At 40.1% G+C, this 50719-nt stretch carries 38 protein-coding genes and 3 tRNA genes (1 of these 41 only partly in view); 17 read left to right on the top strand and 24 right to left on the bottom strand.

What is annotated here, in order from left to right; translation table 11 throughout:
• Positions 1 to 9: 9 nt before the first annotated feature.
• Entirely contained in the window at positions 10 to 1338 is a 1329-nt protein-coding gene (locus PAARA_RS16220; protein ID WP_062567086.1) for an IS4 family transposase, read from the bottom strand.
• 373 nt (positions 1339 to 1711) lie between these two features.
• Here PAARA_RS16220 and PAARA_RS16215 point away from each other — a divergent pair, with 373 nt between their 5' ends.
• Positions 1712 to 2149 carry a SulA-like leucine-rich domain-containing protein gene (locus PAARA_RS16215; protein ID WP_062570020.1) on the top strand — a complete coding sequence of 146 codons (438 nt, stop codon included), beginning with the start codon at positions 1712 to 1714 and terminating at the stop codon, positions 2147 to 2149.
• Between the two features lie 40 nt (positions 2150 to 2189).
• Positions 2190 to 2669: a YchJ family protein gene (locus PAARA_RS16210; protein WP_062570019.1), complete on the top strand. Its 480-nt coding sequence runs from the start codon at positions 2190 to 2192 to the stop codon at positions 2667 to 2669.
• 11 nt (positions 2670 to 2680) lie between these two features.
• On the opposite strand, the gene PAARA_RS16205 is transcribed toward PAARA_RS16210, so the two are convergent.
• The 4 genes from PAARA_RS16205 to PAARA_RS16190 form a co-directional block, all read right to left on the bottom strand.
• Positions 2681 to 3496: an alpha/beta hydrolase gene (locus tag PAARA_RS16205; RefSeq protein WP_062570018.1), complete on the bottom strand. Its 816-nt coding sequence runs from the start codon at positions 3494 to 3496 to the stop codon at positions 2681 to 2683.
• Between the two features lie 2 nt (positions 3497 to 3498).
• Positions 3499 to 4140 carry an esterase gene (locus tag PAARA_RS16200; protein WP_062570017.1) on the bottom strand — a complete coding sequence of 214 codons (642 nt, stop codon included), beginning with the start codon at positions 4138 to 4140 and terminating at the stop codon, positions 3499 to 3501.
• A 66-nt stretch (positions 4141 to 4206) separates the two neighbouring features.
• Entirely contained in the window at positions 4207 to 4506 is a 300-nt protein-coding gene (locus PAARA_RS16195) for a DUF6172 family protein (protein ID WP_062570016.1), read from the bottom strand.
• 161 nt (positions 4507 to 4667) lie between these two features.
• The gene (locus PAARA_RS16190) at positions 4668 to 5183 is read right to left on the bottom strand and encodes a VC2046/SO_2500 family protein (RefSeq protein WP_062570015.1); all 516 of its coding nucleotides are present in this window, start codon (positions 5181 to 5183) and stop codon (positions 4668 to 4670) included.
• 112 nt (positions 5184 to 5295) lie between these two features.
• On the opposite strand from PAARA_RS16190, the gene PAARA_RS16185 reads away from it, so the two are divergent.
• Together PAARA_RS16185 and PAARA_RS16180 are read left to right on the top strand one after the other, a co-directional pair.
• Positions 5296 to 5380 (top strand) — tRNA-Tyr (locus PAARA_RS16185).
• A gap of 48 nt (positions 5381 to 5428) precedes the next feature.
• A tRNA-Tyr gene (locus PAARA_RS16180) sits at positions 5429 to 5513 on the top strand.
• 41 nt (positions 5514 to 5554) lie between these two features.
• On the opposite strand, the gene PAARA_RS16175 is transcribed toward PAARA_RS16180, so the two are convergent.
• Positions 5555 to 6241, bottom strand: a complete 687-nt coding sequence (locus PAARA_RS16175) for a M48 family metallopeptidase (protein WP_062570014.1) — start codon at positions 6239 to 6241, stop codon at positions 5555 to 5557.
• A 103-nt stretch (positions 6242 to 6344) separates the two neighbouring features.
• On the opposite strand from PAARA_RS16175, the gene PAARA_RS16170 reads away from it, so the two are divergent.
• A complete protein-coding gene (locus tag PAARA_RS16170) occupies positions 6345 to 7325 on the top strand; it encodes an ion channel (protein WP_062570013.1) in 981 nt (326 codons plus the stop codon).
• Here the strand turns inward: PAARA_RS16170 and PAARA_RS16165 are convergent.
• Positions 7322 to 8392 carry a GGDEF domain-containing protein gene (locus PAARA_RS16165; protein WP_062570012.1) on the bottom strand — a complete coding sequence of 357 codons (1071 nt, stop codon included), beginning with the start codon at positions 8390 to 8392 and terminating at the stop codon, positions 7322 to 7324. The genes PAARA_RS16170 and PAARA_RS16165 overlap by 4 nt on opposite strands.
• A gap of 137 nt (positions 8393 to 8529) precedes the next feature.
• Between PAARA_RS16165 and PAARA_RS16160 the strand changes: the two genes are divergently transcribed.
• On the top strand, positions 8530 to 11859 hold the full coding sequence (locus PAARA_RS16160) for a PAS domain S-box protein (RefSeq protein WP_062570011.1): 3330 nt from the start codon (positions 8530 to 8532) through the stop codon (positions 11857 to 11859).
• Positions 11856 to 12845, top strand: coding sequence for a response regulator (locus tag PAARA_RS16155; RefSeq protein WP_062570010.1), 990 nt, complete (start codon positions 11856 to 11858; stop codon positions 12843 to 12845). The genes PAARA_RS16160 and PAARA_RS16155 overlap by 4 nt, the downstream gene beginning before the upstream one ends.
• 17 nt (positions 12846 to 12862) lie before the next feature.
• Here PAARA_RS16155 and PAARA_RS16150 read toward each other — a convergent pair whose 3' ends face one another.
• Both PAARA_RS16150 and PAARA_RS16145 read right to left on the bottom strand, forming a co-directional pair.
• On the bottom strand, positions 12863 to 13255 hold the full coding sequence (locus PAARA_RS16150) for a VOC family protein (RefSeq protein ID WP_062570009.1): 393 nt from the start codon (positions 13253 to 13255) through the stop codon (positions 12863 to 12865).
• A gap of 2 nt (positions 13256 to 13257) precedes the next feature.
• Positions 13258 to 13905 (bottom strand): HD domain-containing protein, encoded by a 648-nt coding sequence (locus PAARA_RS16145; RefSeq protein ID WP_062570008.1) that lies wholly within the window; start codon positions 13903 to 13905, stop codon positions 13258 to 13260.
• A gap of 135 nt (positions 13906 to 14040) precedes the next feature.
• On the opposite strand from PAARA_RS16145, the gene PAARA_RS16140 reads away from it, so the two are divergent.
• Complete coding sequence (locus tag PAARA_RS16140; protein WP_062570007.1) at positions 14041 to 15231, top strand: class I SAM-dependent methyltransferase; 1191 nt, start codon at positions 14041 to 14043, stop codon at positions 15229 to 15231.
• A gap of 3 nt (positions 15232 to 15234) precedes the next feature.
• Here PAARA_RS16140 and PAARA_RS16135 read toward each other — a convergent pair whose 3' ends face one another.
• The 6 genes from PAARA_RS16135 to PAARA_RS16110 all read right to left on the bottom strand — a co-directional run bounded on the left by PAARA_RS16135 (position 15235) and on the right by PAARA_RS16110 (position 26388).
• Positions 15235 to 15525, bottom strand: coding sequence for a PilZ domain-containing protein (locus tag PAARA_RS16135; protein ID WP_062570006.1), 291 nt, complete (start codon positions 15523 to 15525; stop codon positions 15235 to 15237).
• A 12-nt stretch (positions 15526 to 15537) separates the two neighbouring features.
• Positions 15538 to 15945: a response regulator gene (locus tag PAARA_RS16130; protein ID WP_267145289.1), complete on the bottom strand. Its 408-nt coding sequence runs from the start codon at positions 15943 to 15945 to the stop codon at positions 15538 to 15540.
• Positions 15946 to 16028: 83 nt separating this feature from the next.
• Positions 16029 to 19919, bottom strand: coding sequence for an ATP-dependent RNA helicase HrpA (gene hrpA, locus PAARA_RS16125; protein WP_062570005.1), 3891 nt, complete (start codon positions 19917 to 19919; stop codon positions 16029 to 16031).
• Between the two features lie 113 nt (positions 19920 to 20032).
• A complete protein-coding gene (locus tag PAARA_RS16120) occupies positions 20033 to 20905 on the bottom strand; it encodes a peptidylprolyl isomerase (protein WP_062570004.1) in 873 nt (290 codons plus the stop codon).
• Positions 20906 to 20993: 88 nt separating this feature from the next.
• Positions 20994 to 24695, bottom strand: coding sequence for an autotransporter assembly complex protein TamB (tamB, locus tag PAARA_RS16115; protein ID WP_062570003.1), 3702 nt, complete (start codon positions 24693 to 24695; stop codon positions 20994 to 20996).
• A gap of 1 nt (position 24696) precedes the next feature.
• The gene (locus tag PAARA_RS16110; RefSeq protein ID WP_157066222.1) at positions 24697 to 26388 is read right to left on the bottom strand and encodes an autotransporter assembly complex protein TamA; all 1692 of its coding nucleotides are present in this window, start codon (positions 26386 to 26388) and stop codon (positions 24697 to 24699) included.
• A gap of 206 nt (positions 26389 to 26594) precedes the next feature.
• On the opposite strand from PAARA_RS16110, the gene PAARA_RS16105 reads away from it, so the two are divergent.
• Complete coding sequence (locus PAARA_RS16105; RefSeq protein ID WP_062570001.1) at positions 26595 to 26924, top strand: ribonuclease E inhibitor RraB; 330 nt, start codon at positions 26595 to 26597, stop codon at positions 26922 to 26924.
• A gap of 40 nt (positions 26925 to 26964) precedes the next feature.
• On the opposite strand, the gene radD is transcribed toward PAARA_RS16105, so the two are convergent.
• The 5 genes from radD to PAARA_RS16080 all read right to left on the bottom strand — a co-directional run bounded on the left by radD (position 26965) and on the right by PAARA_RS16080 (position 39120).
• The gene (gene radD, locus PAARA_RS16100) at positions 26965 to 28710 is read right to left on the bottom strand and encodes a DNA repair helicase RadD (protein WP_062570048.1); all 1746 of its coding nucleotides are present in this window, start codon (positions 28708 to 28710) and stop codon (positions 26965 to 26967) included.
• A gap of 63 nt (positions 28711 to 28773) precedes the next feature.
• The gene (locus PAARA_RS16095; protein ID WP_062570000.1) at positions 28774 to 29079 is read right to left on the bottom strand and encodes an H-NS histone family protein; all 306 of its coding nucleotides are present in this window, start codon (positions 29077 to 29079) and stop codon (positions 28774 to 28776) included.
• Positions 29080 to 29181: 102 nt separating this feature from the next.
• Positions 29182 to 33387: an ATP-binding protein gene (locus PAARA_RS16090; RefSeq protein WP_167346349.1), complete on the bottom strand. Its 4206-nt coding sequence runs from the start codon at positions 33385 to 33387 to the stop codon at positions 29182 to 29184.
• Positions 33388 to 33680: 293 nt separating this feature from the next.
• Positions 33681 to 36527, bottom strand: coding sequence for a TonB-dependent receptor (locus PAARA_RS16085; protein ID WP_062569998.1), 2847 nt, complete (start codon positions 36525 to 36527; stop codon positions 33681 to 33683).
• A gap of 244 nt (positions 36528 to 36771) precedes the next feature.
• A complete protein-coding gene (locus PAARA_RS16080) occupies positions 36772 to 39120 on the bottom strand; it encodes a DNA polymerase II (RefSeq protein WP_062569997.1) in 2349 nt (782 codons plus the stop codon).
• A gap of 133 nt (positions 39121 to 39253) precedes the next feature.
• Here PAARA_RS16080 and dinG point away from each other — a divergent pair, with 133 nt between their 5' ends.
• The 7 genes from dinG (at position 39254) to PAARA_RS16050 (ending at position 44493) form a co-directional block, all read left to right on the top strand.
• Positions 39254 to 41329, top strand: a complete 2076-nt coding sequence (dinG, locus tag PAARA_RS16075) for an ATP-dependent DNA helicase DinG (RefSeq protein ID WP_062569996.1) — start codon at positions 39254 to 39256, stop codon at positions 41327 to 41329.
• Positions 41329 to 42105, top strand: coding sequence for a TSUP family transporter (locus PAARA_RS16070; RefSeq protein ID WP_062569995.1), 777 nt, complete (start codon positions 41329 to 41331; stop codon positions 42103 to 42105). Before dinG ends, PAARA_RS16070 begins: the two co-directional genes overlap by 1 nt.
• Entirely contained in the window at positions 42106 to 42714 is a 609-nt protein-coding gene (locus PAARA_RS16065) for a primosomal replication protein (RefSeq protein ID WP_062569994.1), read from the top strand.
• The gene (locus PAARA_RS16060; RefSeq protein ID WP_209438191.1) at positions 42711 to 43604 is read left to right on the top strand and encodes a histone deacetylase family protein; all 894 of its coding nucleotides are present in this window, start codon (positions 42711 to 42713) and stop codon (positions 43602 to 43604) included. Before PAARA_RS16065 ends, PAARA_RS16060 begins: the two co-directional genes overlap by 4 nt.
• 45 nt (positions 43605 to 43649) lie before the next feature.
• The gene (locus tag PAARA_RS16055; protein ID WP_062569992.1) at positions 43650 to 43928 is read left to right on the top strand and encodes a late competence development ComFB family protein; all 279 of its coding nucleotides are present in this window, start codon (positions 43650 to 43652) and stop codon (positions 43926 to 43928) included.
• The gene (locus PAARA_RS20445; RefSeq protein WP_083515333.1) at positions 43918 to 44076 is read left to right on the top strand and encodes a YbaM family protein; all 159 of its coding nucleotides are present in this window, start codon (positions 43918 to 43920) and stop codon (positions 44074 to 44076) included. Before PAARA_RS16055 ends, PAARA_RS20445 begins: the two co-directional genes overlap by 11 nt.
• Positions 44077 to 44250: 174 nt before the next feature.
• Positions 44251 to 44493: a hypothetical protein gene (locus tag PAARA_RS16050; RefSeq protein ID WP_062569991.1), complete on the top strand. Its 243-nt coding sequence runs from the start codon at positions 44251 to 44253 to the stop codon at positions 44491 to 44493.
• On the opposite strand, the gene PAARA_RS16045 is transcribed toward PAARA_RS16050, so the two are convergent.
• The 4 genes from PAARA_RS16045 to PAARA_RS16030 are packed head-to-tail and all read right to left on the bottom strand — an operon-like array spanning position 44494 to position 49455.
• Entirely contained in the window at positions 44494 to 45150 is a 657-nt protein-coding gene (locus PAARA_RS16045) for a tRNA (adenine(22)-N(1))-methyltransferase (RefSeq protein WP_062569990.1), read from the bottom strand.
• A gap of 2 nt (positions 45151 to 45152) precedes the next feature.
• The gene (locus tag PAARA_RS16040) at positions 45153 to 46079 is read right to left on the bottom strand and encodes a class I SAM-dependent methyltransferase (protein ID WP_062569989.1); all 927 of its coding nucleotides are present in this window, start codon (positions 46077 to 46079) and stop codon (positions 45153 to 45155) included.
• Between the two features lie 5 nt (positions 46080 to 46084).
• Positions 46085 to 48079 (bottom strand): excinuclease ABC subunit UvrB, encoded by a 1995-nt coding sequence (gene uvrB / locus PAARA_RS16035; protein ID WP_062569988.1) that lies wholly within the window; start codon positions 48077 to 48079, stop codon positions 46085 to 46087.
• Complete coding sequence (locus PAARA_RS16030; protein WP_062569987.1) at positions 48076 to 49455, bottom strand: MATE family efflux transporter; 1380 nt, start codon at positions 49453 to 49455, stop codon at positions 48076 to 48078. The genes uvrB and PAARA_RS16030 overlap by 4 nt, the downstream gene beginning before the upstream one ends.
• A 1208-nt stretch (positions 49456 to 50663) precedes the next feature.
• Between PAARA_RS16030 and PAARA_RS20680 the strand changes: the two genes are divergently transcribed.
• Positions 50664 to 50719: transfer RNA gene (locus PAARA_RS20680), tRNA-Asn, on the top strand; it runs 305 nt beyond the window's last position.

Genomic DNA, 50719 nt, shown 5'->3' with positions numbered 1-50719 from the left:
TAATGCCAGTCAGTTAAGCTGACTGGCTTTTTTCTTTGTGGGGTATTTAGTCGGTCTTTTCCTCACAACTCTTGGGTAATACCTATCAGGCCGTTTGTCAGGTAATTTCATCATCCTTAACGATTCCATCAGGTATTCATAGTGAACGGGCAACTTGGTTACTGTTTCCGGTAAAGTGGTTAGGAAGAACACGATGATGTGTCTCATGCAGAGGCCGAAGCTAAGCCGCGATGGGGATAGCTCAGGCATATCTTTAACGGCATCCAGCATAATCATCCGAATCAGGTTGTAGGCCAGTAGTAGTCCCCAGAGCTCCTGTCGTACCATCTCAGGTTTCTTGCTACGAAGTGTTAGCTTGGCCTGATTTAGCGTCTGTTTCATTTCCCTGAACCCTAGCTCTATTTCCCAGCGTTGAACGTACACATCAACAACTTCTTCGTAGGGAAACTGCAATACATCGACCATTGAACTGAGCACATGGTAGCTTTTCCCGTCTACTTTGTAACTGGTTAGCCTCGCGTCGATGGTTTCTGGTAGACCATCAAATTTTTTCCGAGCCTGAGGCGAAGTCTTGAGAGTGATAACAGCATCATGTTCGCTTAGTCGGTGTTTTACTGTGTACTGTAGATCTTTACGGGCAGGGAGCATCCAGTGCGTATTAACGCCTTTAGTCATCCATAAGTACAATAACCCCAGCGAATAATATCCTCTGTCGAAAAGAGTCAGAGAGTTATTGGGAACCGAAGGAATAAGCCGCTGCGCAAGAGACATCTCCCCCACATCCCGACTGTCAAACTCACTGGCCAGTAGAAGGTGGCTGGAGGTTTCCATCAGACTACACATGCGTACCTGTGGATACGGATTATCGCCTTTAGCATTACGGTCACAACCGAATGCAGTAAGGTTCTCACCGGTATCCTGAGCACGAAACATCACGCCATCAACTGCTAACACATTTAAACCACACCACTGTTCAAAGGCAAAATCACCAAAGGCCCGTTGTGCCATCAGCTTAAAGACGTGACCGACAGCTTCATCACCTAGTCGTTGCCGAGCTTGAACTACCGCACTGGGGGCAACAAATCGATTTTTACCTGGTAATGAGATATCAAGTTTATTTGCGATGTCCCAGACAGGGTCATTACGAAAAAGACTCATACCCACGATAGTAAATACGACCGAATCCAGAGGTAACCGGCGACGTCTGATAGTTGCTACGCCCGATAGTGTATAGGCTTGCTGAAGAAGTTCAGGGTCGACAAAAGACATAAGCTTATCGACAGCCTTCAAGTCTTCCGCATGACTAAATGTTTCATCGAGGTTTGTGAGTAAAGACATAAAAAAATCCGATATCAGTTTCTGATATCGGATTTTGAAGCCTTTAAAAGATCGGTCAACCGATCATGAAAATATTCTTAACTGATCGGCATTAGGTTTTATACCGGCTTTTTTATGCAAAATACCTGTATATAAGCAAAATTTAGTAGTTCATACAGTACTGTGCAAAACACTGTATAGCTTTAGTGGTAAATTTCTCACCTTTTTCAACCTTCAAAACAAAACCATAACCAATTGTTTAATAACAACTAAATATTTTTAATTAAAATAAAACTGAACTATTGGTTAAAAAATAGCAAAAAAGTACTTGCGCAAAAACACTGTATAAACTACTGTATACACATACTGTATAAACAACCAGTGAGTGAAAGTTATGTTACAGCCAATTACATTAAGAACAGTTAAAAGCTACCAACAAGATAACGACAAAGCGTCTGTTAATTTAATTCAAATTGAAGACGAAATATCAGCAACCTTTGAGCTATTAAAAGTATTGCATCATTACAATAGCCAAAATGCATGGACACTATTAATTGCCCCTGATCATGTTCCTAGCAAAGCATTATTAGATTCGTGTTCGATTGATACCAGCAAACTACTTGTGATCAGACAAAAGCATTTAGTTAACCTTGAGTACGTACTTAGCTCAGCATTACATAACGGTAACTTTGCTGCTGTGATCACATGGACAGATATTGTAAACAACCACCAACTAGATGCTATGAATTTAAACCTTGAGCAGGCATCTGCTAAGTTTTATTGTTTTACAAAAAGCGCCCAATTAAACAATTTAGTACCCCAGCCACAATAGGCTTGTTAAAATAACAATTTATAGTTTTAGGTAAGTTGTTATGACATCACTCACACACTCCCTTTGTCCTTGTGGCAGCGAATTGACTTACGAGCTTTGCTGCCAGCCATTTCATACAGGCGCAAGCCAAGCTGATACTCCACAGCAACTTATGCGTTCTCGTTTTAGTGCTTACGCGCTAAAAGATGCAAAATATGTATTTAGTACCTATGCACAAAGCCAACAAGCCGCTAACTCGGTTCGCGAAATCAAAGATTTTGCTAATAGCTGTCGTTTTACCAAACTAAGCGTTTTAGATACTGAATATAACGAGCAAGAAGGTTTTGTAGAATTTAAAGCAAATTACTTTTACCAAAACTTGTATTGTGAGTTACACGAGAAATCGCGTTTTATTAAAGAAAATGGCCTGTGGCGTTACCTAGATGGTGATATAACGCCCGTTGCAGATATTAAAATTGGCCGTAATGATGAATGCCCTTGTGGTAGCGGCAAAAAATATAAAAAGTGTCACGCAATTTAAATCACGGCTATTCACTTTTTATATAGCCAATCTAAACCTTGACTGGCCGTTGTAGGGAAAGCCGTTGCGTGGTGGGCATGTGGAATAACAAATAAATTTGTCATCACGTGTTCGCCACTTTGCTTATTAATTTTATCTACTAATTGCTTAGTACCAGAAACCATTTTTTCACCTTCACTCTCTTCAAGCTCACCCACTGCGATGTAAACTTTTGTTGTGTTGGTAGCTGGTTGTACAGTCATAGCTAATATTGAGTTTTCTTTAAACCACACTGATGGACTGCCAATTATATAGCTTGAAAAAAGCGTCGGCTCGGTAAATAAGGTATAAGCAGCAAACAGGCCCCCTAACGAGTTACCGACAAGCGTCTTTTGCGTGCCAGTGCGATAATGCGTGTTAATATAAGGGATAACAGTCTGTTTTAAGTAATTTAAATGTTGCTTAGCGCCCCCTGTAGCACGTTTCCATGTCTTATCAACAAACGGTGTGTAATCATGAATTCGGCTATTTAGCCCAGATATGCCCTTTTGATAACCAACGGCAACAAGAATTACTTCCTCAATGGAGCCTGAATTCATCATAAAACGGCTAGCACCTGAGGCTATGGGTAAACTGTAATTGGCATCTAACAGATAAACCACTGGGTAACGTTTCTGGTTTTGCTTTTGATAGCTACGTGGCAGTTTGATAGTAATGGGGTATTCGTTTTCTGTATGTTTATCTTTTAGCAAAACTGTATTAGTGCGCGGCAAAGTATAGGGTTCAGCCCAAGTGGTAAAGCTTGTCCCAAAAATACAGAACATCAAAATAAAAAGTATATTAGGCATCGTTAATCCTTTAGCCATTTCTTAACGGGTAACACCCACTCATCTTTTGGCTTATAAAATGCGCCATGAGAGAGTCCTGTATTAATGCTTATTTCTTTGAACTTAGTGGCTTCACTCCTATCAATTAAAAATTGGCAAGAGCCAACCTGATCTGAACGCTCAAAGATTGAGTAAACCTTACCGTATGCCCTAACTGATGGATGCTTTTTAATTAAACTGGCACAACCTGCTAATATAATTAAGTTGATATTTGTGCGTTTAAGTTCATTGGCTGCCAGTATCGATAATGCCCCACCCCGTGAAAAACCAACTAGACTAATATGCGACTCAGGAACACCTGCCTTTAATAAGATGTCGACATCAGCAGCTAACTTTTTAGCAAATAAAAATGGGGCCGTGCCTTTTTTTCGGTGGTATGCAATTAAGTTATAGGCTGGATCTGCTAGTGCTTTTTTAATTGCAGGAAAATCATAAGTGCCATATTTTGGATGGCGTGGACGAATGTGCTCACCTTCGACGATGTAACCATGAGAATAAAAAACATAATGCTCATTGCTATTGAAGCTACTAGGAAGCTCATCATAAATCGTATTTGCTTGGACTTGGCATCCGCAAATAACGAGCAGTAATAAAAAACAGCGCATACTAATCCATAGCTAGGCAATAAAAATGGGCCATAAGGCCCACTCTTAGATTCGCTCGTTTGACGTTTACTCTTCGTCAAACTCTTGTAATTGTCGCTGTGCAGGACGCGCTAAGATTTCAACATAAAACGTCATAAGTCCTTTGGCTTCAATATCGCTAATGCATTTGTTGATCTCTGCCACATGCACAACCTGAGCATCTTCTGCAGATTCGCCAAACTTACAGTCAAACGCCCAATAATCAGCCCCTTCAGGAAGTGTTTTGTTGCGTTCACGTTTTAAGTATTTTTTTACTTCATGTTTGGCTGCATCAACCATACGAGGATATTTGATTTTCTCATGGTTAAGCGTGAATGTTTTTTTCATTATGGTCCTAATAACTTGATTCAATAGTCATGGCATGAAGCCACTAGGTCGTATTATAACAAGCACATTTAAAATTAGCTGTAGTTTTTAATAATACGTTGGAATTTACCTATATTACCTATTGTAGCGTACAAGAAAGTTATGACAATTGAATTAATTGTTTAAGCTGTCGCTAAATACAAAGGCTGATGAATTGATTCGTCTTTTAAGCCATCATAAAAAGCCGCTGCGTCCATTTGTGGTCGCTCTGTAACACTATTATTAGTGTAATAACGCTTTCTAACAGCAGGTTCGCAATTATCAATGACATTTAACGGCACATGGCATTTATCATCACGAATTGTCAGTGGTTCTGGGTTTAAACATTGACGTAAACGTATATCTGTAAGCCCACCACTTAGAAGACGGAAAGCATTTTGCTCGCCAATTAGCATGTCAAATTGCTCTGGTGCTAATGCTTGCTTTGGTCCCGCCCCTAATTCATTACGTAGCGCTTGCTCAGATATTTGGGTGTTAGCTAACTCTGATTTTGGGAGGTGAAACTGACTAAAGTCGAGCACATCATGAGAGAGCATTGCCAATAGTAAAGCAAATTCTCCACTGCGTTGCTCATGAACACTTTTATTAAGACGATTATCAAGTTGACTCTCATTGAGTAACAAACCATCAATTTGCATAGACTTTAGCCGAATAGTTTCAAGATTAACCAGTTATCGGCATTAATCCATTTTTCTTTAGTTTTTTTCTTTACTTAAATAATCAGTTTGCTATTATCAGCGCCGTTGCATTGGAGGGGTTCCCGAGCGGCCAAAGGGATCAGACTGTAAATCTGACGGCTCAGCCTTCGCTGGTTCGAATCCAGCTCCCTCCACCACTTTTCTACGCTCAGTTAAGTGGGGCCAAATGCAATAACAATTAGTGTGGAGGGGTTCCCGAGCGGCCAAAGGGATCAGACTGTAAATCTGACGGCTCAGCCTTCGCTGGTTCGAATCCAGCTCCCTCCACCACTTTTCTAAACGACTTCTCTTTATATCTATTTTTTATTATCTCATTGCCATCGTAACTGACTACCGTTTACTTTTAACCACTGACTTGCTTTTTTATAATCAGGGTAAAAGCGACTCACACGCTGCCAAAATACAGAACTGTGATTCATATATTTTAAATGCGCAAGTTCATGAACAATTACATAGTCGATTACCCACGTTGGCGCACAGGCTAAGTGTAGGTTGAAAGTTAACTCTCGACGTTGATTACAGCTCCCCCAGCGACGTTTATAATGTTGCACTTTTAACTGTTCTGGTAAGGCCTCCTGCATTTTCAAGCAGTAGTCGTGAATACGCATTTCAAGGTAGCTCTCTAGCTTATGATGTAAAAAGTCTTCCAGTAATGACAAATACTTACTCTCTGTATTCTTTACACGTGATGACACTGATAAGCTCAGCTCACTTGAGCGTTCATTTTGTTGCCAGTGACTACTTTTGCCTTTATTAAGCTTAATTGCTAACGGTTGGTTAAATAAGTTTATTACGCCCGTTTCCAATGGCAACTGCTGCATTTGTGCTTGTGACGTTTGCTTAGCAATTTGTGCTTGTACCCAGTCTTTTTTAGACACGAGCCAGGACTCTATATCACCTAGTGGTACAAAGTGCGGCGCGTAGACTGTTAGCTGCTGCTGAGCTACTTTAATCGCTACTGTTTTCCTACGTTTACTGCGTTTTAATGTGTAATCCAACAAAAAATAAACCAATTCAATGCATAAAATCTTGGTATTACATTTTACCCTGTAAAATACCTGCTAATCTATAAATATGACTAACAAATAAGTTTTCATTCTTATGCCTGATAAACCCTGTTGTAGTTATACCTCTCCCACAGGAAAAAAGTGCCAAGAAACTGATATGGGATCTGGCTTTTGTTTTTGGCACGACAATAAATTTGATAAGTCTGGGCTTGAACTAACGCAGAAATTGGAGCGTTACGCTAAAAAAGGTGGGTTATTACAAGGCTTACAATTACAAAGAGCTAACTTATCTGGGCTTAACTTAATTAAGCAAGATGATGAAGAAGGTTATGATCTCTCCTACTGCAATTTTTACCGAGCAAACCTATCTGGTGCACATTTATTCAATAATAGAATTGCCAATGCCTCACTCATGAAAGCAAATTTACATAATGCGAGCCTGCATTACTGTGATTTGAAGGACACAAACTTGCTTGGCGTTAAACTCAACGATAGCCGCATCGATAATATTGATTTGGGAGAAAAGTTATTACAAGAATCGCAAGCAATTAAAGCGCGAAAAAATAAACAACATAGTCAAGCACATGATCTATTTGAACAATCCGAAGAGATTTATCGAAATCTTCGTAAAGCATCGGAACATCAGGGCCTTTTTGAACTCGCAGGTAACTTTACTTATAAAGAACTTCGCATGAGACATGCACAGTACCCCAAAGGTTCTACAAAGCAAATTACCTCCAGCTTTATTGATATGTTATGTGGGTATGGGGAAAAACCTGAAAATGTGATTCGCTTTAGCTTATCACTGATAATCTGTTGTGCTATTTGTTATTTTTTATTTGGCGTGAGCTATGACAATACTGTTTTGCAACTAAACTTTGATAACTCCTTTTCACAAAATTTATCAGCACTTTTAAATAGTATTTATTTTAGTGTCGTTACCTTTACCACCTTAGGCTATGGAGACATCACGCCTATTGGCCTTTCAAGACTTATAGCGGCTATTGAAGCATTTTGTGGTAGCTTTTCTCTTGCATTGTTTGTGGTGGTATTTGTAAAACGTATGACGCGCTAGTGAACGATAAACGAGCCTTGATGTTTTTTTGCTTCATACATTTTTTTGTCTGCACGATTAATTAGCTCCTCGGCATCAACCGTGCTATCGAGAGGGGCAGCAACCAAACCAAAACTTAAATGAAGTTCTGGATAACGGGCTTCGAATGATGCTATTAGCTTATCGCAAATGATAATTGCATTTTGTATTTCACAGTCAGGTAAAATCATACAAAACTCATCTCCGCCATAGCGGCATGGAATATCGATTTCCCTAATATTTTCATGAAGATATTGTCCTATATATTTCAGCACTTCGTCCCCTTTTAGATGGCCTTGAGTATCATTTACTGCTTTAAAGTTATCTAAATCAAAATACACAATGGTTAAAGGTAGTTTATGTCGTCTGGCTCTTGCGAGGTCTCGCTGTAACAGCTCTTGCATTACTCTACGATTATATAAATTGGTTAAAGGATCTAATTTCGCTAATTTTTCAAGCTCTTGTGTGCGCTGTGCCACCTTTTCTTCTAGCCCTTTAGCATAAACCTCGGTACGACGTTTTGCATTTTCTATTTCACCGACAAGGCTATCAATGTAAGTATCGAAAACCAGCGTGGTATCAAAGTAAATCAATTTATCAACTGTTTGCAATGTTAGACTAAGCTCAGCTTGATCAATTATTGTTGTTCGCAAAACCTCAAAAATTATTTCTTTGAGCGTACACACTGCCGAAAGGTATAGCTTAGGTTCAACACCAATCCGTTTATGCACCATACCAATACGCAGTCGGTTATTTACATACTCGTGTTCATAGCGTCCACAAAATAAATCAATAATGTATTGTCGCTGTGCATCTCTTAGCCTAGTCAGTGTATCCGCATCACCAATCAGTAAAGATATTTCGTCGACTTCGGTTTGTTTTTGGTAAAACTCATTAACCATATTCTCAATTGATGACTCAATCACCGCTTTATAATTACTCAAAGACTTTAGGCTCTGCGGGGTGAGGCCAAGAAGGCTCATTCGATGCTGAATTTCAACATCGTTTATGTGCATTTGTTCTACTAATGTCTGCTCAGTTCTACGCATAAAGGACCTATAACTACACAACTGTTAATTAAATATAGCTAATGAAATCAAACCTACGTACTCACATAGTAGGTTTTTCTCTAAATTCATGTAGATTTGTATTAGACTATAATGATATGCAGCGATATTGAGTTATTATGCTAGCGAAATTTTTTATTACTGACCAAAATCCAAACTTAATTATTAGTGGTGTGTATGACCCGAGTTTAGTCATCCTCTCAATCGCAACGGCTATATTTGCCGCTTATTTTTCACTTCACTTAATTGATCTAGCAGACAGAACCCGCTTTGACTCCTATAAAAAGCTAAGTAATGCAACCAGCGCATTAATACTCTCGGGTGGTATCTGGAGTATGCATTTCATTGGTATGCTGGCTTTTTCGCTGTGTACTAAAATAAGCTACTCCCCTGGGCTCACCTTCTTCTCATTTGTACCTGCCTTTTTAACCTGTTACACGGGTATGTCTTTTTTACGTAACAAAGCTGCCAGTCATATTCCTCATACCGTAAAGCTACTGATAAGTTCTGTACTGTTAGGTGCTGGCATCGGCACGATGCATTACACTGGTATGGCAGCAATGGAATTAAGCCCTTTACTTCGTTACGATCCACTATGGTTTGCTGCCTCTATCGTTGTTGCTGTGCTACTCTCTTTTATTGGTTTGTATGCTCGTTTTCATTTAAGAGATCATGTTAAGCGTCTCAGTCAATTACAAAACCGTGTCATCTGCGCCATCATTTTAGGCTTAGCCGTTGCGGGAATGCATTATATGGGAATGGCTGCCACACGGTTTGTCGCAACCTCGCCCTTCCTTTCTGAAAACCAAGATAACTCGCATCTGATTTTCATTGCCGTGAGTGTTTCATTTGCAACCGTGTTACTCACCGCTATCGTCGGAATTATTAACGGTATGATCCGTTATCGTATGCTGTTAGCTGAAAAATCAGCAGAGGAGTCTCGCTTAGATGCCATATTGAGTACCGCTATAGATGGTATTGTCACCATAGATATTAAAGGCACTATCTTGAGCTTTAATAAGTCGGCAGAGAGCATTTTCGGTTGGAACCAAGAAGAGGTACTAGGCAAAAATGTTAACATGCTCATCAATGACGACATTGCCAATCAACATGATGGCTTTTTATCTAACAGCGCAAATCATGAATTGAAAAAAGTCATCGGTGTAAATCGAGAGGTATGCGCAAGACATAAAGATGGCCACCAATTTCCAATTCGCTTGGGCCTTGGCGAAGCTAAGCAACCTGATGCAGAAACATTATTCGTAGGCTTCATAACCGACTTAACAGAGCAGCGCGCGCTACAAAAGAGTTTAGAGGAAAAAGAACAGCAATATCGCACATTAATGAATAACACACCTGGCGCTGTTTTTCGCTGTTTATTAGACGATCATTGGAGTATGTTGTTTATAAGTCCAAGAGTTATGGACTTAACAGGTTATAGCCACCAAGAGTTTGTATCTCAAGCCATCACTTTTTCAGACATCATCAATAAAGACGACGAAGCTCATATTTCAGAAGTAATGGCCGAGGCTATTGCTAAGAATAATCAATACGCTGTTGAATATCGTATTCGTCACCGCAGTGGTAAAACAGTGTGGGTTCTAGATCAAGGCTCTATCAACGAAACCGCCGATGCTGATGAAAAGTGGATTGATGGTGTACTGGTAGACATTACAGATCGCCATGAGTATGAAGAATCCCTTATGCAAGCGAAACATGAAGCAGAAGCCGCTGCCCAAGCCAAGCAATCTTTCATGGCAAATATGAGCCATGAGATCCGCACACCGATGAACGCAATTATCGGTTTTAGCGATATATTAATGGACAGCCCACTTAATAAAGAGCAGCAAAAACATATTGTGACCGTAAATAGCTCAGCACGTTCGTTATTACATTTACTCAATGATGTACTCGATTCAGCCAAGCTAGAAAAAAGCAAACTTGACATACACTACGAACATTTCAATCTGCAAGCCCTACTCGACAATATAGTTTCAACCTTTTGGCTTGAGGCAAAAAGGAAAAACCTGCTACTTGATTTAAGAATTGCGGACAATATTGCGCCAGTGTACATAGGTGATGAGGCTCGTTTACGCCAAGTATTAAACAACCTTATAGGCAATGCTATCAAATTTACAGAATCAGGTTCTGTTACTATTAGTGTTAGTAAAACTCAAAATGATCACCTGTTTTTTGAGGTTCAAGATACCGGTATCGGCATCGCAAAAAGCCGACTAAAAGCAATATTTCAGCCATTTGAACAAGCAGATGGCACTATGACCCGTCGTTTTGGTGGGACAGGTCTTGGCACAACAATCAGTAAGCAGCTCGTCGAGCTTATGGGCGGAACGATTAGTGCTGTTAGCTCAGAAGGAAAAGGTAGTTGTTTCTTCTTTACTCTAGCACTGAGCGAAGGTGAAATTGATAAAGTAGATAACCTGAGTAACAACCAACTTACGCTACCGCCACTACGTATACTGGTTGTTGATGATATAGAACAAAATGTTGAGTTACTTAATATTTTGCTCTCTCAGTCAGGACATACCGTCACCACTGCCAGTGATGGTTTAGCAGCTATTGAGCTATTTTTGCAGCAGGATTTTGATGTCATTTTAATGGATATTCATATGCCTGAATGTGACGGCATCACTGCCACTAAAAGAATTCGCGACATTGAACAACAAAAACAGCATAAAAAGACACCGATAATCGCCCTCACAGCCAGCGTTTTACAGCAAGATAAGCTAACGGCTAAACAAGCAGGCATGAACGGTTTTGCAAATAAACCTGTCGATATTCAACAAGTAAATCACGAAATAGCCAAGGTGCTTGGCCTTGAGATCAAGGCAATTTCAAATCAAAGTACACAACTAGAAAAACAGCATATTAATTACGCGAAAGGCATTCAAATGTGGGGCAGCAAGGAAAAACTCAATACTGAAATAAGTGCATTCCTTGCTAACCATAAAAACAGTGTTCTACGTTTAAAAGAAGCCACACTGGATAAAAAAGAGCGGCAAATGATTTTGCACACTTTAAAAGGTGTTGCAGGGAACTTAACATTAACGAATCTAGTATATTTACTGTCTCAAGTAGAAAAAACAATAGATCATAGCCAAGCTCAATCACAATTAGCTGCATGCGAAACAGAATGGCATACCCTGTTGGCAATGGTTGAACAAACGAAGGATGATAACACTGATAATCAATTAGATGATGAAGTAGCTATCGATGATTTTTTACCTTTAATTGACACATTACAGACGCAAGCACAGCATGCTGAAATAGATGATGAGCTACTTAGTCAAGTGTACGCTCTAGCACCGCACAGGTATAAAGAAACCGTTGCTGACATTTGCAAACACTTCGATAATTTCGACTTTGATGCAGCCAACACTGTATTAGCGAATTTAAAACAGAGTATCACTGAACATGAGGAGTTATCATGAGCCACATTTCCGAACGTGAAAGAATTCTCGTCGTGGACGATGAACCTGCAAATTTAAAAGTGATGCGTGAAGTTCTTGGCAATGATTACAGGTTGTCATTTGCTAAATCGGGTGAATTAGCCTTACAACTCATTGAAAATGAACCACCCAAACTTATTTTACTCGATATCATGATGCCTGATATGAATGGTTTTGAAGTATGTAAGGTTTTAAAGTCTAATCAACACACTGCACATATTCCTGTTATTTTTGTGACTGCACTTGCACACGAGCAAGACGAGTCTGAAGGGTTTGCGTTAGGTGCAGTTGATTACATCACCAAGCCAATTAGCCCTGCAATTGTGCGTGCACGCGTTAAAACACACTTATCACTTATTCAAGCTGAACAACTTCAATTAGCGCATATTGATCTTATTAATCGTCTGGGTCGTGCTGCCGAATATAAAGATACCGACACGGGTGAGCACATTGCTCGTATGAGTCGTTATAGTAAAGTCCTCGCATTAGCATATGGCATGAGCGAATACCAAGCAGAGCAGTTAAGGCAAGCAGCTCCCATGCATGATGTAGGGAAAATTGGTATCCCTGATTCGATACTGTTAAAGCCAGGTCGTTTAGATGCCACAGAATTTGAGCATATGAAACAACATGCGATCATTGGTGCAAAAATACTTGAAGACTCACCCTCTCCCCTGTTACAACTCGCGCACAAGCTTGCTCTTGAGCACCACGAAAAATGGGACGGAACAGGTTATCCGTATGGTTTAAAAGGCGAAGAGATCAGTATTGAAGGTCGAATAGTGAGTATTGCTGATGTATTTGATGCACTTACCTCTGTGCGCCCTTATAAAGACGCTTGGCCAGTTGAAAAAGCGGTAGAGCTACTAAAAGCTGAATCAGGCAAACACTTTGACCCACAACTCATCGATTTATTTATTGGTCAAATTGATTCTATCATCGAAATTAAAAATACTTATTCTCGCTAAAAAGCGGTTTAAAGGTCTTATTCAAGACCTTTTTTAATCCCCTCGTAATCATGAGAGGTGATTTCATGGCTGTTGCCTGCACAGTCTTTAAAGTACATAGAATAAGTCACATCATGATCAGCGATGACCGTTTTAATATCGAACTTTGATAGATGCGAAAGCCATGCTAGAAATTGCGCCGCGTTTACACTAAAAGCAATGCCTTTACTGTTTCCTGATGCTTCAAATAGCGCGAGACGAATCGTTTTTGCTTGATCTTCAAGCGTTAATGGGCCTTTTCCCTCATCCCAAAACGCAAGCTCTGGTACCACAGAAAAACCCAACACATCTCGATACCATGTCACCGCTTGCGCCAAATCATCAACATTTAGGTGACAATGATCCACCCCGTTTAGCAAAGGAACTGCCATTGTCATTCTCCAATCTCTGATTTAAGCTGCTCTAAAAAGGCCTGCATATACTCTGTACGTCTATTCGCTTCATCTTTTGCTGAGGGGGTATTCATGCTCTCACTGATGTGTAATAGCTTTATAAAAAAGTGATCTAGGGTATATTTGCTATCGTCTGGCTCGCGATTTAAACAAAATGGATCATCTTTATGGTAAAGATAGCGGCCAATAGAGCCGCCCACTTTCATACAGCGGCTAACGCCAATAGCACCGAGTGCGTCCATTCGATCTGCATCTTGTACTATTTGTGCCTCAACACTTTGCACAGCAATATTTGCGCTAAAACTATGTGCCGCTATAGCATGGTGAATCGCATTGAAATATTGCTGTGGGTAATTTATCGAGCTGAGAAAGCTTAACGCTTTATCCGCCGCCATGGTCGATGCCTTTGAACGATCAGGGTGATTTTTTGCCACCGCTACACAATCATGTAACCATGCAGCCGGAAGAACAACCTCCATACAGGCCTTTTCAGCAATGCATAACTGTTTTGCAACTCGCACCACTCGCTCAATATGGCTAATATCGTGTGCCACATCGGCATGGAGTAAAGATAAAATAAAATCTCGACATTGAGTTTCCAGTTCTGCAAAGTCTATTTTTGGCTGCATAAAGCGGCTGTTACCATTAACTGATTGAAATTATACTTACTTTACCGTGGTTACAGGATTTGTTCAAAACATTCATTGTATGTTTGCCGGTGCTTCATTAAACTATGCCCCCTTTTATTTGACGCGAGAATCCCTATGTCATCTGCTATTTACCTACAAGCTGGACGAGAAAAATCATTAAAAAGAAAGCACCCTTGGGTGTTCTCTAAAGCCATTAAAAAAGTAAAAGGTAAACCAGGGCTAGGCGATACGGTTACTATTTATGATAATGACGGTAAATTTCTCGCAATAGCGGCATATAGCCCACAATCACAAATACGCGCACGTGTGTGGAGCTTTGACCAACACGAAGTTATAGACCAAGCCTTCTTCGAAAAACGTCTTCGCCGTGCTTATGATGCACGCCAGCAAGTGATCAGCGAAGGTGGCCTAACAGGCTTTCGTTTATGTGCTGCTGAGTCTGATTATCTACCAGGTATCACCATCGACAAATTTGATAACGTACTAGTATGCCAATTATTGAGTGCTGGTGCTGAGCGTCATAAAGGCGAGATTGTAGCGGCATTAATGGCTATTTTTCCAGGTTCTGATATCTACGAGCGTTCTGATGTAGACGTGCGCACTAAAGAAGGGTTAGATCCAATAAAAGGCGTGCTTTGGGGTAATGCCCCGACTGAGCCTGTGCTCATCGAAGAGAATGGACTAAAGCTTGAAGTAGATATTTTAGAAGGTCATAAAACAGGCTTTTACCTAGATCAACGTGATAGCCGTGCAGCCCTTGAACGCTTTTCTAAAGATAAAACCGTTCTCAACTGCTTTAGCTACACAGGCACATTTTCGCTCTATGCCTTACGAGGCGGCTGTAAACATGTGACCAATGTTGATGTATCACAACCTGCACTTGATACAGCTCAGCGTAATGTAGAGCATAACAACCTTGATCTAAATAAGGTCGACTTTGTTAAGCAAGATGTATTTAAGTTACTACGCCAATACCGTGATGAAGGTAAACTATTTGATACCATTGTAATGGATCCACCTAAATTCGCCGATAATAAAGCACAGCTCACCGGTGCATGTCGTGGTTATAAAGATATCAATATGATTGCGATGCAAATTCTAAAACCAGGTGGAACATTACTCACTTTCTCGTGCTCTGGTTTAATGGAACAGAATTTATTTCAAAAAGTCGTGGCTGATGCAGCCCTCGATGCAGGAAAAGAGCTGCTCATCATGGAGCGATTAAACCAAGCAGCTGACCACCCTATTGCTGGCAGCTACCCAGAAGGTTTTTATCTAAAAGGCTTGATATGTAAAGTTTACTAGGCACTAGTTAAAACTGATAATTTCAAGCCCTGCACTCAAGGAGCCATCTGGCTCCTCGGTTGCTCTAATAACTTTGGCTGTTGCATCAAATGATGTGATTGACGTGCTCGTTGAAGCAATAAGTACGCGGAACATGCTACCTACTTCCACTACGTCATCAAGGTTGACTGCAAGTCCTGTGGCACTTAAATCTGTACATGTTGCCTCTATTTCACTCCCACTTTCTAAAGGGATGAGTTTTGCAGGTGTGTGGATTTGCATACGTCTAAAATCGCGTTTTTCATCATGAAACATAAATAATCCTTCCTAAACCACTGTTTTTATTTTCTCAATGAGTGTTTTCACAGAGAAAGGTTTTACCACATAAGCGTCGCAACCAGCCTCAAAGCCTGCTTTTTGCTCAAGCTCTGACTCTAAACCTGACACCATAACCACTGGAATTTGCTCCGTTTCTGGTGTGTTTTTTAATAGCCGACATGTATCATAGCCATCCAGCCCTGGCATACAGACATCTAATAGAATTGCATCGGGCGGATCAGCAATAGCAGATGATAAACAGGTCGTGCCTGAGTTTGCATAGCTTAAAGAAAACTCGAGGCCCAGTGATGCTTTGAGCATTTCGAAATTAAAATACTCATCATCCACAACTAAAATTTCAAGCTGTTGCTTTCTTTGTGAGCGCTCGGGAACAGCAATCGGTTTTTCCTTTTCAATGCCCACATGACCTCCTTAGTTAATGTCTGTGGTTTATACGTGCAATAAAGCAAACTTTATTGCACATACACGCCTATAATGAATTATAACTCAGATTCTTTAATTGCGTTTAAAACTCGCTTTGCAGATACAGGATAAGGCGTCCCTAATGTTTGTGCAAATAAAGAAACGCGTAATTCTTGTTGCATCCAAAAAAGCGTTACAATCTCTTGTGGTATTGGCATCCCCTTTGGAATTTTATTAGCGAGTTTTTGATATTGCTCAGCCACTTTTTCAAGCTCAAGAACACACAAACGATCACGATTAGGATCAACGGGCAATTTCTCTAAACGTCGCTCTATTGCTTTCAAATATCGAATTAAGTCCGTCATTTTAGCTGCGCCATGTTGACTAACGAATCCCTTGAAAACGAGGCTTTGTAGCTGTGCTTTAATATCACCATGCGCTGTGATCATGGCTAAATCAACACGCCCTTTCATGCGCTTATTAAGTCCATGAGCAATACTTAACACTTGTTCAACCTGCGTGGCAATTTCTACAACCGTGTCGCCAAGCTCACCACGAACTTTCTCCTTGGCTTGTTCAAACGCCTGCTCAGTACGAATATTGCCGTACTTAATTAGTAAGCTATCAACAGCGGCCGCAATACAGTCATCAATTAAATCATTGACCTTACCAAACGGATTAAAGTACAAACCAAGTTTCGACTTATTTGGTAGGTTTTGTTGTAAGTATTTAATCGGAGATGGCACATTTAAAAGCACTAAACGACGCAAGCCTTGTTGATGGGCTTGTTGTGCTTTTTGTTCGTTATCGAACAACTCAACGGCTGCGGAGTCTTTTTTATCAACCAAAGCAGGAAACGCCTTGATTTCATATTGACCTTGCTTTTTAACATAGGAAGAAGGTAATTCACCAAAGCTCCACTGGGTTAAGTCCGTCTTCTCTATGCCTTTATCAGCTACTTTCGATAAGGTATCGGTTACTTTACCTTGAAGCTGCGCTTTCAGCTTCTCTAAATTTAGCCCACGAGCAAGTAACTTATCGTGTTCATCACGTACTTCAAACTGTAAACGTAAATGTGGCGCGAGCGTTGTTAAGTCCCAAGCATCAGGGTCAACGCGCACCCCTGTCATACGCAATAAACGCGTACTTATGGCATCCAGTAAATTGCCCTGCATTGGCTCAATTGCCGCAAGTACAGCATCGGCGTAGTTAGGGGCTGGTACAAAATTACGGCGTAGTGTTTTTGGCAATGACTTAATTAATGCGCAAATAAGTTCATGTCTAAACGCAGGGATATGCCAATCAAAGCCGATTTCTTGAACTTGATTAAGTAATGCAACAGGAATTTGAACCGCTACACCATCAACCGCTTGCCCTGGATCAAAATGATAAGTCAGCGGCAATAATAAATTATCTTGTTGCCATGTATCAGGGTAATCAAACTCGGTGACATGATCAGCGCCATGCTGCATTAGCTCATCACGTGACATATGCAAAAAGCGTTTATCTTTTTGCTTTTGTCCCTTCCACCATTTATTAAACGCTGCACGATTATTTACATCCGCAGGAATCTTTTTGTCGTAAAACTCATACAGGGTTTGCTCATCAACGAGAATATCGCGACGGCGAGACTTATTCTCTAGTACCTGAATATCGTCAATAAGCTCTTGGTTGTACTGTAAAAAGCCTTCATTTTGACCGAGTTCTTGTTCAACTAAAGCGCTGCGAATAAACAGCTCTCTGCTGACTTTAGGATCAATGTTGCTGTATACGCAGCGGCGTTTATTAACAATGAGCAGACCATATAATGTTTGCTGCTCAAAGGCGATAACAGCCCCTGGTTTTTTCTCCCAATGTGGCTCACTGTAGCTGCACTTGACTAAATGCTGCGCAAAGCCCTCAACCCATTTCAGGTCGATACGGGCATTGATACGGGCGTAGAGCTTACTTGTTTCCACCAGCTCTGCAGCCATAATCCACTTAGGACTCTTTTTAAATAACGCTGAACCCGGAAAAATATGGAACTGACTATTACGTGCACCTTTGTACACTTGTTTTTCGTCTTTAAAGCCAATATGACTTAGCATACCGCTTAATAGCGACTGATGAATACGATCGCTGTCAGCTACGTTCGTCGTGGCTTTCATGCCCATTTCATTACACACAGTAGAAAGCTGATAAACAATATCTTGCCACTCACGAATACGCATATAAGCTAAAAAGTCTTTTTGGCACAGCTTTCTGAATTGACTATTGCTTAACTCACTTTGCTGCTCTTCAAGGTAATTCCACAGATTTAAAAATGCAATAAAGTCTGAGTCAGGATCATCAAAACGGCCATGTTTTTCATCGGCTGCGCCACGCTTTTCTTGCGGTCGCTCACGTGGGTCTTGGATTGACAGTGCCGCAACAATAATAATTACTTCGCGAAGAGCGCCAAGCCCATCCGCTGTAAGCACCATTTTTGCTAAACGGGGGTCGACAGGTAACCGAGTTAAACTACGTCCTGATTTAGTTAATTCTGTTTGTTTATGGCGCTTAGCGGGTTTAACCGCTTCAAGTTCTTCGAGTAAGGTTAAACCATCATTGATGTTACGACTGTCTGGCGCTTGTACAAACGGAAACTGCTGCATGTCCCCGAGGCCAAGACCAAGCATTTGCAAAATAACCGAGGCTAGATTAGTACGTAAAATTTCTGGGTCAGTGAATTCTGGACGTGAATTAAAATCATCTTCGCTGTATAAGCGAATACAAATGCCCGCTTCAATACGACCACAACGGCCCTTACGCTGGTTGGCACTGGCTTGTGAGATTGCCTCTATTGGTAAGCGTTGTACTTTAGTACGGTAGCTGTAACGGCTAATTCGTGCAGTACCTGGGTCAATAACATAACGAATACCAGGTACAGTCAGTGATGTTTCGGCCACATTTGTCGCTAAAATAATGTGGCGGCGAGAGTGAGGAGCAAATATACGGTTTTGCTCGGCGTTCGAGAGCCGCGAATATAAAGGTAATACGTCGGTGCCCTTTAAGTTACGCTTTGATAACGCATCAGCTGTATCGCGAATTTCACGCTCACCATTCATAAAAATTAGGATGTCACCGGGGCCTTCTTCACACAGCTCATCAACGGCATCAAAAATACCTTGCAACTGGTCGCCATCGGCTTCCATCTCATCTTTATTAATATCTGTGGTTGGGCGATAACGCACTTCCACAGGGAAAGTACGTCCCGATACTTCAATTATCGGCGCGTCATCAAAATGTTTCGAGAATCGTTCCGGATCGATAGTGGCAGAGGTAATAATGACTTTGAGGTCGGGGCGTTTTGGTAATAAGTTCTTTAAATAACCCAAAATAAAATCAATATTAAGGCTACGCTCGTGCGCCTCATCAATAATAATCGTGTCATATTGGTTTAAATAACGATCTTGTTGGATTTCAGCCAATAAAATACCATCGGTCATCAACTTGATATAACTGTTGTCTGAAACCTGATCACTAAAACGAATTTTAAAACCGACTTGCTGACCAAGCTCGCATTGCATCTCTTCTGCGATACGGTTAGCAACGCTACGAGCTGCCAAACGCCGCGGCTGTGTATGGCCAATATAACCCTCAACCCCACGGCCTAGCTCTAAGCACATTTTCGGTATTTGTGTCGTTTTACCTGAGCCGGTTTCACCTGCAATGATCACCACTTGGTTATTGGCAATCGCCTGTTTAATATCCTCTTTCTTTTGGCTAACAGGCAGCTGTTCAGGGTAAGTTACTGTTGGTATGGCTGCTAACCGCTGAACACGCAATTGTTGCGAACGGGCAATATCTTCTGCGATTTTTTGCGCTATGTTCGCTTGCTTTGTTTCATCGTTGATTTTTTTGATGCCATGCAGGCGTTTTTTGAGGATGAATTGATCTTTGCGTAAGCATGTTTTTAATTCGCCGAACAGCGGACCTAGGTTAACCACCCGATACCCTTATATTTATCTACTTGTAGACTGCGTATTGTAACAAACAATTTATAGCCAAACTACTTGAGTGCGCGAGAATTAAACGCACTCAAAAGAATTTGCATAGCGGGTTATTTAACTCGCTCTGTAGGAATAGGCATGGCACATACATCAATGTAATTTGCACTTTGCACAAACCATTCGCCCATCCGGTTTTTACGCGCTTCAATCAATTCCACAAATGACGATGAGTCAGTTCTCATTACTCTAAACTGGCTTGTATCTTCCTCACTAATATCAGCTAACACTTGCATGTCAGTGATCGGATTAAATACTTCACCTTTTGTGGGCGTTCGACTCAACAAGTTAAAATGCTCCATCCCTTCCAGAACACGACCAAACACCGTTGTGTTTCGGTCTAAATAACGCTGCGCGTTACCTATCGTTACATAAAATTCGGTTCCGCCGCTATTGATATCATTATCGCGTGCCATCGCAAAAATACCAGGACAATGAGCCTGCCAAGTTTGTGTTTGCGCTTCATTCTGAGCAACGGCAAAACCATTTAAAAAGCCTGTTTTAGTGGCATAGCCGTCAGGGTCTTGAAGCTGAGTAATGGATAACGGTTTTTTTGTTTGGTAATAAAATTCAGCGGGAAGAGCTGTTTTTGCTGTTTTGGGTGTTTTTGTTTCGCTTGAATCCCCCCCTTGCGCGACAAAACCTTCAACAAAGCGGTAGACATTCAAGCCTTTATAAAAACCTTCTCTGGCGAGCAGTTTCATATTTTCTGCGTGCTTTGGGGCGAGCATTTCGTTTAACTCTATATACGCCGCCCCAGTTGGTAAGGTGAGTTTAAGAATGTTGTTTGCTGATACTGTTCGCCACTGTGACTTATCAGCCGTTTTAATAATATCCGCTGCCGAGCGCTTTTGAACTTGCTCAGCAGCGTGTAAAGAGACAGGTAAAAGTGTGCTAAAACACACCGTTAATAGAGTTAGTTTCATTGTTATTATCTTTTAAGTTGTTGACAACTCAGCCTATTAACTTCTGCTTTATTACGCAAGTAAAAGTGTACGGAAATTCTAACTGGTATTAGTCCCAATCAAACTTATAGAGAATATCAACATTTTGATAGAGCCCACTGGTTACTTCAATGTACAGTTGTGACAACAGTTGGTAACGCACAGCCACTTCACTTAACGAATCAAAAATTCCCACACTGTATTTAACTTGTATACCTGGGGTCAGGTAACCTGAAATTTCTACTTTCGTATCATCGCCACTCCCCTTTGAACTCAAGCTGACGTCAGATAAACCAAAGCTTTCACCTATTTTTGAGACGACCCCTTCACTACGGTTAACCCCTTGGGCTAGTAAAAGTTGCGTAAGCATTGCATCCGTTGAGCTGTCGCCTTCATCTAACGGTTGACCATTCAATAGGTACGCCAGTGCTTGTGCTTGGTCCATGGCAGGTTCTGAATAAACTTTCAAAGAGGGCTGCTCAACATTCCCCGTTAAAGTGATCCCCGCAATAACCCCATTTGAGGTGTTTTCTGGATTTCTAATTGCTTTAATATTGAGATAAGGTTTATCAATCGAACCACTGAAGCCAACCTGCCCTGTACGAATTTGTAAATCTTGACCAAATGCACGATAAGTACCTTCGATTAGATTTAACTCACCCGTTGCAATCATAGGAGTGGTTTGATCCATACTAATATTTATATCGCCTGCTACTTTTGATTTGAGGCCAAATGAATCGATACGTACATCATTCTCCACTAAAAGCTTCAAATTAATAGCGTAATCAAACGGGGCTTTTTCCTTTTGTTGCTGCTCTATATCTACAATGACTTCATCATCACTCACTTGCACAGCACCTTCGGGAAGCTCTTCTATTTCAATTCTGCCCCATGGCACGACAACCTGCCCCTCTAAATTAAATGCACGATTTTTTAATGACATCGTAATGTCTGGCGAGACCTTAAATGTGACATCTTGCTGCGCACGAACGAAAAACTCACTCCCCTCTAGTTTCACATTCACATCCGGCAACTCAGCTTGCCAATCAATATCACCCGACAAATTAAGTGAACCACCCTCTGCATCTTTCAGCTTGCCTGTGATCTCTGCGCTTTGATTATTAAATGCAATGTTAACGTGCGAATCTTGCAGTGAAACAGGTAAAGTCGCACCATCTAAGTTCACTCGCTCGACATTTAACTCACCATTTAGCAAGGGTTCTTTCAATGTGCCTGCAACGTTCAGCTTGCCTCTAATTTCTCCGGTTAGTTGCTCAAGCGAACCAATAAATGGCTGAATATTTGTCAGCAAGATCTTGTCAATTTCTAGCTCGCCGGATAAATTTTGATTAGCTTGTATATCGTCGATATTAATGTGTGACGTCACTTTACCAAGTACAGAAGAATCAAGTGTTGCCTCTAATTTGCCAATACTGGCATCACTCATCGCCGACAAGTTAAGCTCTTCAATAGGCAGTTTATACACATTTGCATCATCTATCAGTGTAGCTACAAGTTCGCTGGTGCTAATATTGGCACGCATTGTTTTAAGCGCACCATCAGCCCAATTAGCCACAAATTCGCCGTTTGCTGAACCGTTGACCTTAATATTTTCAGGTATAAATCGGTTAAACTCTGGGAGTGATAACGCTGCTAACTGCGCATTTAGCTGACCAAACTGCTTAGTCTGCTGAAGTGTATTCACACAAAGCTTTGAGCTTGCACTTTGCCAACAATGATCAGCAATATTAAAGTCGAGCGTATTTATATCAACATGTGCTTTAATCGCTTTATCTGTGGTTAAACGTATATGATTATCGGTAATTAAAATATTACTTAAACTACCTTGCCATTTGTCTTTTTTAAGTTGCCCATTAATATCCAGAGATGCTTTTCCTTGGTCCGCATCTAAAAGCAGCCGCAGGTGATGATCAACCTTGTCACCTGCTATATTTAACTCAGCCTGATTAATCTTATGCTCTGCCATGGTTGCAGAATCCAGAACAAGCGATATATCTGTTTGCCAGTCGGCAGCATAGTCGAACTGACCTTTAAGTGTTAATCCATCAATTTGAAGATCTTGATAGCTCAAGGTATTAAGAGCTAAATTTAAATCAACCACAGGAGCTAAACGCTCGCCACGAATAACTAAGTCTGCATTCCCTTTGCCCTGCATAGGTAAAATTTCTTGGTCGGCGGCATCTAAGCGTAGCTTGCCATCAACACGCCAGCTGTCATCAACTTGGCCTGATAGAGCAAGCTCATTACGGCCACTTTTTAATTGCAGTTTTTCAAAACTTGCATGCAGGCTGCTATCAAGTTTAAAGTCTGATTCTAGACTTACAGGTACATCGTTTACGGTACCATTAATTGTGGTATTCTCGACTGCCAACTGCCAGTCAGTACCTGTTAAACCAAATGATCCTTTGAAACCACCTGATAAATCACTACTCATAGCATCAGTTAAATACTGTGCTTTTAAGTGTTCAAGTTTGCCGTTAAATTCAGTATTTACACCTTTTGACCAATCAACTGATGCGTGAATAATTGCTTGGCTTTCATTAGCATTTAACTTTAGCTGATCGAGGTTTGCCTTTGTTAAACTTCCTTGCAATTGGCTACTAACTGACACCTGAGGATATGCGCCAAGTTGGCTAATTAAATCAACTTTAACTTTATAGTCGTTTGCATGCCCTTGCCCATGTAAATCTAGCTTTGAAATATTGAGTTGTTCAGCGCCTGCATCAAGCGACCACGTATCAACACGGCCGGTTAAACTAAATGGAAAGTTATCTTTTTGTAGATTGACTTGCGCATCCACTTTTAAAGGGTACTGTCCTTGTGTTAGCAACGTCATATTTAAATCAGCTAACGACCCTGTTAGATCAAGCGTTAACTGATGATTAGGGTGAGTGAGAGCAACATGCCCTTGCACTGAGTTATCCGCATTGAGTTCAGCAAATAAATCAGTATTTAACTGCCAATCATTGTATTGTGCGTCAAGCTTTTCAACTCTCAATTCATGACCTTTTGCAGTCGCTGAGAGGGCGATATTGTTAATGACTTCAGCACTTTCGGCTGCGACCGGTGTCACCGCTACTTTACTGATATTTAAAGTATTAAGTTGTATATCAAGGGGTAAAGTTAAGTCCAGAGTGGGTAATGCAGGCAGTACCGTTAATGGTTGGCTTTTGGGCTGCTCTTTGACTTCATGAAGTTGCACTGTAACAGTATTAATTTTCAGCGCATCAACGAGAATATCAGATAGCTCGGCAACAGCAGAAAGGTTTAGCTTTTCAATAGTCACATCAGCACTTGGGTGCGCTAAAGTTAATTGGTTAATTGCAATACGCTTAACGGTTACTTTCAGCGGTAATGTGATTTGCTCTGCGACGAATGAAGCATCTTCTTGTAATTGCTCTTGAGCAGATTGTGGTTGTTGCCCCGCTACTGCTTGTTTGCTTTTAACATTTACATCAATGTTCAGTGCACTAATATTATCAAGGCAGATGCCATCGCACCCCCACCAAAAAAGATCAACTTTGAGCTGTTTAGCATAGAGCTTGATAGCTTGATTTTCATAACGCACATCAAACGGATCATTATATAAAAAACGGCCTGAAGGTAACTTAATCTCTAAGCCATCCACCAAATTATTAGCTGAGTATGCAATAAAGTGATTACCAGGTGCGGTGAATAACAAACAAAAAAGTAAAACGCCAATGCTTAAAAGTGTTACCGTGAGTACTGAGATTATTTTTTTAAACTTCATATTAAATTTCAGGTCCTATGGTAATACTTAAACGCGTACTTTTACTCTCTTTTGTTACTCCCCAAGCATGGTCTATACGAATTGGTCCAACAGGCGTTAAATAACGCAAACCAAAACCAGCACCGACCTCGACTCGATCACTAAAATCATTGGTTGCTGTACCGCTGTCAACAAACAAAGCTGCGCGCCAGTTTTTAGCAAACTGATAGTTATACTCCATGGTCCCTGACATTAAATATTTACCACCAATCAAGCGCCCATTTTCATCCTCAGGTGAAATCGACTGATACGCAAAGCCACGCACACTTTGATCACCACCAGCATAAAACCGAAGTGAAAAAGGCACATTGTCTATATCATCCACTAACATGGCCCCTAAATTAGCACGCAAGAAAAATAAATGGCGATCAGCCACTGTCGTTAACCATGCATTTTGCAATTGTAAACGTATAATATTGGTGGTCGAGAACATATCCTTTAAGCCAAACTCGGCAGAGATCAACCATTGGTAGCCTTCGTAAGGAGTTGTGCCACCTTCAGTCTCTTTTTTTGCGTAACTTATGCCAGGCATCAACATTTTTGAGCTTTGCTCTTCATCACCGATACGATAAGTTTCACGATCACGTCGAATAAAGGCGGTGCGTACCCAATCATCGTCGGTTAACCATTGCCGTTGTATTTGGCCTGTTAAAATTTTACTGTAAACATCGTTTGTCAGCTCATCTTCTAACTTATAACCCACAGAAAAGCGCCATAAGTCATCATTGGGATCATCAACTGGCACGGTGTAACCGAGCGATATATCTTGTTGTCTTTGTGACACATTCAGATTACTTTCTAAATAGTGACCATCACTTGTGATCCAAGGCTTTGTCCATTTAAAGCGCACTTTTGGGCCAAGGTCAGTGCTATAGCCACCACCAACTTCATAACTATTTGCTGGTTTATGAAGGACATCTACTTTTACGGGAACACGTTGTTCTTTACGGTTTGCAATATCGGCATAAACCCTCACACTGGAAAAATAAGGCGTGCTTGACAACGCTAGGTTATAATCAGAAACCTCCGTTGCTTTATAAGGCTGGCCACTGTTAAAGCTCGCAAGTGAGCGAATATATTTTTCAGCGGGTGTTTCATTACCAATAATAATTTCTCCAAACTGATAACGAGGACCGGTGTCTATGTTAAACGTGATATCGGCACTGTTTTTTTTCAAAGACACAGCTAATGTGCGTTGGTGCCACTTAGTATCAAAGTAACCAAGTTCAAGAAGCTGGCCTTCAATTCGCTTTCTAGCCGCTTCGTAGTTAGCATGATTTAGAAAATCACCTTGTTTTAGTTTAATGCCGTTAACTGCCGCCATAAATTCGGGGTCGCTTTTTCCCGCACCGGTAATGGTTATATTTATGTTCGCAATACGAGTGACAGGTCCTCGCTCCACATCAACAACAATAAGCTGCTTTTCTTGGTCGAAATTAATTTTAATAACGGGTTTATAGTAGCCGAGTGCTTTTAGGCTTGTTTCAACTTGACTTTTTGCATGGCGTTTAAGTGCTTTTGACGCTTTTTCATCGATTAACTGGTTAACGTAAAGTTCAACGTTTTTTTCAAGTTCACCACTGAGTCCCTGAATTTTATATTCTTTTATGATTGTTGCTGCACTAAAAGCTGGATGGCTAAAAGAGGCGCACAAAAGTAAAAAGACAAAAAAGAAATGCCGAGAGAACAAAAAATATCCTTACCTTTTTGAAATGCCTGAAGCGAAAATGAGTACAAACTAATTTTAACACAGTGAGATAATGACTGACATAATGGAAATAGTAAAATTAGTACACGTAACGCTATTATTTTCGCTACAATAGCGGACAATAACTAGATTTAAAATGAATGAGCGATTAAATGCATTTCCCAGACGATGAAAATGGTCAATTATTAGCTGAAATTGCGGCTGCCGGTGTCGATTTAAACTGTTTACAAGAAGTCGACTTTTATATTTTGTTTGAGCAAAAGCCAGATGCAGAAAAGTTTGCAACGGCCATTGAAAGTGACGAGTTAGCGCCGAGTACAGAACTCAATAAATGCCCTGATACTGGCGTATGGGAAGTGATTACACGCGTTAAAATGGTGCCAGATCACACCTTACTTTCCCAAACAGAACAATACCTTGAAAGTATTGCCAACGGTCATAATGGCTATGGTGATGGTTGGGGCTTGATGGCTGAAGATTAATTAATTTAGTTTGTTGCGCGATGCAATATCGCGCAAAGCCCTAATGTGACAATTGATTTGCTTTTCTGAAGCTGCCTTCATAATCAAACAATTTCTCAGCTACCTTCCAACCATACTTCTTATTTTTACGCGCTATAACAAAATCGGGGGCAACTAATAAATGCTGTGCTGATTCAACTTGTTCAGCAGTTTGCCACTTTTTGCTAGCTGCTCCCTCTTTATGTCGCTGAAACTGTTTATTAAAAATAAATCGCCCCGTATCATTCGCTAGATTAAAAATCTCATCGCAACTGGCGCCATCTTCATCAAAGTAACTTATTTTTAAAAGTCCATTAGGTAATGCCTTCGCTGACACCCCGCTACAACGAAGCACTAAGGCATCTTTTAAATTAAGGGCTTCTCGTAGTTTATCATCAGGGTCAGCCATCATTGCGCCACATGACTGACATTGTCTAGCAGCAATATCATTTTGCTCACCACATTGCTCACACTCTTTGAAGCGAAAGCGATAATCACATTGTTCTTGTGTGTCTCCATCGTCAAGTAATCCTTGGCAGCGTCGCCCAAAATGTTCAATCACTTTACCGCTATCGTCTGTTTTGCCCCAAAAAATATTAGCAAAACCGCAACCAGGACACAGTACCTGTACTGGTTCATTATCACTTTGCCCCTTTTTACTGCCTACTTCTGGGTATAAGAGATCAAAACCATTCCCTGCATAGTCAATGACTAAGCAATCTTTTTTCCCTTCACTTAAACGCAGTCCACGACCCACTATTTGCTGGTATAGACTCACTGATTCTGTAGGACGTAAAATAGCAATATAGTCGACATGCGGAGCATCAAACCCTGTTGTTAACACCGAAACATTGACCAAAAACTTTAACTGTTTTTGTTTAAATAGAGTAATAATTTGGTCGCGTTCGTTGTTATCGGTCTCCCCTGTAATCAACGCAGTTTGCTCAGCAGGTAAATAGCCAACAATTTCTTTTGCATGCATAACAGTGGCTGCAAAAATCATCACTCCATGGCGATTTTCGCTGTAATCAATCACTTGTTTAATAATGGCTTTGGTTGCCCGGGTACTGTCCTTAAGCAGTGCATTCATGTTTTCAACACTGTAGCGACCAAAAGAGTCACTGGGTAATGAAGCAAAGTCATAATGACTAATTGCAGCATCAATTTCATGAGGAGGTGTTAAATAGCCATGTTTAATCATGTAGCGTAGTGGTAATTCAAAAATACACTTTTTGAATGGTGCTGATTGCTCCCCTCGAACAAATCCATGGTAATGATGATGATAAACCCAGCCCATACCCATTCTAAATGGTGTCGCAGTCAACCCTAACACTTTGAGTTGTGAGTTTTGCTTTTTCAGGGCACTGATCACCTGTCCATATTGGCTTTTATCATCGCCACTTACACGGTGGCACTCATCAATAATTAGCAATGAGTAGGCTTCGTCAAGCTGTGCGGTATTTCTAGCAAGTGACTGGACGCTGGCAAAGGTCACTTGTTCACTCAGTGATTTTTGCTTTAAACCTGCCGAGAAGATACTCGCCTTAAAACCAAAGCTGGCATATTTTTGTGCATTTTGCTCCACCAGCTCTTTAACATGGGCGAGCACTAAAATTTTTTGCCTAGCTATTCTTGCAAGTTCCGCAATGACTAAGCTTTTACCCGCTCCTGTGGGCAACACAATCAACGCGGCATCATTTGTCTTTCGAAAGTGCGCAACGGTTCTATCTACGGCTTCTTGCTGATAAGGTCTTAATGTGTATTTCATACGAGTATGATGGGCGACAAAAAAGGGAAGCATACGCTTCCCTTTTCAATCTTTAAAGTGAAATTATGCTAGGTGTTTAGTTAAATCAACGCCTTGGAATGCTTTAGGTCGTTTACCACGGCCAGTCCACTCAACGATTTCACCATTATACTCAATGCGGTATTTAGGTTTTACTTTTGTGCGCTTATCAGTGCCTACCACATCTTGTAGATCTTCTAATGTAAGTCCTTTTTCTTTTAAAAGATCGAGTACTTCTTTTTTAGCTTCTTGCTGTTGAGTATTTTTCTCGATAGCTGTATCAATAAGTTGCTTTGCTTTTTCAAGCTCACTTAAAGATGCAGTTTTTACAAAAGATCGAATTTCTTTCATTGAAAGCTCTCTTTATTATAAAAGTTAAGTTACATATAGAACCTCAACCAGTATATGAGGAAAATATAAAATAATCTATTATATACCCTAACTTTATTTATTTTATTCAGACCAACCTTTTATTTTATCCACGATATCATTCAACTGTACAATAAGCATTCGAACAATTTCTGGGTCTTGGTTTTTGCTAAATTCTTGCTCTGTATTCACTATAAGCTCAGAGAGTGCTGGATACTGAAGCATCACGATAGCTCCTTTAAGCTTATGAATAGTTGAAGAAATCTTACTATATTCACTATTTTTGAGTTGTTCGTTTAACGTACTTAAATCGATTTGCAGGCTATTTACAAATACATCTGCCAACATTTTTGCATCTGCCTCATTTCCAAAAACATTTAACCAATGCTGTTTGCTTTTTATTCCTGTTAACGATGACTCTATATTCGTTTCTTGTACCTGGTTTTTGTCTTTTTGTAGATCAATAAACTCTACTAGCCTGTTATATAACTCGTTAAGTTTGTATGGCTTAAATAACACACAATTCATCCCTACTTTCATTGCTTTATCAAGACACTCTTGGGAGTCATCAGCAGTAAACCCTATAATTGGTAAGGATTTAAACTCAGGCATGCCACGAAGCTGCTGAGTTAGTTTAAAGCCATCTAGGTGTGGCATATGACAATCGGTCAATAACAAATCAAAATGACCATTACGCAGAGTATTTAATGCTGCAATACCATCTTCAACCATCACAGCTTTAATACCTAACTTCTGGCACTGTTTTTCTAATAGTAATTGATTAGTTTTATTATCCTCAGCTATCAGAATCTTGCCATGCAAACTATCCGTGCCTTTTGAGGAAATAAATTGAGTGTTGGCATGAACATTATTGAACAGTTCACGTAATAGATCTGGGTATATGGGGTTAACCCCTAAGGTATGACAACAGCATTTTAGGTGTGGTTTTCCCTCACCAGATATAGCGACAATAATATAACGATTACTTGAGTGAGGTATAGCCTGCTGCCAATCATCCCCCCATAACTGCTGCATATATTGTTCATCAATGAGGATGTTCTCTATATTGGTGAATGTATTTTTATCTATCGGCCAAGATAATTGATTATAGTTAATGCCCATAGTCGATAAGTTATCAAGTAATTGACGGTTATTACTATATACTGACCAATATAGAGATGGTAATGGGCTTTTATCTTTGAATACATTCGTTAATGGAACCGAAATATAAACATTTGTCCCTTTCGAGAAGGTGCTGGAAATCGTAATTTCCCCTTTCATTGCTTCAATTAATTGTTTAGCCAATGTAAGTCCAAGCCCTGCCCCGCCATAACGCCTTTGTGTGGAGCCATCAGCTTGCTCGAAAGGGGTATAAATATCTGCAAGTTGCTGTGCAGTCATTCCTGTGCCCGTATCCGACACCTCAATTTTTAATTTATGTTTATCGAACAATACGTCACAATTAATGCTACCTGATTCAGTAAATTTGACGGCATTATTAAGAACATTTGAAAGCACTTGCATCAAGTGAGTTACATCAATTTGTGCAGATGTATACGCCGCTGTTCGCCAAGAAAGCGTAAAGTCTAAACCTTTTTCTTTTGCTAAGTATTCATGAGCACGAAAAACACGACACAGGTGCGACTCAAGATCTACATCTTGATAATTTAATTCAATGTTACCTGAGTTGGTATTCGCAAAATACAAGATATCATTCACTAAGCTTAGTAGCTTAGAAATAGAGCTATCGATGTGCTCTAATAAATAGAATTGTTCATCTGTTAAAGTAGATGACTTTAGTAGTTCAATAAAGCCATTAACCCCTGATATTGGCGTACGTAATTCATGACTCATTGTGGCTATAAAGCGGCTTTTTGCGAGCTCAGCCTGATGCGCTAATTGATTTGCTTTACTCAAATCGGCTTGCTGTCTTTTTAATAAGCTAATATCGAGTAAAATTCCATTCCAACGAATCCCTTCATTTGTCGAAGTAGTCATACTCTCAGCGTTGGCAATATAACGACACCAGATTTGTTGACCTAAATTATTTACCCGAAATTCTATGTCGATTATTTTATTTAACTTACTGGCTGACTTAAATGCTTTGGCTATTTTGATACGATCAACATCATCAATATACGGTGAAATACAACCGGTCATACCACGCTGGTTGACTGTACGGGAGGTAACCCCGAGTAAACTTTGTGCGCCTTTACTTATATAGGTATAGCAGCCCTCTCCATTATCATAATACTCATACTGAAATACACCACCTGGAATCGTATCTGTTATCGTTTGCAACAAACGCTGCACAGATTGTGTCTCTCGTTGTAAATTGTGGTGCTGTGTTACATCCGTTATCACTGTCAAAATTCCAGCTAATTGCTCATCAGTTCCGAAATAAGGTTTCTTTGTATACAGCAAATCAAGTTGCTTTCCTTGTCGGTTGGTATATTTAATTTGCTGATTGATGGCTTTTCCTGAGTCTAAACTATATTTGTTTTGTGCAATCAAGTCTTTAACAACAGGTAAATCATCGCGCAAGAATTGCTTTTGCTCATCCCATAAATGCGCAAAGTTCTCGCGGTAAGCCTTATTCCACATTAAGCGTTTTTGATCTTTATCTTGTATCACCACCATTGTAGGTAAATCATCAATTAACTTTTGGGTGAAATTTAACTTCTCCAACGCGACTTGCTCTGCTTTTTGTCGCTTGGCTATTTCGCGATTGATGGTGTAGCGCCAACCAATAAAGTACACAATAGAGACAAAAATCAATATTAAAACCAAAATAGCTGTCGTATTAACCGTTTGCCTGTCATAACCTCTCTCAATACTAAAAATCCCATGCCGATTTACAATATGAGTGAAATCATTACTTGTTAATGTTTTAAATAAGCTATCAAGCAATGTAGCAAAATCAGGCAGATTTTGATTGATTAAAAAATAAATAGGCTGTGTGTATTGATATCGGGGGTTTATATAAAACTCACCAATATAAAATTGGTTAAGCTGATAGGCCGCTATACTTTGCGGTAACATCACCCCATCAATGGTATCGTTTCTTAGGGCATAGAAAAGTGTTTTGACTGAGTTAAACGAGACAGTTTCGATAGGTTTATTTGTGATTAATTTCTGTTTAGGATCTGCAAATACATCAAGATAACCAATGCGAGAACCATTGTTTCTTTGTTTAGAAATCAAGATCATCTCGAAACTATAATGTGAAGGAAGCGCAATTAGAGTACCATGATCAAGCTTATCAGGTGTCATGGTCGGAATAAGATCAATTTTATTAGCAAGAAACAACTTTGCCAATTCATCACTATTGGCTGCAGGAATATATTTAAATTGAATACCACTTCGCTGCGCCAGTAACATCATAGTATCGTTTAGATAACCCGTTGCCTCACCATTATTATTCGTCGAATTGACTGGAAATAAATCATCTACAAACGAAAATGTCAGTAATAGGTTTGTTTCTTCATCCCCCCCTATTCGATTAAAGTCTCGCTTAAACTGGCTATAGGCTTTTGATGCTAAATATTCTTCACTTGCCGAGTTTTCCCAGAGCTGTTTGGTTGTCGGTGAGATAGAAGCAAGTAAAGAATTAACTTGGTTTCTCAATACGACCTTCTGCTGGTTAAACATGACATGTAGTGTTTCACTGGCAAGCCAAATTGGGCTGACTATTTTTAAGTTCTTTTGTGGGCGCTTTTTTAAATAATGGGAGAGCACCGAGTAATCACCTAAAAAAGCATCAAAAGTACCGTCTGATACTTTATCAAAGGCATCCTCGGGTTTTATAAAACGATTGATAAATAACGCACCATTTTGTGCCAAATATTCACAATGAGAGCTTCCCGTTATACAAACCCAGCGTAAGCTTGCCAAGTTTTTTAACGCATCATTGGCAATAGATTGGTTGGCTACAATACCCTGAGGTGCTTCCATAAACGGAGCTGAAAATAAGAAATGCTTCTTACGCTGTGCAGTTTTATTTAAACCAACCGTAAAGTCTATTTCCCCAGCTTGTAGAGCATCGAGGAGAAGATCTAAACTATCGAACACTTGATACTCTAGCTTTGAATCGGTTAGACGAGCAATTTCATCACTGTAACCAACGATGACTCCTGAGAATTGCCCCTCCTCTGTACGCGTGTGGTAAGGGAAGAAGTTGTAATTGACGATACCCGCTTTGAGCCTTGGTTTATCCTCTTGTGCGGCTTGCGTAAAAAAAGTACAAAAAAATAAAAGCGCTAGTGATATAGTTAATTTATAGCTTTTCAACAAAAAACCTTCTGAGTCAACACTCAACATATTAAAGTATAAGAGAATAAGTTATCCCCTACAATAAAACGACCTATTGTGTATTAACTTCTTGCATTTAACGATGATGCCAAAAAGCAATACGGTAACAATAACTTTACGCAAAACTGGCTAGATGTTGTATAAAAATTGATTTAACCAAGCAGTTACACAAGTAGACCTGTCAAATAGCTCGAAACAAACAATTAATGCAACAAAGAAAAAGGCCAAAACATAATGCCTTGGCCTTAGTAGGGAAAAATATTAACAGTTCATTAGAACTTAAGGTTAACACTCATATGTACAAAACGACCTAAAGTGTCATAGTAGCCGGCTACTGTATTCGCGTTTGACGAAATAGTGTTACCAACCATAGGTGGCTCTTTATCAAAGATGTTATTAATACCACCTGTCAGCGTTACGTGCTCATTTACAGAGTAATTACCTGAAAGGTCGATGAAATTGTAAGAATCAATACCACCATTTTCAATTAATGATGTATCTGCATCACCTTCGTAATCTACGCCGCCGTAGTAACGCCATTTAAGGCCTACTCGCCAATCATCTGCAATATAATTTACATTCGCAGTGTGACGCCATTTTGGTGATGCAAAACAGTCCGTACTTACATTACCAGAACAATCATAAGCCAGTGACTCATCACCTAAGATTGGCTCCACTTCTTTTTTGATGCTGTAGTAACCATTAATATCAAATTTCAATGTTGCTTCGTTAAGCTCCATTGTATAAGCAGCTGTTAAATCAACACCTTCCCACGTACGACCACCAATGTTGTCACTTAAGTTTACAACATAACCATCTTGGCCTAACCATAGGCTACCTGATGCACTTCGTTGAATATTATCACAGAAGAAAGCATCACCGGTTGTAGCACAGTTATTTAAGATGCGCTCAGCACCCACAACACCCACTACCTTTTCCATTTCAATTTGGAAATAGTCAACAGAGAAGTTGAAGTTATCAAATGGGTTTGCAACTAAACCAATCGTAATAGTTTCAGCCTCTTCCGGTTTTAGGTTTGGATTACCACCAGCAAATTGATTGTATTGACCCGCAGGTGATGCAGTAACGGCACCATACTGTGAACCAGTTACACCCGTGTTAGCACACTGCGCTGAATCATATGCAGGGCTGTCACTTGCACAACCGTCACTACCACTCCAAAGGCTGATGCTTTGTGCTGAGAATAGCTCACCAACATTAGGAGCACGAACCGCTTTTGCAAAGCTTGCACGGAACTTATACGCATCGGCTAGTGTATAATCACCACCAATTGAGTAAGTTGTATCTGAACCTGTTGTTGAGTAATCAGACCAACGTGCAGCCGTTGAAATATTAAACTCATCTAGCACTGGGATTTGTAGCTCACCGTACACTTCATTTACATCAATCGAGCCATATAAGCTTGGTGATGGACCACCTTGACCTAATAACTGACCTTCTTCATAAACCGTATCTGATGTGCGCTCATATTCTTGCTCACGGCGTTCCACACCAAATACAGCTGCAATAGGTAAAGATGCACTTGGCAGAGTCAAATCAAGCTCACCTGATACATAACCACTATAAATTGTTTGTGTCACTAAACCAGTTTGCGTACCAACACCTGCCAGTTGCGCTGCTTGCTCAGGTGTTACGCCATCTAGTTCAAATACATTATAGTAAAGACAACCATCTGCTTCTTCACATGATGTACCAACAGCGCCAACACGAGGACCAATTTTTGGTGCTAATAAATCATTTTTATACACTGAGCTCGATGTTGTTGCAGAGTAGTTATAGCTAACATCATATGTCCAGTTATCATTAATCTCACCTTCCATACCCGTTAGGATACGATATGAAGTATGCTCTAGGTTATCTGCACGCGGGCCACCTTCAACATTACGTTTACCGATGTAAGCAACAAATTGGTCACTTCCTGTTTGACCAAAAAGCTCTTGCAACTGCTGTTTTTGTAAGTCCGACAATAATGGGTTGTTATAATCCATTAAAAACTCTTCGTTGAAGAACGTACCTGACTCAGCGATTTGACCAGCTGTTCTATTGTGCATAAATGAGAACTCTAGGTATGGTCTAAAGTGCTCATTGATTTCATAATCAATGAAGCTACCTAATGTAAAGCGCTCATTTGGGCGTAAGAAGTGATTCACCGGCGCATAGTTATAACGATAACCATCGTCTTCAATAAAACCCTGACCATTTGGGTTTAGATAGCCCCAAAATTCTTGTTTATAGTCTACTTCGCCATCAACCACAGGGAAGATATCAAAGTGTGGGTTTGGTGTATTTGCTGAACCACCACACACGTTACCCGCACCATTTAAAGCACATGACGAATAGTCGCGGCTGCCCTGCAACAACTCTGTTTGACGGTTGTAAGTTACGTAACCAACTGCATGGCCTTTACCAGAGTCAAAGCCACTACCTACCGTTAAATCTAAGCTATATGACTTACCATCGATCCCCGTATTGCCCGTTTCATAATCATAGCCTTGATCATCCATCAGGCCTTGAATATACCCATTATCATTATTATGTTGATAGCCTGATGCTCCCATATTGAATGAAATACCATCAAACTCATCGTTCATCACAAAGTTAACAACACCCGCAACAGCATCAGCACCATAAACTGCCGCCGCACCACCTGTGAGTACGTCAACACGCTTAACTAATGATGCTGGAATTTGGTTAATATCTGGAACCTGAGATGTAATACTACCAGCCTGCATACGGCGGCCATTGATCAATACCAATGTTCTGTTTGAGCCAAGGCCACGAAGGTCAACGGTCGCGGTACCCGTTGCGCCATTCGCAAGAAATGAACTTTGCGCAGCTTCAATTTGTGGTAATTGGTTTAATACATCCTCAACACGAGAGAAACCGCTCAACTTAATCTCTTCAGCAGTCATTACAGTAACAGGACTAACCGTTTCAAGATCTGTACGTTTGATACGTGAACCTGTTACTTGGATGCGTTCAACTTTTTCAACACCGTCATCGGCTGCATTTGCAGCCATAGAAAAACCTGTCGAAGTAGAAGCAACGCCAAAAGCAAGCGCAAGGCGCACCGCTTTTGAAACTTGATTATTTAACATTTGATTCTCCCTGGACCACCAATAGTGGTTATAATTAGTATAATTGTGTTTATTTTTTGTTACCGAAAATAGATTTGACCGGAGAATAACAAACAAATGAAAATAAATTCCCAGCACTTTATTTACATTTATTTAATAAAAATAAATTTAAGCTGTAGCACTCCACCTCCTCGCTCAAAAAACAAACAGCCAACACAAGCCACTAAAATAGAGGAGTTTACAGCTGGAGATTCATCAGAAAGAACTAGAGAAGCTGTATTTGCCTATCTTCAATTGACGCAAATTTTGCAACTAAATTACCAACAATCATTTCAGCTATTGGCAACAATTGCTTATTTACATAAATGGAATAATCATATTGATGGGTGCCGATATAAAATTCAGCTCCCTGTGCGGTGTACACATATTCAATAGTTTGTCCGCGCTTAATTTCACGGTGAGGGTTGTCAGCTAGGTATTGCTTTGCAGCTTTAACATGAGGAGGGATATTTTTTTGGTAATCAGTTAAGTGTTGACCTAAACGTTTACGATAAATAAGCAGCGCATCGAATTCGCCGTTATAGAGCTTTTTCACATACTTATCAAATGTTTGTATGATTAATTCTTGATTGTATGAGTCGCTAAATAATATTTCAAACAACTCAACTTGAAATTTATGAGCTAACTCTGTCCAATCACTGCGCACTGTCTCCATTCCTTTGAACACTAGGTGTGTGGCGCCATTTTTATCTATCTTACCTACATAGCGCTTTTTTGAGCCCGTTGCTTTACCACGTATTGTTGGCATAAAAAATGGACTATAGTGAGTTTCATATTCAATTTCTAAGTAGCTGGTTATATTATAATTTTTTTCAAGCTCTGCGTGCCATTGCGCATTAATTTTCGTAGCAAGTTCAATACCTATTTCATGACAATTTGCAGGGCTTAGTTCATCATCTAACTTAACAAATGTCGAATCTGTATCACCATAAATAACTTGGTAACCCCACTGCTCAATCCATCGCTTTGTTGTCTGCATGATCTCATGCCCGCGTAAGGTAATCGAACTTGATAAACGCGGATCGTAAAATCGGCAACCTTTAGAACCTAATACGCCATATAAACTATTCATAATGATTTTAATGGCCTGCGAAAGCATCGGTTGATTGTTATCTTTAGCAACTTGTCGGGTTGTGGCTAATTGGCGAATTAATTTAGGTAAATGGTGCTTAGTTCTTGAAAACAGGGCTTGATTAAACCCTTCAATCGCTAGTTCTGGTTCCTTTAGCCCCTCGACTAGACCTAAAGGGTCAATGCAAAAAGTACGCATTATTGACGGGTAAAGACTTTTATAATCGAGCACCACAATATTTTTATATAACCCTGGTTCAGAGTTCATAACATAGCCACCGGGGCTGTCAAAGCTTAAGCCATGATCACCCAAATTCGGTGCCACATAGCCACTACGGTGTAATAAAGGAAGATAAAGGTTGGTAAAGGCAGCTACAGAGCCGCCCATCCTTTCAAGTTCAAGACCGGTCATTTGACTGCGAACGGCAGCAAATTCGAGTAACTTTAATTTTTTGAAAATACGCTGTACTAAAATACAATCTTGTCGGTTGTACGCTGCAAGAGAAAGTTTATCCTCGTTAAATTGACGAACAATCTCATCTAACCGGTTATCCGTACTAATCAGCTTTTCTTCACCAAGCTCAATACTGGCGACATTAGCTAAGCTAAAACTATCATAGTGATACGTGGCATTTTTGAGCGTATCAATACCATCAATAACAACTCTGCCTGGGACTGTGACACGCGTGAAATTGCCGACCCTTAACTGCATTTTTTCATTATTACGCCCTAGGGGAAGTTCAACACCGAGTGCCTCAGCACGCTCATACAGCACACTGAAATCAAACTCTATGACATTCCAACCAATAATAACATCAGGGTCAATTACTTGAATTTTCTCACATAATTTAGTGAGCAAATCTATTTCATCAACACACCATTGAATATTAAAATCAAGCTCTGATGTATCAAGCGGCTCACCTATCATTAAAACAGTATCGACCTTGTCCCCCACTAAGCCCACAGAAAATAAGACACCGTCCCCACTGCACTCAATATCTAATGAGAGACTATTAAAGTGGGGTGTGAAATCATTATTTTGTTTAAACTGAACATCTGTTAAAACACGAAAAGGTGAAGATTGAACGACTCGCCCCTTTGCCCACACCGCACCTTTTATAAAACGCTCCATCAAAAAGCGGTCTACCGGCCTGATATCGTCTTCATACACATTCACAAAGTGAGCTTTAAGTTGTTTTGCTGCTTTATAATAGTGTTTTAAGGACGAAAAATGACAGGCAACGACAGAGTGTTGTTGAAATGTTTTTAATGATATATGTTTAATTTCACAGTGAATTTGGTACTCATTAAAAAGGCGAGTGACAGTATTCAGGTCCTGCTCTCGAACAAAAAATACCGCCTTTTGCGGCGAACTAATCAGTTTAACAGGCCCTTGCTCTGACAAGATCCACACTACCATAGATATACCGTTGGCATTATCAAAACATTGCGTAGAAAGAATAAAGCCAGAAGCAAGCTGCATGTAAAAACCTTTTAGCCTAAAAGAGTAAAGCAAACGCTGAGCGACAAAATTAACCACAAGTTGCTTGTAGTTACCGCGTTAAATCTCTAAAATTCATTACTGTAATTATATACATACTTTAGGTTATCTGGACATGCTTTCTGACTCTTTAAAAAAAACAATTAGGCAAATTCATAAGCATGTTGCTGATAACCTAACTGATTATCGTCCTCGTAGCAGTCAAAATTATTTAGTAGCAGAAATCGCTAAAACCTTGGCTGGCGAATACCATAAATCGCAACGTATCTGCGTTATAGAAGCGGGTACTGGCACAGGTAAATCACTTGCCTATTGCTTGGGAGCCATCCCTCTGGCAATGGCAAAAAAGAAAAAGCTGGTTATTTCAACCGCGACAGTCGCCCTTCAAGAACAGCTCATTAATAAAGAACTGCCATTTTTTAAGGAACACTCAGGGCTGGATATAAAGTTTGATTTGGTTAAAGGTCGGCAACGCTATATTTGCGCACAAAAGCTTAGTGCTGCAGTCAATGGTGATAGCCAGACACAAATGGAGTTTATGCCGACACTGTCATCTCCATTATCTGATATGGAAACCAAGTGTTTAAAACAACTCTATAATGCTTACTCTAAAAAACAATGGCAAGGCGACCGCGATAGCTGGGCTGATACAATTCCTGATAAAGTGTGGAACTTAATTGCTTGTGATAAGCACTCATGCCAACGGCAGATGCGTGCTCATCAATTATGCCCTTTTCACATGGCACGTCAGCGTCTTATGCAAATGGACGTACTCGTCATTAACCATTCTTTATTGCTCGCTGATTTAGACCTTGGCGGCGGTAAGATTCTCCCTGAGCCTGATGACACTATTTATGTGATTGATGAAGCGCATCACTTAGCCCACATCACCCGAGATTTTTCATCTGCTGCTGCAACGATTAAAGGAACTATAGATTGGCTTGATAAGCTGGTTAAATTCGCTGGAAAAATGGCGAATGTATTGGTAGGTCAAAAAGCCATAGGACAAAACTTCAAGCTCAGTGACAGTATCAATGATGCGGCAAAGAATTTAAAAGTGGTGCGTGATATTCTTGATAATGCAGATTTTAACTACAACAGTGACGATACCTATCGTTTTGAGCACGGTGAAATCCCAGCCTCTTTACATGCGAAAGCAAAAGATATCAGCGATGCCACTTTAGATGCTCTACGCGCTCTTAACAAAATGCATGACACCTTGGTACAAGATGTCAGTGATGGCGATATAAAACCTTACGTAGCCGATCCTATCTTAGCTGAAAGCGGTCAGTATATTAATCGCTTAGAGTTACTGAACAAATTATGGTTTAGTTATGCCACAAAAGGCGAAGGTATTCCCCATGCACGGTGGATAAAACGCCTAGAGTATAAGAACCATCATGATCATTTACTCAGCGATTGTCCTATTGAAGTCGGTTATTACCTAAAAGATAAATTATGGAACCAATGTGCAGGTGCAGTGCTCTGTTCAGCCACATTAACGGCGCTTGGTTCATTTGATCATTTTGCTTACGAATGCGGGCTTGCAAAAGAAGAAGGCGTAAAATACATCAAAGTGCCTTCACCATTTGACTACCCAAAACAAGCGACGTTGCATATTCCAAGCAGCCATATTGAACCCACAGATAAATCGTTTAGTGATCATCTCGCTGAGCAATTACCCAAATTCCTAGATGATAAAAGAGCCAACTTAGTCCTGTTTGCTTCATATTGGCAGATGGATCACGTTGTAAAGGTGCTACGCAGTAAAGGTATTGATGTGCTCGTACAAGGCGAGATGTCACGTGAAGCCTTACTCAAAAAACACAAAGCAAATGTTGATCTAGGACGCGCTAGTTATTTATTTGGCACACAAAGTCTCTCCGAGGGGCTTGATCTGCCCGGCAAGTACCTTGAAAACTTAGTAATCACAAAAATCCCATTTGCAGTGCCCACGTCACCAATTGAAGAAGCCCAAGCGGAATTTGTACAAAGTAAAGGAGGCAATCCTTTTTTATCGATCACCGTTCCTGATGCAGCGAAGAAATTAGTACAAAGCTGTGGTAGACTGCTGCGCAAAGAAAATGATCAAGGTCGCATTACAATACTTGATCGCCGTTTAGTGACCAAGCGGTATGGCAAAGCCATGCTTGATACCTTGCCACCCTTTAAAAGACAAATTGATTATTAATGTTTGAATTAGCTTTAGATCCAACCACATGGGCACTACTTTGCGCTGTTGCCTTAGCCGCAGGCTTTATTGATGCAATTGCAGGCGGTGGCGGTATGCTGACAGTACCTGCACTTTTGACCGCAGGCCTTCCTCCCCATCTAACCCTAGGTACCAATAAGTTAGCTGCTAGTTTTGGCTCACTCACTGCAAGTGTCACTTACTTTCGCAAAAAGCTATTTAACCCTAGGTTTTGGGCCGCTTCCATTATGGCCACAGCCATTGGTGCGCTGTTAGGTACCTTAATCGTTGATTACCTAAGTATCGACTTTTTAAACAAATTGCTCCCTATCGTTATTATTTTAGTCGCATGCTACAGCCTATTTGGTAGTTTAAGCACAACCGAGCATAATGAACTGCCTAAACTCGATGCAAAAACAAAACTTAAACAATGGATACAAGGCTTGGGGCTGGGCTTTTTTGATGGCCTAGCAGGGCCAGGCACGGGGACTTTTTGGACCGCGTCAAACAGCTTACTTTATAAAATGAGCTTGCTGCTAAACTGCGGTCTTGCTCGATCAATGAACTTTGTTTCAAATTTTATCTCGTTGATCACCTTTGTCGCACTGGGCCATGTTAACTTTTTGCTTGGTATCACGATGGGCTTTTTTCTTATGTTGGGTGCGTGGATTGGCGCTCATTCTGCAATAAAATTCGGCAGTAAAATGATTCGCCCTGTTTTTAATACTGTGGTAATTATTTTAGCTTTAAAGTTAATTTATGAGGCCTACCTATAAATGAACTCACCTGCTTTAAACAAACTACATGAACAAATTGCTAGGCTTAAGCATCAAGCTGAACAATTTGATAACGGTCACTTTTTTTCTAAAAACCGTTATATGCAAGCGCAACCAAGTTTGTTTGATAAAGGGGTCTTTTCAACAAAGAGCATGAAACTCGCCGATTATGTCATCGAGATAGAAGAAGAGCTTGCCACTTTACCACCCGCTGAACATCGTCATGCCTATCAATATGCACTAGAGCGCATAACTCAACAGGTGCAAGCAGTATTTAATGTCATAAAATCAACGCCTGTGTGGGCAAAAGAGAATAAATTCACTCATAAAGCAAAACCAAAACAGCATATTTTTAAACAAGCAGTTAAAAAGATTATGCAATCATCGCATGAGCTGTATGATGAATTGAAACAAAATCATGAGTTCGAGCGCAGATTGGTGTTAATGATTGAAGAAAGAAAATTAAAACTCGATGCTGCTAATACTACCCAAGCGAGTGAAATAAACAAAGAAATATTAGCTCTTCATGCAAGGCTTGGCCGGTGCCGAAAAGCCATTTCGGCCACTGAAGATAAAATACAGCAAGTCGAAAAACAGCAACTCAAATAATGTACTACTACCACCCTAGCTACTCTGCACTTGATTTACCAGAGCGACACCGCTTTCCGATTCAAAAATACCAATTGTTAAAAGAGCAGCTAAGTCATTTTATTGATGACGATTTTTTTATAACACCCAAGCAAGCAAATAAAGAACACTTAGCCCTGTGCCACGACCAGCATTACATAGATGCATTTCTCGCAGGTACGCTTGCACCAAAAGCCATTAAAAAAATGGGCTTTCCTTGGTCTGAATCACTTGTTGAGCGTAGCTTATATTCAGTGGGAGCAGCAATTCAAGGCGCTGAATATGCTTTAAAGCATGGTGCAGCATTTAACTTAAGTGGCGGTTATCACCATGCATTTAGTGATCATGGCAGTGGTTTTTGCATTTTTAATGACTTAGCGATTGCCGCCGCACACCTTATACAAACTGAACAAGCCGACACCGTAGTTATTTTTGATTGTGATGTACATCAAGGTGACGGCACTGCCGAGATTATTAATCAACACGAGCAGATTATTAGTTGCTCTATTCATTGCGAACAAAATTTCCCTCGCATTAAGCAGTGCTCTAATTACGACTTTTCTCTTGAGCATGGAACGAAAGATAGTGACTACCTAAAAGCTGTGCAACAAGCCTTTGAGCTTACAACTAGACTGCATCAACCGGATATTATCTTATACAACGCAGGTGCAGATATTTTTAGTGATGACGAATTAGGCCATTTTTCGGTAAGTTTATCGGGTGTTTATCAACGCGACCATTTTGTTTTAAGCCAAGCCAAGGCACATAACATTCCTATTTTTGCAGCATTAGGTGGCGGCTATCAACGTGACACCGAACGTTTAGTTAATGTACATAAACAGCTTTTTAAAGCCGCTGTCGATTTATTTTAAAGCTTGGTATACACTAAAAATACTAATTAATCAGGGTCGATATGTATGAAGTTACACGATGATATTCACAATTATTTTGAAAAGCTCGTTGTAGATGATATTGCAAAACGCAATCTTGAATCAGTGTATAATGAAGACATCATGGCTGACTTGTGCTGTACAGTCCTTAATCAGTTACCTGCGCGTTATATTCGTTACGATGTAGATATGGAGTTTTATCTGCCGCAATCAGAGCGAATGCTAATGGAGCAACAAGTACAAACCGCTATCGATGTTGCCATCACTCAAGTTTCAAAGAAGAAGGAACTCAATAATGAGTCGTGAATTGGAGGCTGCGCCAAATCATATTAAGCTTGCTGTCGATTTAATCATGCTATTAGAACAAAACGATGTGCCAGCAGAAGATGTACTCGCAGCTCTTGAAATTGTAAAATCTGATTTTGAAAAAAAGTTAATGCAAGCATCTGATTAACCTAAGCAGTTTATTTATTGTGCGGCTTTAACCGTATTAACCTCCTCATTTTTGTTATCATCTCCACCGTTATAGCACGACAAAGGAAATACCTTGTAACACAAACCCCTTTTCTTTTTATAATGCAAGCTATACTCTATTGAATAAAGTACAAATATAAAAGGAGGATAAATTATGTCAGGTACAACCATGGTGGTATTAATTGTACTCATTTCCGTCAGTTCAGGTGTTATCTACGATATGTATAAAAAACACCTAGAGTTTAAATCTCGTACCTTAAAAGACAGCAAAGAAGCAAATGAACAAGTGGCGGCTGTTACCGCTGAATTACTTGAATTAAAGCAACGGGTACAAACACTTGAAGCGATTGTGACCGATTCAAGCTATAACGTAAAACAAGAAATTAATAAGCTGTAATTAACAATCTAGCGCTTTATATTCATCAAGCACACCTTGATAATACTCAGCATCTTGATTCAGCATACGGCCGTAGTGAGCACGTAATTGCTGTAGATATGCTTTGTGCTCTTTACGACTCAATTGCCACATATTTGTACCTGTCCGTGAAAGCGGCTCTGATGACAGTGTGCTAACAGCAATAACCTCATAAAAGCGCTTGTTTTCACAAATAATTTGTTCATCGACTAAGCCCATATTTAATGTTTGCATATGGCTTCGCACTTTATAGCTGTGATGTACAGGACAAACAGCAAAATCAATTTGACAATGGGGATTACGCAATACTATTTGCGATAAAAACTGCACGAGTAAATCTCCCCCAACCCCTGCAATTATGACCAAGTGACGCTTATTAGGGCTCAGTTCAATCCTAGCCACATCTTGACAATGGACCTGCCAAGCTGTGCGCTGCTTATCTGTCGAAAAGCGTTCAAGCACATTACGCAATGACTGCATTAGCTCTGGCACAATATCCACAAAGTGAATCTTCGGTGCCTTATTTTGCTTTAGTAATTCAATGCCTAAAAAACCGTGGTCGCAACAACAGTCCCAAATTTCGTCATACTCAATTGTGACCATCGAAGCAATAGCAGATAAACGTTTACTCAGAGCCATTCTTATGCCGATTTATAAACGAGTGCTTTTAAACTTCTATCACTATCCACTTCAACAAACCCATCAGTAGGCGCCAAGCGTTCAACAAAACTAATTGCGCCTTGAGTATGTTCAGTAATTAAATCTTTAAACGCCTGCTCTGACAGCTCTGGGCTATTAGCGCACAATAAAAGCTGGGTGTTTTCGTTTAGCAGCTCAGGTAACCGACGCAGGATTTTTTGATAGTCCTTGGTCAATATAAAGCTCCCTTTTTGGAAGCTAGGTGGATCAACAATGATCAATTCATACGGTGCTGACTTTTTCAGCTTACCGAACGATTTTAAAATATCATGGGGGTAAAAACTCACCCCATGAGTAAAGCCATTGAGTTGATGGTTATGCTTGCCTGTTCGCAGCACACCTTTATTCATGTCCATATTAATAACTTGATCTGCACCACCCTGCATTGCAGCAACAGAAAAACCACAGGTGTATGAAAACAGATTAAGCACCTTTGCGTTATTACTATTGGCTTGCACAAACTCACGACCACGACGCATATCCGGAAAAATACCGGTATTTTGTCTACTTAATAAATCAACTTTAAACTTAATACTGTTTTCAGTTACGACATGTTCTTGCGGTAACTCACCGTAAATCAATGTGTTGCGCGTATTAATTCCACTACGTTGTTGATAAACCAGCGTGTTTACAAGCTCAGGAACATGCTCTTGTGCCCATTGCCAAATTGTATCTGTTAATTGCGTTAGTTCATCATTTTCAATTTCTTGATACGAAACTAAAAACAGTGCCGGTGGATAAAAATCAAGATTAATATGGCTAAGCTCAGTCACCGAGTGGCCACGGCCATGAAAAATTCGGCATAACTCATTTGCCGCAAGCGGCGCATCTGCTAACGCAGTTAAAATGGCTGAAAATTTATTTGTCATTGCACTTAGTTAATTAATTGTTGTTGTAATTCATGTATTTCATCACGCACAGAGGCTGCCTTTTCAAACTCAAGGTCACTTGCATAAGCATGCATTTTTGCTTCAAGGTTTTTAATCTGATCAGCTATTTGTTTCGCGCTTAATACCTGTTTTGACTCTTTTCGTACTAATTTAAGATTGTCTTTTGGCGTTGCTTCTTCACCCACATCCATAATATCGGTGATACTTTTAACCAGAGCTTGTGGCTCAATACCATGTTCAAGGTTGTAAGCCTGCTGTTTTTCACGACGACGGTCTGTTTCATCAATGGCTTGACGCATAGAATTTGTAATACGGTCACCATATAAAATTGCTTTACCGTTTAAGTGGCGTGCTGCACGGCCTATGGTTTGGATCAATGAACGTGTAGATCGCAAAAAGCCCTCTTTATCTGCATCAAGTATCGCTACCAAGGATACTTCTGGCATATCGAGACCTTCTCGCAATAAGTTAATGCCTACCAACACATCAAACACACCAGCACGTAAATCACGAATGATTTCAACCCGTTCGACGGTGTCGATATCTGAGTGTAAGTAGCGAACTTTTACATCATGATCATTTAGATAGTCGGTTAAATCCTCGGCCATACGTTTCGTTAACGTAGTCACCAATACCCGCTCATTAACCTCTACACGCTTGTAGATTTCCGACAATAAATCATCAACCTGAGTACTTACAGGTCGCACTTCAATTTCAGGGTCTATAAGCCCTGTAGGACGAATCACCTGCTCTGCGACTTCTCCAGCTGAGCGCTCTAATTCAAAATTACCTGGCGTCGCTGATACATAGATTGTTTGCGGCGCAATAGCCTCAAACTCTTCAAACCGTAATGGGCGATTATCTAATGCCGAAGGTAAACGAAAGCCATATTCAACGAGATTTTCTTTGCGGCTTCTATCACCTTTATACATCGCACCGATTTGCGATACAGTAACGTGAGATTCATCAATGATCATTAATGCATCATCGGGTAAATAATCTAATAATGTTGGCGGTGGATCGCCAGGTGTGCGGCCTGATAAATAACGACTGTAGTTTTCGATGCCAGAGCAATAGCCTAGTTCAGTCATCATTTCAATGTCGTATTGTGTACGTTGGGCTATCCGCTGCTCCTCAACCAGTTTATTAGCACTAAGCAATTGAGAACGACGGTCTTTAAGCTCATCTTTAATTTTATCAATGGCATCCAGAATTTTTTCGCGAGGTGTTACATAGTGTGTTTTGGGATAAATTGTCGCGCGAACAATATGCTTTTCTACAGCCCCTGTGAGGGGATCAAAAATACTCAAACGTTCAATTTCGTCATCAAACATTTCAACACGTACTGCATAAGTGTCAGATTCAGCTGGGAAAATATCAATCACTTCACCACGTACGCGGTATGTGCCACGGCTAAACTCTATATCATTGCGTGTATATTGCAGCTCAGCTAAGCGGCGCAGCATATCTCGCTGGTCAACACTCTCACCCACTTTTAGTAACAACATCATTTTCATGTACGAGTCGGGATCACCTAAGCCGTAAATAGCTGATACTGAAGCAACGATAATGGTATCTCGACGTTCTAATAGTGCTTTCGTCGCACTCAAACGCATTTGTTCAATATGCTCATTAATAGACGCATCTTTTTCAATGAATGTGTCACTGGCTACCACATAGGCTTCGGGTTGGTAATAATCATAATAGGAAACAAAATACTCAACCGCATTATGTGGAAAAAACTCTTTCATTTCGCCATAAAGTTGAGCTGCTAATGTTTTATTATGTGCCATGATTATCGTGGGACGATTTAAATCATGGATAATATTAGCCATAGTAAAGGTTTTGCCTGTTCCCGTTGCTCCTAACAAGGTCTGGTGTGCAAGGCCGGCTTCTAACCCGTCCTTTAACTGAGCTATTGCAGTTGGCTGATCGCCACTGGGCTGAAACTGTGAGACAAGTTGAAAATGATCGCTCATGAATGACACTCCTTCATCGATGCAGCGCTTAAAAGTTCCACATCCTTTATAAACCATTTGTAAGCAACAACAGCTGTAAATAAATTACCAGCAGCGGCACCAATAAATAACCCCGTTAGCCCTGCCATAAGGTTCCCTACATAGGCAAAAGGAACATAGAAAATAAATAAACGTACAACACTTAAAATTAACGCATTCATGGGTTTATGTAACGCATTAAACGATGAATTAGATAAAATAATGACCCCTTGCAAGCCATAACTTAAAGGGAGAATGTAAATAAATAGCTTAATAACATCAATAACAGCTTGCTCTTTACCAAATACATCAGCAATAAATCCTGATGCCACAATAAGTAATAAATAAATAGCAAACTGCCAAATCATCACAAACTTTAACGTTGTGGTATAAGCTTCTTTTACACGTTCAAATTTTCTTGCACCAAAGTTCTGGCTGACAAAGGGAGGCAATGTCATCGACAGCGCCAATACAACAAGGCTTGCTATTGATTCTATACGACTGCCGACACCAAAAGCTGCAACAGCCTCTGGGCCATGTTTAGCCACAAGTGCTGTCATCACCGCCATAGCAATTGGTGTTAACATATTTGCGCCTGCCGCGGGTAAACCAATTTTCAGAATTTTGCGCACTGCACCTATGACAGTTTGTTGACCGGCGTGCAAACTTAATAAGCCATTTTTAACCGCTAAAATATAGAGAATAATCACCACAGCTACGGACCATGCAATGACACTTGCAATGGCTGCCCCTTGAATACCAAGAGCGGGAACTGGGCCGAAACCAAAAATAAGTATGGGGTCTAAAATAGCATTGATTAAGCCAGCGCCCCCCATAACGATACTCGGTGTTTTTGTATCACCACTTGCACGTAAAACAGAGTTTCCAACCATGGGGGTGATCAAAAAGACACTGCCCAAAAACCACACGCTCATGTAATCATGTATCAATGGCAATACTTGCTGCCCTGCCCCGAGTAGTTTGAAAGTAGGCGCAATGAGTAGGTAGCCAAGCACCGATAAAAAAAACACCATCACGACAGAGATCAATAAAGCAATACTCGCATCGAAGCGTGCCTCATCAAGCTTGTCACTACCTAAGGCTTTAGCTATTACGGCTGAAGTACCTATGCCCAAACCAATCGCTAAGCTAATCACAGTAAATGTTACAGGGAAGGTAAAACTAACGGCCGCAAGTGGTTCTGTGCCGAGTAAGCTGATAAAGAAAGTATCAACAAGATTGAACATCATCAGCGTAATCATGCCAAAAATCATTGGAATGGTCATTTTTTTTAACGTGGGTAAGATTGGCGAGTTTAAAAGATCAGGTTTAGATTTGCTTTGCGAAGTCACGCTCATGGGAATACTTTAGCCTCTTTTACTGAACCTGTAAGTTTAAAGCATCCTGCTCTTGCAAGCCATGATTTATTCAAAGAAAGCTTCACTGCCACTTCTTTATAATGTAAAGCTGAATATCTGCAACGTCTGTAAAAGAAGCACCTTTTACTGGATTGCTATTTGAAACAGATATGTGCTTAGTATTAGCAAAGACTATTACAGTAAGATTATTTCAGGATGTCACTCCAAGGTTATTAAAGTGCAACTTTTAACGCTTTGGTGCAAAATTAACCATCAACCCCATTAAAAAACAATATAAAAACACTATTAATAGCTCTATTACATTTAAAAGGCAGTAAACGCTGTTTTTTTACACAGCAAAATAGACTATTTAATAGCCTGTAAAAAAATTACCTGCCAATTCAGCCTCACTTCAGTTTAAAAGACTAACTAATTGATTTTAAATACTATAAAAAAAATCATTTTAGTACTTGAAATTGCTGTAGCGCCCTAAAAACCTAGCACTATAGCTGTTCTTAAAGTTTAATAAACAGAGTTATCCACAGAAACCGTGGATAACTCTCTGGAAGCCGCATTTATCAAGGCTTTTAAAGGAGGCTAACAGAGTTAAATGACAAAACAAGACAAGTTTAGTGTTTAACGCTTAAGGTCTAAAAATTGACAAAAGCCATAATTAGCTCACCTACCTAGCTTGATAAATAGCCCTGTGAAATATTCACCTATATTACAAACCTGATGCAACATCATGATTATTAAAAATAAAAACATACAAACTGATACGCTTTTGGTTCGCGTTTCGCTACATGAAAGCCGACCCTTTTTAAATCATACTCCCTAACCACAGGAAAAATACCTCTCTAACGTGCACACTCTAGCCTGATAAAGGCATCGATTAGATTGAATTTGTCGCATGGTTATAAAATCTTAGATAAATGATGGTTTTCTCTCTTAGAAGATGAAAATCTATACAACGAATACTTTTCGCAATTTTGAAACATCAACTTAGCTATAAAATTCAAGCAAAAAATTCAACTTAGAAAGACGAATACAGGTATTTCATAGTAAATACGCTGCCATTTTCAGTTAGATTTTGCTCAGATCGAACATAAAAACATCGAATAGCCTTCTTTTTTGAATTTATGAAGTTTTTATGTTGACACTTTGCAAAGCTGTCATTAATATTTCGCCCCGTTGAAAGGCATGACGCTTCCCCCTTAGCTCAGTTGGTTAGAGCGACGGACTGTTAATCCGCAGGTCCCCCGTT

Source organism: Pseudoalteromonas arabiensis (genome assembly GCF_001550155.1).
GTDB lineage: Bacteria > Pseudomonadota > Gammaproteobacteria > Enterobacterales > Alteromonadaceae > Pseudoalteromonas > Pseudoalteromonas arabiensis.
This window is presented reverse-complemented; position numbering and strand designations above follow the sequence as displayed.

Excerpts from the sequence above, each read along its gene's own strand:
- PAARA_RS16220 (WP_062567086.1), bottom strand. The coding sequence starts at position 1,338 with ATGTCTTTACTCACAAACCTCGATGAAACATTTAGTCATGCGGAAGAC.
- PAARA_RS16215 (WP_062570020.1), top strand. The coding sequence starts at position 1,712 with ATGTTACAGCCAATTACATTAAGAACAGTTAAAAGCTACCAACAAGAT.
- PAARA_RS16210 (WP_062570019.1), top strand. The coding sequence starts at position 2,190 with ATGACATCACTCACACACTCCCTTTGTCCTTGTGGCAGCGAATTGACT.
- PAARA_RS16205 (WP_062570018.1), bottom strand. The coding sequence starts at position 3,496 with ATGCCTAATATACTTTTTATTTTGATGTTCTGTATTTTTGGGACAAGC.
- PAARA_RS16200 (WP_062570017.1), bottom strand. The coding sequence starts at position 4,140 with ATGCGCTGTTTTTTATTACTGCTCGTTATTTGCGGATGCCAAGTCCAA.
- PAARA_RS16195 (WP_062570016.1), bottom strand. The coding sequence starts at position 4,506 with ATGAAAAAAACATTCACGCTTAACCATGAGAAAATCAAATATCCTCGT.
- PAARA_RS16190 (WP_062570015.1), bottom strand. The coding sequence starts at position 5,183 with ATGCAAATTGATGGTTTGTTACTCAATGAGAGTCAACTTGATAATCGT.
- PAARA_RS16170 (WP_062570013.1), top strand. The coding sequence starts at position 6,345 with ATGCCTGATAAACCCTGTTGTAGTTATACCTCTCCCACAGGAAAAAAG.
- PAARA_RS16165 (WP_062570012.1), bottom strand. The coding sequence starts at position 8,392 with ATGCGTAGAACTGAGCAGACATTAGTAGAACAAATGCACATAAACGAT.
- PAARA_RS16160 (WP_062570011.1), top strand. The coding sequence starts at position 8,530 with ATGCTAGCGAAATTTTTTATTACTGACCAAAATCCAAACTTAATTATT.
- PAARA_RS16155 (WP_062570010.1), top strand. The coding sequence starts at position 11,856 with ATGAGCCACATTTCCGAACGTGAAAGAATTCTCGTCGTGGACGATGAA.
- PAARA_RS16150 (WP_062570009.1), bottom strand. The coding sequence starts at position 13,255 with ATGGCAGTTCCTTTGCTAAACGGGGTGGATCATTGTCACCTAAATGTT.
- PAARA_RS16145 (WP_062570008.1), bottom strand. The coding sequence starts at position 13,905 with ATGCAGCCAAAAATAGACTTTGCAGAACTGGAAACTCAATGTCGAGAT.
- PAARA_RS16140 (WP_062570007.1), top strand. The coding sequence starts at position 14,041 with ATGTCATCTGCTATTTACCTACAAGCTGGACGAGAAAAATCATTAAAA.
- PAARA_RS16135 (WP_062570006.1), bottom strand. The coding sequence starts at position 15,525 with ATGTTTCATGATGAAAAACGCGATTTTAGACGTATGCAAATCCACACA.
- PAARA_RS16120 (WP_062570004.1), bottom strand. The coding sequence starts at position 20,905 with ATGAAACTAACTCTATTAACGGTGTGTTTTAGCACACTTTTACCTGTC.
- tamB (WP_062570003.1), bottom strand. The coding sequence starts at position 24,695 with ATGAAGTTTAAAAAAATAATCTCAGTACTCACGGTAACACTTTTAAGC.
- PAARA_RS16105 (WP_062570001.1), top strand. The coding sequence starts at position 26,595 with ATGCATTTCCCAGACGATGAAAATGGTCAATTATTAGCTGAAATTGCG.
- radD (WP_062570048.1), bottom strand. The coding sequence starts at position 28,710 with ATGAAATACACATTAAGACCTTATCAGCAAGAAGCCGTAGATAGAACC.
- PAARA_RS16095 (WP_062570000.1), bottom strand. The coding sequence starts at position 29,079 with ATGAAAGAAATTCGATCTTTTGTAAAAACTGCATCTTTAAGTGAGCTT.
- PAARA_RS16085 (WP_062569998.1), bottom strand. The coding sequence starts at position 36,527 with ATGTTAAATAATCAAGTTTCAAAAGCGGTGCGCCTTGCGCTTGCTTTT.
- PAARA_RS16080 (WP_062569997.1), bottom strand. The coding sequence starts at position 39,120 with ATGCAGCTTGCTTCTGGCTTTATTCTTTCTACGCAATGTTTTGATAAT.
- dinG (WP_062569996.1), top strand. The coding sequence starts at position 39,254 with ATGCTTTCTGACTCTTTAAAAAAAACAATTAGGCAAATTCATAAGCAT.
- PAARA_RS16070 (WP_062569995.1), top strand. The coding sequence starts at position 41,329 with ATGTTTGAATTAGCTTTAGATCCAACCACATGGGCACTACTTTGCGCT.
- PAARA_RS16065 (WP_062569994.1), top strand. The coding sequence starts at position 42,106 with ATGAACTCACCTGCTTTAAACAAACTACATGAACAAATTGCTAGGCTT.
- PAARA_RS16055 (WP_062569992.1), top strand. The coding sequence starts at position 43,650 with ATGAAGTTACACGATGATATTCACAATTATTTTGAAAAGCTCGTTGTA.
- PAARA_RS20445 (WP_083515333.1), top strand. The coding sequence starts at position 43,918 with ATGAGTCGTGAATTGGAGGCTGCGCCAAATCATATTAAGCTTGCTGTC.
- PAARA_RS16050 (WP_062569991.1), top strand. The coding sequence starts at position 44,251 with ATGTCAGGTACAACCATGGTGGTATTAATTGTACTCATTTCCGTCAGT.
- PAARA_RS16045 (WP_062569990.1), bottom strand. The coding sequence starts at position 45,150 with ATGGCTCTGAGTAAACGTTTATCTGCTATTGCTTCGATGGTCACAATT.
- PAARA_RS16040 (WP_062569989.1), bottom strand. The coding sequence starts at position 46,079 with ATGACAAATAAATTTTCAGCCATTTTAACTGCGTTAGCAGATGCGCCG.
- uvrB (WP_062569988.1), bottom strand. The coding sequence starts at position 48,079 with ATGAGCGATCATTTTCAACTTGTCTCACAGTTTCAGCCCAGTGGCGAT.
- PAARA_RS16030 (WP_062569987.1), bottom strand. The coding sequence starts at position 49,455 with ATGAGCGTGACTTCGCAAAGCAAATCTAAACCTGATCTTTTAAACTCG.